Raw genomic sequence first — 57,671 nt, 5'->3', positions numbered from 1 at the left:
GTACCCACCGGCTGCCAACGCCGCCGCGACGACAACGGCACCTGCTATTACCTTGCCACTGCCACCTGAACCGCTTTTGATAACAGTATCTACTGCTGCGACGGCTTCGTCTTTGGGTGCAAATTTTGCGAGATCGTCTTCGGATTTTTCCTCATTGCCAAGCGCCAGATCAGAGTTCCCTGCAAGCAAGGCAGTCACAACAGCTTCGGCATTCTCGCTTTCCGCTTTGATCCGTTCTTTTTCGGCCTGCTCGTCTTTACGATCCATGCCTACAATGACCGAGACCGGGCGGTAGGCGAAACTGTCGAACATCACCCCGGGACCACGGAACATGCGCAACCAGTCCAACGCGGTTTGTAAGCGGTCAGGGGTGTGAACCTCCATCGCCTTATCAATCGCCTCAAGGAATCCATCGGGATAGCCTTTGAAACGTCCGGCTAGCGGGATGTATGGGTCGTCTTGTCCGTTGTTGAATGCGTTCAGACGTGTCTGACCATCAATCGGCCGCTCGCCACCAATCGCGTGATACAGGGTTGCAGCAAGCACATAAAGATCACTGCTAGGCCCTTGTTCCGCCCCACGCACGTAAAATTCGTGTGGTGAATACCCATCCTTGATCACGCGCAACGTTAACAGGGCCGCCGATTTGTTCGCTGCCTGTTCGCGTGCTGCGCCAAAGTCGATCAGGACAGGCTCGCCATTTTCGTCAATCAGGATATTGTCCGGCGATATGTCGCGATGCAACATGCCGCTTTGGTGAATGAACGACACCGCAGAAAGCATCTTTTCGGTGACCTGAACGATGAAATCAGGCCCGCTTTTGTTGTCAGGATTTTCGACATAGTCCAACAGATCGCAGCCACGGATCAGGTCCATTGCGATATAGGCGGTGTTGTTGTCTTCAAACACCTGATGCACGTCGACAATGTTTGGGTGGACTAGCCGCGCGTGGTTGCGCGCTTCCTGAATAAACAGATCGATAATAGCGCGAAGGTCATCTTTGTGGTCGGGGTTGGCGGCTTCGACCAGATCACCATTCCGCTGACAAAGCGCGCCAGGATAGCATTCCTTGATGACAACATCGCGATCCAGACTATCGCGTGCGAGATAGGTTATACCAAATCCACCGTTGCTTAGAAAACGGAGAATTTCATACTGACCGCGCAGCAGCTTCGCGCCTGGCTGCAATCCTTCGATCTGAGGTTCGTCGTGCGTTGTGCCGACAGCCTGGTTGTGGCTCATTTCTTCCCGCCCATTCTACTCGTTTTTTGCGGCTTAGATAACCAGGGCTTTAGCCCGCGAACTCACAACCAAACACAACCGCAGGACACTTTAGAAGGTTAGACGTTTCAAATTTGACTTTATTTGGGCCACCTGATGGCTTCACTAAGGATCAAAAATTCAGAAATCGCACATATAGTAACTCCTAGCACTTTGCATACAATATAGTGTATTCCTAAGGTGAGCTAATCGGATTCTATAACTTCAAAAACCGCGCTTGGTCCACAAAATCGAAACAATAGCGCGGTGATTCCGATCCTTTCGAATCGCTGCGTTGCGGCTCAATTATTGCGGGAAAAACTTACGTTCCGGTTTTCGGAGGGGCAGACGCGACCGAGCTGCCGGCCCATGCAAGGTTATCGCTAAGCTGTGCAAGGATGCTGATCGCGTCTTTGAGAGGTGCATCGCCACTCTCGAATTGTAGTAGCAACAGCAGGTCGGTTGCCTTTTCGAACTCAGCCGGAATCCAATCAGCCTCGGGGTCGATTTCGGATCCGGATGCCAACCTCTCGGCAAAATCCTCAACAATTTCCTGACAACTTTGCAGAAAGGCCGCAGGCTCAATATCCGAGCTTTCACGCAGGTCGTTGTAGATACTGGCTATGGCTGCAAGCCAATCTTCAAGAATTGGATTATCCAGAGGGGGCAGGGCGGTTTCTAAGCTTGATTGGACCGCAAAGCCATCAGCCTTAGCGTCACGTTCTTCTTCAACCCCCGTGAGTTCTTCCATATAAGGCAGAAATTCTTCGACCAAGTCCTTCTGAGCCGCTTCAAGATCATGGCGTCGATGGTCAGACGCAACACTTAGTACCTGTTCGGCCAAATTTTGGCCGCCACAGGTCTCCCAAAGATCAAAGTCAGGCTCGGGTTCCTGCTCCATTGCACGCACGGCAACCGGCGTGCCAATGGGTACAACCGCACGGAACAGATCACCTTTTTCTTTATTCAGTCGGGCAACAACCCGATCCAGTGAATCCCGAACCGGAGGCAAGTCGGCGTGGGTTACGGCCAACAAGCTGTTATCGCGCAGCTTCTGTGGCACCTGCGCCCACAAGTGCCGTTCAGTTTCGCGCCAGGCGTTGGTTCCGTTGGTACACCAAATGGCGCAGTCCACATACTCCAGCAATCCCAGTGTCTGCTTGTATGTATCATCCAAAGCACCGGCACCGGGCAGGTCGAATAGCGAGATCTCTTGTAGGGCAGGGGTATTCAACCCGACCGAGATGAAATCAGGTTCGTCAGCTGCGGCTTTTTCCAGCGCAATCCCTGAGTAGACCTTGGGTTCTTTGTCCCACCAACCAACGGTGGTTTCAGGTGTATCAGCGTAAGCGACGATAACCAGCGGCAGTTTCAGATGCTGCGGCCCGGTGGGCAGAATGTCAGCACCCGCAAGCATGTTCGCAAGGCTGGACTTCCCGGCGCCAAATTCCCCGGCAAAACCGATGGACACCGCGTTCGAAAGCCGCTCGGCATGAGCCAAGGCGCGGGAACGCATATCGTCCAGCTCAACCGACGAAGGGGCGCTTTCAGTTGCGGTCAGGAAACGCTCTAACTGGCGCACTTCCTTCTCGGTTCCGGGGAATTCAATCATTCTGCGGCCTTTGCCTGTCGAGTGTCCACGGGTGCGGTTCCATGTACCGCACCCAGTTCATCGCTGATGCGGCGGGCCTGGTCAACCGCACGTTGAGCGTCGGCACGAGCATTTGTATCGTCGGTTCCGGCGCGATGTTCCAGATGTCCGGCAAGTAGTGCCAAATAGTGATCCAGCACCGTTTGCATGCGTTCGATCAGATCGATTCTGGCGGTATCCACCAGATCGTCACCAATCATCTCGAATTCCTGTACGATCATTCTTTCCGCTCGGTTCAGAACGCTGCGGCGCGAAATCAGTCGCGATAGCCATGTCACACGCAGTTCGACCGTAATTCCCCGCGTCAATGCACTGGTGTCTGGTCTGAACCAACGCACTGCGCTGGTATTCATGCGATTGTCCACCGGCTCCTGCCAACCAGGCAGGGCACGCAGGGCAGCATTGCTTTGCATGTCGATCGCATAGAGCTCACTAAGCATGCGTTGACGCACCACCTGAGTCGCGCCTTGAACAAGCTCTCGCATCCGCTCACGCAGCGGCGTGAAATTCAACTCGGTATCACCGTCTTTGGTCAACAGAGGGGATTGGCCATCGGGACCACGTACGACAATCGAAACGGCCTCGGCAACCGTGTCGTCCATTACGCCACGCAGATTGGCAAGCACGTCATCCATATCGTTGGTGATCGCCTGGGATTTCTCTGCAATCAACGCGCGCAGATCTGTAAGTGTCTTGTTATTTTCTTCAACATCTGCAGTATCAGGCCAGTCCTGCTCTTCAATCGCACGGAGCCTCGCGTTGCTGCGCTCAAGCTCGCCCTGAGCAAAGCTGTTGAGGTGCTGCCAAGCCATATTGAGTTGTTCCTGACGTGGGCCTTCCGTCAGAGCTTTGGTCACATGGCGGCGCAAATCGGGCAGGCCCGACGCGATCATTGCGGCAAAACGCAATACGCCTTCGCGGCTGATAGGGCCGGGGCCTTGCTTAATCTCTTCAACGCCATCCAGGTATTGCTTCATCTGCTCAGGATGAGCCCGAAGCCAAGCGAGTATCTGATCGTGGTCAATGCCGGTTTCATCACCGGTCAGGGCGTAATGCGCCCATTGGGCGCTGCCCATCAGGACATCGATATCCGAATTACCTAATGCATTCTCAAGCCCGTCCAACACATCAGCGCGCACCTTCGTGGCATCCTCGGCACCGCCGCCCAATTCATCGACACGGTTGATGAAAACCACAATCTGACCAAGCTCTAGCGCTTGCATCAAACGGAACAATTTCAGATCCGCGAGAGACAACGCCTGATGCGCCGAAAGCACCACCACAAAGAAATCTGATTCCTTGAGGTATTGGCGCGAAATTTCCTCGCGGATCAGCAGCGGGTCATTGACACCCGGTGTATCGGTAACGGTTACCGGATACGGGAAATGGCCGATGTCAAAATAGACTTCGGCCTTGCGGGTGATATCGCTATAAAGACCTCGGTCCGAACCGGGATCATGTTCCCCTTCATCCGTTGGGTCATCTCCGGCACAAACATATCGTGCCAGATCGTCTGATGTTAGTTCATCGAGATCGTGATGCTGGCCCAACAAGTGTTTGTAGCTATCACCAAGACGCAGCTTGGCGCGGGTTTTCATCGCCTCAACCTGCTCTTCGATCATCTCGCGTTTATAGCTGTCTTCCTCGTCCGGGAACATATTGCGCAGCTCTTCACCTTCAGCGATCAGAGCTTGCCATTGGCGATTGTCGAAGAAGTGAAATTCGGCACCCGATTTCCTGCCGGATGGATGGCCGAAATGCATATCGGTGATCACAGTTGTCCAAGGGTTCACGTCTGAGGGTAGATATTCCGCCTGCCCGGTGAAACCATTGATCAAGCGAGATTTGCCAGCCTTGATCTGGCCTACGAAGGCGATCGAAGGCTTGAGGTTCGACAGATCGTCAACAATGCGTGAGATGAAATGACGTGTTTCGTCATTGCTCATCCCATTCATGTCTTCTGCGATGCGAATAAGCTCGCGGCGGTTTAACTCACTCATAAGATTTACCCTGGTAACTCGTATTTATCATCTAGCTTTGCAAAATGGACACTATTTGGCAGGAACGCGGTCATTCGACGGCGTTTTTCAAAGATTTCCACAGGTTGACAGCAGCGCCCAGCTTACGGGTGTCATGAAACGCGGCTGCAACGTCCTCTTCATCGCGCAGGATCGCAAGGCCAACACCTTGACCCCCGGATGGTCGCATTACGATCAATTGCGGCTCTGACAGTATGTTAGATACATCTGCTTGCCAGCCGAGGAGATCTTTGGTGAAACGCGCCAAAAGGTTTTCGTCTGGATGCGCAGGCTGCTCTTCGGAACAAAGCCCATCAAATTTGACCTCACCGCTAATCAAAAAGCGTCCCAAAGCAAAGCGTTCAGAACCTTCATAGAATGCATCAGTGATCCCTGATGGGCTCTGTTGATCCGTTTCTGGTTCAGGTTCAGGGGTGGCATCCGGAACAATCGTCATACGCCGCTCGTCCGGTAGATCAATATTTCCGCAAGCCGCCTCCACCTCAGAAAAGGTTATGCCCACATCATCCGCTTCAAGCGCCGAATCCGGTCTGAGCGAAATCAACTCTAAAGGGCCGGGGGCGATCGCGATGTCAGAAACCAGTTGGGCCAGTCGGCCCGTCAAGTTTTCACGGGCATCGGTTTCAAAATCGGGTAAAGGCCCCGAAACACAGCGAAAGACATCGGTGATCCGAGAGCTGTTCACTTCAACCGCCAGCATTCCTCCGTCGGCCGCCTTGAACTCTAGCCTCCTTGGCAGGATCGTGCCGCGAATAGCGTTCAGTACCTCACCTCGTCTTGCCTTCGCAGTTTCGCCCGACAGATATACTGCGGGAGATAAGCGCGCGACCGAAGATTGCCCGATTTCTTCGAGCAATTCGAGTATTTCGCCATCCATCATACCGCGAACCCCCTCTGGTTCCGTCTATACCGCAGCAGCCACCGAGCTGAGGCTGAGATGTGATTTTGTAAGCGCAAGCCCGGTATTCGCACTGTCGCGACAGATATAGCAGACAACGTGATCCGGGTATTTCGGCGTTCTCAGAAAGATATGTATACGATCATTGGCGAACACCGCGATTTCCCCAAATCCGGGGTGTTCCGTTTCATCTATCTGTGCCGTGCGCAACAATTCCTCAAAGCCTTTTGTACCCCGGCTTTGAAACAGGTTAGCAACTGAAAGCGCCAGATTTTCTAAAGCATCTGAACTCTCTCGGTCTGCAGCATCAATGCCCAACAGCATCCCTGTTTCCATATCAACATACCCGGCTGCAACGCAGTCGGGTATGGTCTCGATGGCCGAGGCTAAGGCGGATTCTATCGACATTCAGATATCCACCTCAAAGAATGTTTCAGATCGCATGCCATTCTGCTCCACCGTTTTTGCGCGCTTCCGCCACCGGTCGCATGCTGGCTTCGCTATTGCGAGAGGTGTGCTCCAGCGCAATCTGATCATACTCGGACAAAAACGCAGCAAAAGCGCTTTTCAAGCCTTGGGCATCATCAGGCAGACTTTCCCGCGCTACGATCTCTCTCCACATCGCAGATGCGCTGAGTGGCGATTCCGAGGGCAGACCGCTTGGATCGGCTGCTTGTTCTTCAGACGCTTCTTCATTCGATTTCGCTTCGCCACTCAATTCAACCACTTTGGCTGGCGTGAGAGAGTTTGATTCCGGTTCCGGCTCGTATTCTTCTGTAGATTCCTCAGATTGCTCAGAAAGCAATGACGTAATCGACGAGATAGACACTTCGATGTCCGAACCCGAGCTCTCCTCATCGACCAAAGTCTCCTCGGATGTCGAGGCTTCTACCGTTGCATCTTGTTCATCTTCGGGACCGAGAATAATTAACTCCGCATCCTCTTGGTCCTCTTCTTCATCCATGAAAGCAAACTCATCGACGTCATGGGTCGGGTTCGCCAAAAGATTCAGATCCAGCGGGTCATCGGATTGTTCTGAGAATACGGAGCGCAGATCTTCATCAGCTGGTTCTGCTTCAGAGGTCATTTCGGCGCGCATCCGTTCTGCCTCGTCCACGTCAATTCGCGGGCGCTCAGCCTCTTCTGAGCGGCGTTCGACGCGGGCAGGGCGGATGGGAAAGCTTGTGACAACATCACTGTTCGCTTCAGCCGGAGTGTCAGCCAGCGGATCCTGATGCACCAACGGCACATCTTCCATTCGGCTTTCCAGATGCAAATGGCTCACTTTTGGTGCTTCGGACAGGGATTTATCAATTTGATAGCGGGCTAGCATATCCGCTCGCTTGTCCATAATCTGCTCGGTGATCTCCAGGAAACTGTCGACCATCTTACCACCACCGCTGCGTGACCAAAGTTCGGCATCACCGGTTTTGTCACGGGCCATGATGGCATCACGGGCCGAGAAAAGGATCGTGCGATTGAACAAATGACCCGCTTCGCGATTTACGCGGCGCAAGACCTTTTGCCTGTCTTTCTGATTCAAAGCATCCGCACGTGTCACCAGCAGCAGCGATTTATGCTGCAGCCTTTCCGGCAGCGAAACCCAGGTGGCACGTTCAGTCTCGCGCCAGGCTTGGGTCGAGTGGGTGCACCACAACACACCATTGGCTTGGCCAACTGCACGCTGCCAGACATCCGTCGAAATCTTCGGGTCCGAAATGCCGGGTGTGTCGATCAAGTCGACCGCCTCAAGAATATCGGCCTCAAGGAAGATGCGAATGAACTGAGCGTCATTGACACCAACCTGTTCAAGCTGATCCAACTCGATATTCTGCGTACTGCCATCATGGCGTTTGATATAAGCGGGTCGATTGCCCCAGCTGAACCAAATCGGCGGCAGCTGCGTGGCTGTGACCTGCGTTGGCAGTGCCTGTTTGCGTAGCAGGAAATTCATCAACGTCGATTTGCCTGCACTGAATTCTCCCATGAGCGCAAACACAGGTTTGCGGCGGGACCACTGCTCTATGCGGTTCCATGTCTTGGGAGAGACGAAGCGGGTTTGTAAATTTTTTACCATAACTCTTCTTATGCTGCTTCGTTACTAAGGTCTTTCAGGATATCGCCAAGAATGTCGTCACGCGATTTCTGTGGCTTCTGCTCGGCGATCTGTGCCGCAGCCCTGTCAGGTGAATGCGAGATGCTGAGCAACGTATCTTTCTGCTCGACCATAAAGTCGGTCAGCGTAGCACGCACATTCTCCAGCACGGCGGCAATCTGGTTCTCCTCGATATCTTTGGTGATCGAGTTCGCCTCAGACGCGATCAAGCGCGTGTAGTCTGCGGCATAGGCCTCGAAGCCCTTTCGGCGTTGCCACCATCGGCGCCACCAAGTGCTTTGCAGGTCCAGCGCGATAGTGCGCCCAATCCCGAGTGGCGGAGGCACGCGTGGCACGATCGGAGCTTCGATATTGAATTCACCCAAATGGTTGCCCAATAGTTTCTGGTACAGAGCCTCAACATCCGCCGCAGCAGCCGAATACAGCGCACCGGCTTCCTTGCGCATCGAACGGGCAAAGCTGAAATATGCGGCTTTCTGCAAAGTTCTTAGCCCGGCCGGGTCATATTGCCATGTACCCTGCTCTCCATTTTGCTCAAGATGTGAGATCAGAGAATCGGTCGCGCGCTTGACAAAATTCGCTTCTGCCGAGGCAAGTCGCTCCAGTACCTTGTCGCGCAGTTTGGTTGTCAGCTCGGAAGCTTTCTTTTCGTATTCGGCTGTAACCCTCGCAATCGCGTCTTCTGGCGACGCACCATCTAAATCCCGAACAATTCCATCCGAGTTTGATAAGGTCTTAGCAACAGCTGTCGCCCGAATCTGACTGGCGATATTGCGCGCCCGATGCCGGACGCGATCCAGAAGCCGCGTTCCGGCGCCTTCGGCAATACGCTCATTCATCGCGAGCAACAAATCGGGCAGGCCGGAAAGCGCCCAGATCTTGTCGAGTGACGCCGCCTGATCGCCGAATCCGGCAGCCAGGTAGAAAGTGTTCAATGCCTCGCGCGATTCTTCTGTCAGAATGTCCGGGTTTCCAGTGAGAGCGGCCTCAGCCCACAGGGCGCTGCCAAAGACAACGCTTGTGTTGGCGTCAATGTTGTTCTGCTTCAGGGTGTCCTGGATGCGATCGCGAATCTCGGGGACCTGATTGACCGGGTCAGACAATTCATCAATCCGGTTCACAAACAGAATGATCTGCCGGTTTTCGAACTGAGCGATAATACGCATCAGCGCCATATCCATCGTGGTCAGTGCCTGGCTTGCAGCCAATACAACTATGCAAACCTCCGACCCTCGCAGGCTGCGCAAAGTGATCTGTTCGCGCACCATGAATGTATCGTTCACGCCCGGCGTATCGCAAAGCTTAAGCGAAATCGGATATTGCGGGATATCCATAAACAGTTCTGCCGATTTCGTCACATCCGCAAAACGACCCGTCTTTGGGTCGATATCTGGGTCATCCTCATCCCCAAGACAGACATACCGTTGGACAAGTTCATCATCGAAATAGTCATACTGGTGACTTTGACCAAGGATCAGGTCGAAGTGTTTGCCCAACCTTTGCTCGGACTTAGACTTCATCTCCCCGATCTGACGGCGGATGTCATCCATCTCATCATCAGCACCAGCACGGTTCGCGAGTTCGCCCAGGCGACCGCCGCCAACCATCAGGTTGTCCCATTCTTCCTGCTCGAAAAAAGTAAACTTGGACTTGGTGCCCCCTTCAGTCCGGGTATTGATATTCAGCGTGGTCACCACAGACGTCCATGGGTTCACATCCGAGGGTAGCAGATTTGGTCGCCCCGCCAGAATGTTGACGATGGACGATTTCCCGGCCTTTACCTGCCCCACCATTGTGACGCTGGCCGAGAAATTCTCCATTTTAGTCTTGAGCGCAGCGAGCCGCGCGGAAGAACGCGCATCCGCCACCTCTGTCAGTTGGTCGATCTGCGTCGTCAACGAAGTCATTGTCTCTGTCATTTCGGACAGAGCCTCGTTTCCTACAGACAGAAGGTGGTCGTTACGCGCCATGGTTAGCCTCCGGTACCTGTTGCGGCAAATTGGTCCCCTGCCCCGTCCGGCAGGCTCGCAAGCGTGTCGATGCGCGCGATAAGGTCCAATGCGTTACCGAGGATCACAGCCTCGGTTTGCGGTGAAATTGATTCATATGCGAAGGAATCAGCAAGCACTTCGATAGAACTGAAGCCTTCCCCATTTTCCAGGCAGGCGACACGGCGCCCCGTTGGAAAATCTTCTGATTTGTTTGCCGGCAAAGGCATTCGGGCATTCGCCAGCAAATAGCGATTGCCCGAATGGGTTTTGAGCGCAACGCCGAAACCCGTGCCAGGATGCTGGCGGTTCAGTGTTTTTAGCTCGCCGATAAAACTTTCTCGGGCAAGACTTACAACGTCCTGCTCGGAAGCAGCGGATTTGATCAGGTTGGTCACGACAGAGACCCTTGTTCTGGAGTTGAGCAGAAACTCGCACGGTGCCAGAAGGCAAAAAGACTCATTAACTCCTGCGTTCAATCAATTACGATTTCCGCGGTGTTATTTTGACGCGAATAGGATATTTTGGCGTTTGAAATGTGGCACAAATAAGGTGGCGGACCTCATAAATACCTCAACCTATAAGAGAATGCCTGAAAAGCACGCACCAACTGGACCCGTAACCGATTCCAATACTGACAACTCTAATCTGGTGCGCTGGATCAGAATAGAGCTTCAAAATATCTTATAATCATTTGTTTTTTTTAAAAATTAATCGATCCCCCTCAATAGGTGTAACTTTGCTTAAATTTCCTTCAGGCTACTCACACAACACCCAATATTTCACTCTGGCGACCCTTCGCCCACAAACCTCGTGGTGAACTCAACTTATAGGTGCAACACACTTACGATCAAAAAAAGGTCCACAAGTTCACCTTTTGGAAACAATAATAATGTCAAGATTGAGCCTATTCTGACATCTCGACGAACAGAAAATCTCTGCACTTTGATCTAAATAAACCCGCCCTTCAAAGAGATTTCCTTTTCGACGGATTGCCACTTCGGACTTGCACTCGATTCTCAGGAGTTTGGATGAAGTGCAATTCGACGTCTTATTGTTTCTCGTATGGCGATAATAATCTTGTGTATTGTCGCACTTTACCTCTCGCGCTCCCTCAAAAGCTTTGCTATTGAGCGCCTCGTCGCGATGCTTTGGCATCGGGTTGCGGGTGTGGCGAAATTGGTAGACGCACCAGATTTAGGTTCTGGCGCCGCAAGGCGTGGGGGTTCAAGTCCCTCCACCCGCACCACAAAACTTCACAGAATCGATTCGTTGCTCTGACGTTGGGTCGGTCAAACTCAAACGCCGTATCGTGCCATAAACATATCGACCGCCTGCATAGCAACCTCGTCAATCTCGCTTTGGCTGAAACTGTTTTGGATACCAAAAGCGGCCCGTCCCCATAGCCTTACCTTACACAGCTCCGAAAACTGCTCGGCCGCAATATTGACGTCTTCGACAGCCAACTCTCCTTTTGCGACCGCTTTGGTCAGATACTCTGCCATCTGCCGCCGACCATTCTGAGGGCCCGCTTCAAAAAAGGCCTTACCGAGTTCCGGGAACCTGTCTCGCTCGGCGACGCAAATGCGAAAGACTTGCTGCGCAAAGTCTGAGACCAGAAATGCAGTAAGCTGAGTTGCTGCAATTGTTAGCACCTCGCGCGCAGGTTTGGTCTCGTCAATCATTGACAGGATACGCTCGGACATTAACCGGCATTCAGTCTGGGCGACTTCGGTGAACAACAGACGCTTGTCGGGGAAGTAGCTATAGAGCGTCGCCTTCGACACGCCCGCTGATCGCGCAATGTCATCAACGCTCGCGCCTTCGAACCCATCCGCCATGAACACCTCGCGCGCCCCGCGCAAAACCTGATCAAATTTTCGGCCTGTACGCAGGATGGCGGCGGCTTGAGTCATGATGTCTCCTGAATGCGATATTCTACAACACTATAAACCGTTCGGTTCAGTTTCAACGCATTTCAACCGGATCGCAGTATTGTCACAACGTTTAACCGGCAAGAGTAGCTTATGCCGAGCGTCGCCCTTGCGACCCCGGCCTTTCATGCTAACACACAGCCATGGTTGAGATCTTTCTGCGCACACTGCCCTTCTTCGCAATCATCGGTCTGGGATTTTGGGCCGGTCGCAGCCGTTTTTTCCCGCCCGAGGCAACTGCCTATCTGACCAAATTCGTATTTTTCTTCGCCTTGTCTGCAATGCTGTTTCGATTTGCAGCCACCCTGCCCTTTGCCGAGATCTTCAATGGTCGCCTTGTAATCGGATATTTGATTGGAACAGCGGGCGTCTACGCACTGGCAACTGTTGTCGCCTATCTGCGCGGATTGGATATTCCGACGGCTGCCGTTGAAGCTCAATGCGCCGCGATCGGCAATGTGGGGTTCCTGGGCTTGCCAATGCTGGCGCTCTTGTTTTCTGAAGCGGCCATAGGACCCGTGATGCTGGTTCTAACCGTTGATCTTGTTGTGTTTTCCTCTCTGATCGTGATTTTGATCAACGGTGGTCGAGATGGCCGGCCCGGTCTTGCGACGGTGCGCTTGATTGGGGTTGGCTTGCTGAGAAACCCAATGATCTTGTCAATCTCTGCCGGGTTGATCTGGTCGGCATTCAATGTGCCCGTCCCAGCCCCTTTGAACGACTTTCTAACAATTCTGGGGGGTGCAGCGACACCGGGTGCGTTGTTTGCCATTGGCGCGTCACTTGCCGACAAATCGGCGGAACGCATACAGATTGCGGGTTGGCTGAGTTCTAGCAAACTGGTTCTACATCCCCTTTTTGTCGCGATTATGGTGATCTGGCTGATTCCGATTGCATCCTTTCCAGCCATGGTCGCCATCGCGGCGGCGTCTTTACCCGTCGCGGGCAATGTCTACATGCTGGCCGCGCATTACAGAGTGGCCCCACAGCGCGCATCCGCAGCAATCTTACTGTCGACTTTGGCCAGCATCCTGACTGTCCCGCTGGTAATTGGTTGGGTCAGCACCCTCTGATCTTCAAACTTTTCTAATAATCCACCCGCCGGTAGCACTCGCACTTTACGCGGACGCGACAGAGCGATAGCCATGACGCCGAGACAACGTAAGGATCAGAGCGATGGAAACCCTTTCGGAAAATGCCTGTTTTGGCGGTGTGCAAGGCGTCTATCGCCATGCCTCCTCGGCTTGCAAATGTGATATGACATTTGGTCTTTTCCTTCCGACTGAGGCAAAGGACGGCCCGGTTCCGATTTTGTGGTATCTATCAGGCCTGACCTGCACACATGAAAACGCAATGACCAAAGCCGGAGCGCAAGGCTGGGCGGCAGAACAAGGTATTGCTCTAGTGTTCCCGGATACGTCACCTCGCGGAGATGGGGTCGCGGATCATGAAGACTATGACCTTGGTCAGGGCGCGGGATTCTACGTCAACGCCACTCAAAAACCTTGGTCCCCTCACTTCAACATGTGGGACTATGTCGCCGAGGAACTACCTGCGCTTTTGGTAGAGAGCTTTGCAATTGATGCCGACCGCCAGGCAATCACCGGGCATTCGATGGGCGGACATGGTGCATTGACGCTGGCGATGAATCTGCCTGGGCGGTATCGGTCGGTTTCAGCCTTCTCGCCGATTTCAAACCCGATAGGGGCGGATTGGGGTCGCAAGCAACTCAGCGCCTATCTAGGCGATGATGAAGCGGCATGGGCTAAGCATGACGCGTCAGCGATGATGAAAAGCACCGGCTTCAACGGTCCCATCCTGATCGATACTGGTGCAAATGACCAATTCATGGACCTGTTGCGCCCAGAAGCATTGGCGCAGGCAATCGCCGAACGTCGCCAACAAGCCACCTATCGTCTGCAGCCGGGATATGATCATTCCTACTATTTCGTGTCCACCTTCATGGAGGACCACATCACCTTCCACGCCGAAGCATTGTATGGGGAATAAGGCATGAGCAAATATGATTATGACCTGATCATCATTGGCTCAGGTCCTTCGGGGCGCGCGGCGGCTATTCAGGCCGGAAAACTGCAGCGCAGGGTGCTGGTGATTGACCGTAAAGACCGTTTGGGAGGCGTTTCAGTGCATACTGGGACAATCCCGTCCAAAACTTTACGGGAAACGGTGCTGAACCTGTCAGGCTGGCGTGAACGCAGTTTTTATGGGCGCTCCTACAGGGTTAAGGATCAGATCAGTGCGGAAGATCTGAAGGCACGGCTACACATGACGCTCGACCATGAGGTCGACGTGCTGGAACACCAATTCAACCGAAACCATGTGGAAACGCTGAGCGGGCTAGCCAAGTTCATCGGACCGCATGAGGTTGAGGTCGCAACCGACGCAGGCGAAACAACGCGTTTGACAGCTGCAAAATTCCTGATCGCGACCGGCACCAAAACATATCGCCCCGATTACGTTCCCTTCAACGGCAAAACCGTCGTCGACGGAGATGACTTCCTAGAGATGGAAGAAATACCGCGTTCGCTTTGTGTGATCGGTGCCGGTGTGATCGGTGTTGAATACGCGACCATGTTCTCAGCGCTGGATGTTCGCGTTACGCTGATTGAACCACGCGAGACATTTCTAGATTTCATCGACAAGACGCTCATCCACGACTTCACACACCAAGTTCGTGAAAATGGTGTTGATCTGCGGTTGGGATCGGCCGTCGAAAAGATCGAAGATGCGGGCAGTCATGTCGAGATTTCACTGGACAACGGGCGCCATGTCCGGGCTGAGATGTTGTTGTTTGCCGCGGGGCGCATGGGTGCAACCTCGGCCCTGAACCTAGACGCTGTTGGGATTGAAACCGATCATCGCAATCGGATCAGCGTGGACCGAAAGAGTTATCAAACCTCGGTGCCTCATATCTATGCCACCGGAGATGTCATCGGGCATCCCTCGCTGGCCTCAACGTCTTTGCAGCAAGGGCGAGTCGCCGCCTGTCATGCGCTTGAGACACCGACCTTGCCGGAAAGCCCCTGGTATCCATATGGGATCTACTCGGTTCCCGAAATCTCTACTTGCGGCATGTCTGAAGAAGAACTGCAGGAACGTGGCATCCCCTACGAGGTCGGCGTGGCTCGGTTCCGCGAAACCTCGCGCGGGCATATCATGGGGTTGGAACATGGGATGCTGAAGATGCTGTTCTCGCTCAAGACCCGCCGCGTATTGGGAGTGCAGATTGTAGGTGAAGGGGCGACAGAGCTAATCCATATTGCTCAGGCGGTGCTGAACCTGAAAGGCACGGTGGATTACTTCGTGCAAAATACGTTCAACTATCCGACTTTGGCCGAAGCTTACAAAATTGCGGGATTGGACGCTTTTAACCGGATGCCTATTCCCGAAGAGTTCAAGGTACGCAAATCCACCTCGAAGGCGAAAGTGTCGACAAAGGCCAAAGACGCGTGACGACGCTTTACATCGATGGCGACGCTTGCCCTGTGAAGGCCGAGGCCGAACGCGTCGCAACCCGACACAAAGTGCCAATGGTCCTGGTCTCCAATGGTGGGCTGCGCCCCTCGGCCAACCCGCTGGTACAGGTGGTGATTGTCGCGGCCGGTGCGGATGAGGCGGATAAATGGATCGCAGAGCGCTGCGGTGCAGGCGATATCGTGGTGACGTCAGACATCCCGCTTGCCGCGAAGTGCATCGAAGCCGATGCTCGTGCGTTGCGCCCGAACGGTGAGGCCTTTACGGCAGCCAATATCGGCCAGCAACTGGCGATGCGCGATCTGATGGCGGATCTTCGTGCTGCAAATCCTCTGGGAACTGGCGGCGGCGGCAAATCGTTCGGCAAAGCAGATCGATCTCGTTTTCTTGACGTGCTTGAGCGAGAGATTCGCGCCGCATTGCGCGGGTAGCGCTCCCGCCGGTCCGTGGCGCATCAAAGATGCGCCACGGACCGTTGGGCCGGGCAGCGCTTACCGCGCTGTGGATGGTGCTTGCATCTTCGTCCGGTGCTTGGTTCAGTCGGCGGCAATTGATTAGGTATGGGATTACCGTATGACCATCGAAGCCGTCATATTTGACATCGGAAACGTACTGATCGAATGGCAACCCGAGCGCTACTATGATCGCGTGATCGGCGAGGAACGTCGGCGTGCCATGTTTGCCGAGGTCGATCTGCATGGAATGAATGATCTGGTGGATCAGGGCCATCACTTCACCGATACGATTTACAGCTGGGCGGACAAGTACCCGGATTGGCGAGACGAAATTCGGATGTGGCACGACAACTGGATCGAACTGGCCGCGCCTGAAATCCCGCATTCAGCACGACTGTTGCGAGCGCTGCGAACCAAGAAAATACCTGTTTTTGCGCTGACCAATTTTGGGGTTCAGAACTTCGACTATGCCACCACCGTTTATCCGTTTCTGAACGAATTTGATCGCCAGTATGTCTCGGGCCGGATGAAAGCGGTTAAGCCTCATACCCCTATTTATGAGATGGTAGAGGCCGATTGCGGCATCGACCCTGCCGCTCTTTTGTTTGCTGATGACAGGATCGAAAACCTCGAAACGGCCAAGGCGCGAGGGTGGCAGACCCATCACTTCATCGGCCCTGAAGGTTGGGCGGATCGGTTGGTGTCGGAGGGACTGTTGACCAAGGAGGAGGCCGATTAGGTCAGACTGCCACGCTAGCTGGTTCGCGGTTTTCCCGGATGGGCAGGTGAATGATGGCGCTGAAGGCCCCGATGGCGACTCCGATCCACCAAACCATGGTGTAATCACCAAATTGATCGTACATGCGTCCGCCCAGCCAGATGCCCAGGAAGCTACCGATTTGATGACTCAGGAATACGATGCCGTAGAGCGTTCCCATGTATCGCAGGCCATAAAGATGCGCGACAAGTCCAGACGTCAGCGGCACTGTTGCCAACCAAAGCGATCCCATCACCAGTGAGAACGCGATCACCGACAAGGGCGTGATTGGGAACACGATGAAAGCCCCTGCCGCAATCGTACGGCCAGTATACACAGCAGCTAGCAGATATTTCTTCGGAAAATGGTTTCCCGCCCAGCCTGCCAGAAGCGTTCCACCGATATTGGCCAACCCAATCAACGAAATGGCTATTGCACCCAGGGCCGATGTCGTGGTGATGCCCATTGAATACAACAGGCCCCCGGGCTGGATCGGGCCACACATCTCGGTAACAAAGGCGGGAAAATGCGCAGTAACAAATCCCAGTTGATAGCCACAGCTGAAAAAACCAATTGCAATCAGTGAATAAGAAGGGTCGCGGAAGGCTTTGGCAAGGATTTGCCCCATGCTTTCTTCGAGCTCAGTTTTGCTGATCGGTAGAGGCGCCCGCATAAAAGGCAAGGTTAGGATCAAAGCGAGAATTGCTGCGGCAAAGACAAGGAATACCTGCTGCCAGGGTAGAAAAGTCAGCAACCATTCGGCCGTCGGAGCACCGATAACCTGCCCGAAGCTGCCCGCCGCTGTGACAATCGCCAATGACATTGACCGGTTCGCGTCGGATGAGGCACGACCAACAACCGCTAGCACAACGCCAAACCCTGTTCCGGCGATCCCGAAACCCACCAGCCACGCATAGACTTGATGTTCAAATGGTGTCACTGACCAAGCCGTCAGCACCATACCCGCCGCATAAGTCAATGCACCCAGAACAATGGCGCGCCGATCACCGATCTTTTCCGCGATAGCACCAAAGATCGGCTGACCGATTCCCCAGGCCAGATTCTGAATCGCTATGGCCATAGAAAAGTCGCTGCGCAGCCAGCCGAACTCATCTGCAATTGGGATTTGAAACACGCCAAAAGAAGCGCGCACCGCAAAGCCGACGGTAATGACGATGCAACCGACGATCAGGATCGGATTCATCAGGCGGGTAGATTGCGGCATTGGGCCTCCAGGGAGTGGTTCGTAAAGACGTTAGCGGCGCGACCACACACGTCGATTCAGGAGTTTTGCGACACCAGTTCAGCAAAATTGATGTGTCGGGAAAAAGGTTTCTTTTCAATACGTGAACCGGGCGGTATGGCTCAAGACATGATGGATTTAACTTCGCTCTACGAGGATCGCATCGCCGATGGTTCTCTGACACGGGATGACGCCCAGGAAGCGGTGCTACCCCGGTTTGATCGCATTCGGGCGGCACTAGCTGAACCGGTTAAGCGTAGTTTTTTTCGCAAGGCCCCTCCACCGCCCAAAGGCTTGTATATTTGGGGTGGCGTCGGGCGCGGCAAGTCAATGCTTATGGACATGTTTGTTGATACACTGGGCGATATCCCGGTTCGTCGGGTCCATTTCCACGCATTCATGCAGGAAATTCACGCAGGCTTGCACAAGGCACGTGAAGACGGTGTCGAGGATGCGCTGGCGCCGGTCGCCGATGCCGTAGTCAAATCTGTGCGTGTTCTGGCTTTTGATGAGATGCAGATCACCGATATCACAGATGCAATGATCGTCGGGCGGCTGTTTGATCTGCTTCATAGTGGTGGGGTTGTTGTTGTCACGACATCAAACCGCCATCCGGATGATCTGTACAAGGACGGGCTGAACCGGCAACTGTTTCTGCCTTTCATCCAGCACATCAAAGAACAACTTGAAGTATGGGAGCTGGTTTCACCCACCGACTACAGGCAGAACCGGCTTGAAGGTTCTCCGGTCTATTTCACACCTATCGGACCTGAGGCGCGAGAGAAGATTCGTGCTGTGTGGAATGATTTGTCAGGTGGGCCGGCGGAGCCTTTGGCTTTGCAGGTCAAGGGACGCGAAGTTGTTCTGCCCGCGTTCCGAAACGGAGTGGCGCGAGCATCGTTTTATGATCTTTGCGGACGGATGCTGGGCCCCGGCGACTATTTGGCAATAGCGGAAGCGTTGAAGGTGCTGGTGTTGGAAGACATCCCGCGATTGTCACGCAACAATTTTAACGAGGCCAAGCGCTTCGTGACCCTGATTGACGCTCTGTATGAGGGGAAGGTCCGGCTAATCTGTTCTGCCGCTGCTGAGCCCGAGATGCTGTATGTCGAAGGGGAAGGTACATTCGAGTTCGAACGTACAGCGTCACGGCTGCGTGAGATGCAGGATAAGGATTGGGGGAAATAGGGTACCTCGCCCCCGCCCAAGCTAAATGCGCGGGTTCCCTGGAGTATTTTTGACCGAGCACCGGATCAGGCGTTTTCTCGGAGAATGTTCCCTGCGAGATAAAGGGACCCGCAAATCAAAACCCGCGCGTGAGGGGTTTGGGCAGTGATTGCCGCAAGCGCGTCTGCAACGCTGTCAGCGGTTGTTGCGGTCAGATTCACTTTGGCGGCTGCAGCGGCTGTGTCTTCAGCGCTCAGCGTATTCTGTTCGCCAGGAATGGAGACAGCGATCAGGCTGGCCGCTTTTGTGGCCAAAGGTGCGAGATAGCCAGTGACATCCTTGGTGTTTAGCATACCGCAAATCATATGCGTCGGTCGTTCTGGCAATGACAATAAAACATCAGCCAACGCCGCCCCTGCAGCTGCATTGTGACCGCCATCAAGCCACAGCTCGGCTTGAGGGGCTTGCTCGACCAGAGGACCGGTTTTCAGCCGCTGCATTCGGGCAGGCCATTCGGCTTTGGTGACCGCAGCCTCGTAGGCATCATCACCCATTTGTAGGTGGCGCAATGCAGCCAAAGCGGCACCTGCGTTATGAATTTGATGGCCTCCCAACAGGTTGGGCATGGGCAAATCGCGCAACCCGGTTTCATCCTGATAGATCAGGCGGCCATTTTCCGTGTGCACATGCCAGTGCTGTCCGTGTATGAACAGCGGAGCGCCGAGACGAGCCGCAGTGTATTCGATGACTTCCAGCGCCTCATCCTGTTGCGGGCCGACAATACAGGGAACCCCTGGTTTGATGATTCCCGCCTTTTCAGCGGCGATCTTGCCAAGTGTATCGCCAAGAAACTGCTCATGGTCGATTGAGACGGGTGTGATTACCGTCAACGCAGGTTGATCAATCACATTCGTGGCGTCCAGTCGCCCGCCCAATCCAACCTCAAGCAATGTATAATCGGCTTTTGAACGAGAAAACGCGAGCAGTGCAGCGCTGGTTGTGATTTCAAAATAGGTGATGTTTTCACCACCATTGGCGGCATAACACTCATCCAGAACGGCGGTGAGGTCGGCTTCGGAAATCAACTCACCACCCAACCGGATTCGTTCGTGAAACCGGGCCAGATGTGGAGACGTATAGGCATGGACCGCGCGCCCTGCCCCCTCAAGACCTGCCCGGATCATGGCTTGGGTCGAGCCTTTGCCGTTGGTTCCAGCGATATGGATGACAGGCGGCAGTTTTGTTTGCGGATTGTCGAGCGCAGCCAGTAAACGCCAAACCCGGTCCAAGGTCAGATCAATGATCTTGGGGTGCAGCGCCATCATCCGGTCGAGGATGACATCCGAGGATTGGGCGGTCATTTTTTGACCGCTTCCTCGGCAGGCGCCTCTGAAGTGGCCGCTTCGGGTTCAGGCGCGGGTAAGTCGCCTTTGATCGCTGGGGGCTGATTCATAAGCATGCGGGTGATCGTGATCAATTCTTCCCGCATCTCGGTACGTTTCGTCACGCGATCAAGCATGCCGTGATCCAACAGATATTCGGCGCGCTGGAATCCTTCGGGCAGTTTTTCGCGGATCGTCTGTTCGATAACGCGTGGTCCGGCGAAACAGATCAATGCATTCGGCTCCGAAATGTGAACGTCACCCAGCATGGCATAAGATGCGGTGACGCCGCCTGTGGTCGGGTGGGTCAGGACAACGATATAGGGCAGGTTTGCCTCTTTGAGCATTTCAACTGCCACCGTTGTGCGGGGCATTTGCATAAGGCTCAGAATACCTTCCTGCATCCGCGCACCGCCCGCAGCCGAGAACAGGATCAACGGGCGTTTCAGCTTCACAGCTTCTTGTGCGGCGGCGATGATGGCGTTGCCGACATACATGCCCATTGATCCGCCCATGAACGAGAAATCCTGCGCGGCAGCTACAATCGGTGTACGGCCGATCTCGCCAAGGGCAACCAGCATCGCCTCTTTCTCGCCGGTCTTTTTCTGGGCAGCCTTCATCCGGTCGGGATATTTTTTCTGATCGCGGAACTGCAGCGGATCATCTTTTGGGGCCGGAACCTCAACTTCCGAGAAAATACCGCCGTCAAACAGATGCGTGAATCGGTCCCGTGGTGTGATCGCCATATGATGGCCGCACTGGGTGCAGACATTCTGGTTCTCCGCCAGCTCGCGATGAAACAGCATGGTTCCACATTCGCCGCACTTGTGCCAAAGGTTTTCAGGCACTTCGCGGCGCGAAAAGATCGAGTTGATCCGAGGGCGTACGTAGTTTGTGATCCAGTTCATGTGGGAACCTTGATATTGCGGCGTTGACGTCAAATAAGACGCAATGCCCGGAAATGCAATCAGCGCCTGAGGACCAATCGCGCGGTAAGCCACCCAACGACCATCAGCGCGAAGTCTACAAACAACCAGGGTCTGAGCGCATCCGCATCGGACGCCTTGTAAGGCAGGTGAAACAAGGCCAAGCCCCCAAGGTTATCGGGCAGAGAAATGACCAAAAGTGCGGCAAAGTTGTTAAAAAAATGCAGTGCAATGGCAGGTCCAAGTGTCCCTGCCCGCGCAGTCAGATCAGCGGTCAGCAATCCGAAGGTAAGAGCCCAGATGGAAATCAGGATCGCATTATCACCAACGGTGGCAGGACTATAATGACCTGCAGCGAACAAGATCGACGGCAGCCCCATCCAGATAACTGGAGACCGGAACCGCGCAGCGAGACTTTGTTGAAGGTAGCCGCGAAACAGAATTTCTTCGGCGCTCGTCTGAATGAAAACCGCACCCAAGGACAAAGGTAACAATAGAAGCCATTTGGACCAGCCAAGGTTAACTAACAATGGTTCACCCAGATCGTAGGGCGGTAACGCCAATATTACGAAACTAAGTATGAGCAGCGCGCGAAGGACGCGCCAGAACTGCCGCAGGGCGATCCACTGATTTCCGACGATGGAAGACAGCGAACGGTGCTGAAACAATCTTGCACCCAGCGCGACCCCCAGCGTGGCAAAAATAAAACTGGCTAGCACGATAAGCAGTGCGAATGGGGAAGACCCCGTGAGAAAGGCAGCCGCTGATCCGGGCGGGCCCAGGCTGACGACAGTAGCAAATAAAATTGCGTTGAGCGTCACCACAACCACTGCTACCAGCGCTAAGCCTGCAAAAAGACGCCAGATCTCTGGATGCCTGCCGGCGTCCTCAATCAGGAGTTGATGGCTCTTATAAGCGCCGGGCTGTTCTCTAGTGTTCATCGTTTCGCTCAACATCTGTCACAGGCGGTTCTTCACCAATCAGCGTGCTACCGTTACGCAGCCGTTCAGAAACGGTGGTCAGATAGCCAGCCACCGTTTCAAGGAGCCTAACCGCCACACCTGCATCACTTTCGATTACTGCCCGTAATTCTTCGGCACCAATTCGTAGGAAGGAACAATCCGTGAGAGCCACCAGATCCAATTGGCGGGGCTCATTGGTAATGATCGCCAAATCACCGATCAGACGCCCTGGCTCTACCGTCGAGATTGAGCGTTTTTCACCGTGCTCATTGATCCAGTTCACGCTGGCCTTACCAGAGATACACAAATAGGCTGCATCCGGTGCCTGACCACGCGCAAATATGGTTTGACCTGCCGCCGCCTCGTACCATTGGGCCGAAAAGGCAAGAAGGCGTTGGTTGCGCCCGTCCAAGCGTGCAAACAACTCGGTAGAAGAAATGATCTTCAGCTTTCGGCTCAGATCATCCGACGTGTCCTCCTCACCTGTTGTGGCAACACGCGACACACCGTCAATTCGACCATCTTTGATTTCCACAAACAAATCATACGCTTCAGGATGTGCGAAGTGATCCTCCATGAAAATCATAACTGAATCGGGCAACAATTCGCGTAACTTCAGGCGGGTTCTCAAACGGCTCTCTGAATCATGGCTGGCCAGCGCTTTGTCTAGGATCAATATATCCGGTCGCTTTATTCCCGCTCGTGAAAACGCAGCGCGTTCCTGAAACACAGTTGGCAGGTTGTTCCCACCCAGTCCGGACGGCAGGTCATATATGATTGCGGCAGCCCTGCGGCGTAGCCCAGCCTCGTTCAGCACTTCGGCCACAAGATCTTCGATCTCTTCGGCCTGAGCCCCGGCCATGATCGAGACGCGACCATACAGAGCATTCTCCATGGCTGTCAGGCGCGGAACATAGGTGTCCGGCGAGACCGGGATAAACATTGACCCCATGGCAGCCCGCAACCGTTCGGCCTGAGTGCGACGGATGGAAAGGATCTTTTCCTTGTATTCCTCTGGGAAGCTGGGGCCGATTTGCTCGGCTGTCAGCATGAACGGCACGGTCAGCAGAAGTGCGCGTTCCTGATCACCGATAGAGTCATCTCCTTTGGTCTTGCGGCGCTCTTCGATATCCAGCAGACGGTGATACATGTCCTTCGTCATGCCGAGCCTTAGAAACAGCGGGTGATCAGCGCCGTCACGCCCGAAAGTCTGGTTCAAGGTTTCCAGTACAGCCTCGGCAATCCCGAGCGCATCACCATCAAGATCATTGGCCCTGAGCAGCGATAGGAATCGGTCATCACCTGCAAGGATGTCAGGCGCTATGTCCTGCGTTGGAGAGGCAAAAAGCAGGTTACCACCCAAAGGAACAGCTGGATTGAACTGGTCCGGATCGAACCGGTAAACATATTTGTCCAACCCTCGCTCCTGCAGTCGGGTCGCAACAGTATCACGCAGATTGACGATTTCCTCTGCCAGCGCCGGATGCACTTTCGGATCGAATTGAGAACGCAACGTTCGGCGAAACATAAATTCATCGATGCCCATAGCTTCGACAAGCTGGAACCACCAGTCGCGAATGTCTTCGATGTCGTCGAGACCCGCTAGACCTGGATCGATCCATTCATCAGACAAGGAATCCGGAGGGTTCCCTGCCCGAACCGCCTCGATTTGACGGCGCGAGGGCACTCTGAGCGCATCTTGTTCGTGCTGAGGATGCGTGCGCAATGGCATCAAGAGGTTGTCCCCCAGCGTTCCGTCAAACAAATACGGTCGCGAGTAAGCATAGCCGATCCTTGCGGCAATTACCGCTTGATGAAGATCGCTCAGGTTATGACCGGCCATCAAGACCTCTCCCTGAACCGGAAGCAACTCGCGCGTCAGTAGCTGCGCAAGCGCACTACGCTCAGAGGCGTGTTTGGACTGAATGGCGATCCGGGCCCCTTTCGGAATTGTCAGATCGATATCTTCGAGGATCGTCTTGCCGTCATCGTCACGAACCGTCACGTTTCGCAACTCGATATCCCCTGTGAGATGCGGGATGGTATCTGGAACGCCATCAAACAACCGCTCAGGTATCATGTTTGAAGGCGCAAAACGCTCGATCACGATCTCCCAGCGCAGCGACATATCCTGCACCTGATTGTAGTAGGTCAACAGGTCTTTCCACGGGCCGCTGAGGTCCTTGTAGGCACCAAGCGCGGCAACCAGCGCGCCCACTGTCACCTCACCGGTGATCGCCAGATACCCGCCCACCGAGTAAAACAAAAAGGGCGTAATCTGAGTGATCAGGTTATTGAGGAATTTCATGAAGAACTTTTTGTTGTAGATCTTGAATCGGATCTCGAACAAGGTTCCCAGACGATGGCTGAACTGCGCCAGTCTATAGCGCCAGCCACCGTTGGTGCGCAGGTCGCTTATCCCGGCAGCGCTTTCCCCGATTTCAGAGCTTAACCGCCTAACCTCCTGAATGCGGTCTTTGTTCAGCAGGTTGATCTGGCGTTGCAGCTTGGGGATCAGCCAGGCCTGCAGCGGGATCAGTGCTATACTGGCAAGTCCGAACCAGACGCTTTGCATGAACAAAAAGGTGACGATGGTCATCATTTGACCAAACTGAAAAACAGGCTGCGCAATTGCATCGCCCATCAACCCGCCCATTGGCTCGGCCTCGGAAGTAATCATCGACACCAGCTCACCCTGACTGGTTGTCGCAAAATAGGATTTGGGAAACCGCATAGAGCGGCTGATCAGACTAAAGCGAAGACGCCGCAACATCCGTTCGGCCAAAATGCCTTTCATAGTGTTGATGCGCATTTTCATGACACCGCTGGCGATCACCGTCGCCAGGAAGGCAAAACACAGAATCATCAGGTACTGCACCTGGCTCACAGTGATACCAAGCACAGTCACGGTGTCCGTTGGTGCACCAATAGCATCGTTGATAATCTGCTTTGGAAGCTCCAATGAGGCATAGAGAAACGGAAATGACAAAACCGTCAAACACAGCAACACCAGTTGTTGTTTCTTCGAATACTTCCAGATGAATGAAAATAGGGTGGGTTCCATGCCCCTGCCTCGTCGTGACTTTTATTGATCTGGGGCCATTTCGCCAGAACGCCGACGGTAAGCTGCAGCCCAGTCCATTGCAAGAATTGTGAAGTACCGCCGCCGTAAATTCCAGTTGATCTGCGTGTCGTGTTCAGATCTCAGAAATAATCACTCGTTATTAATCAGGACAGGTTTGTCCATTGCACGGCTTTTGACTAAAGAGAGACAGGTTTGGATGAGAGGACGATGAGGGAATTTCTGGATCGCTATATTCTGCGCAAGACAATCCGGCGGTTTCAGCGGACAGAGCAGTTGGCCGACCAGTTGGCTTTGCCCAAGCTTAGGCGTCAACGCGATGAGGCGCGGCAATTGCGGGGACAGCTGGAACGGGTCATCCAAATTGCTGATAATCGATTGATCCAGCCGCGGCTTGGCTTTGATCAAATTCCGAAACCACTGGGAACCGACTGGTCATGGCGCCCAGATTTTTGGCGTTTACCTGCATCGCGTAAGGGACTGGCATCCGCACCGCGCAAGGCGAAGATAGATGGGCATGTAACCTTGTTTCACGACTGCTCTTTGAGCGAGATTGGATTGCAGCAAACCCGCAACCGGCGGGAAAAGGACTTGGCCCCGTTCAGCCTGGCGATAGAGATCTTTGATTTTCAAGGGTCATTTCTGTCGTTGTCCATCGAGCTACCACCAGATGCCGCCGTTGGGTTGACTCGTCAGCACATGATGCGGGTGGACACTGTGATTGAATCCGAACGCCCGACAACCGTCTTTTCCCGCCTCAACATCCAACATGGCCCCAACTCCGAGCAGGTTCTGCGCGAGCTCGATCTTTCGACGCCAGAATGCTCGGTCGATTTCGACCTGGCACATCTAGAATTGCACGAACGTCGGATTGAAAAACTCTGGCTGGACCTGATTATTGATCACCCTGCAATGAATCGTGTGGTTTTACGCGATTTGACATTTTGCCGCCATCACCGGGCAGATATTTAGAGGCACTTGATGACGCAAACAAGCTTAACCCCAATTCGTTTTGAGAACGCTATATGGGAAGGTCACCTGAACAGTGAAAGTACTCCTCAGGTTGAAGTGCAGTATCTGGGTGAGCAATTGCCAGATGTCGAACTGACACCCGATGATGAGGGGTGGGTTTTGCGCATTCCAGTACCGTCTGCCGCCGTTTCCGAAGGTGTGCAGTGTTTCTTAATCCGTGACACGATAACCGGTGAGAAGTTAGGTGAATTTACCGTCATTGCCGGATCTCCCGCTGCTGATGATCTGCGGGCCGAGGTTGCGTTACTTCGCGCTGAACTTGACATGTTAAAGAGCGCGTTTCGCAGATCTCAGGCATCTTAGACCCGGTTTTGTCGCGATCACTAACAGCCATGCGCGGTAAACTTCTTTCTTTTCAGCGTTGTCCGTGCATCATTGAGGCTTACCGTCATCAAGTGATGAGGCCATGGATCGAAGGAGCATCATAAAAATCATCGCCCTGATGGTGACGGCATTCGGTATCGGGATCGATTTCACCGGGGCTCTGATGCTGGTGCCCGCAATTGAAAGCAGCTTTGATGCAGACATAACCAGTACCCAATGGGTTCTGAATATCTACGCCCTGTTTTTTGCTATGACGATGGTAGCTGGCGGTCGCCTGGGTGACATGTATGGCCATCGTAGGATGATGATCATTGGCCTGTCGATTTTCTTGTTTGCGTCGATTTTGTGCTTTGTCTCGCCCGGATTGGACTATTTGATCGGAGCGCGCGCGTTGCAGGGGATAGGGGCAGGATGCGTCTGGCCATGCACTCTAGCATTTGGTGCGACCAAAGTTGCGAAAGAGGAACACCGCGCGCTTGTTATGGGGTTAATTCTAGCCGGTGTTACCACAGGCAATGTCTTCGGCCCAATGATCAGCGGCGCAGTGGTCAACCTGGGTGACTGGCGGCTATTTTTCCTGGCAAACGTAGTGTTCTCCTGCGTTTCAATGGCAACAGCCATCCTACTGATGGAGCGTGAAACCGAGCATAAGAAAGGGGAGCATATCGATTTTGCAGGTATGGGCATCCTGTCATTGGCGGTATTGTTACTGCTTTACGGCTTGGACGTAGGGGCCGACTGGGGCTGGACGTCGCTACCTCTCATACTGCTGTTTTTTGTCAGCGCTGTATTGTTTTTCTTGTTCCCGAGGGTCGAAAAGAGGGTCAAGGAGCCATTGCTGCTGCCCCTGTTAATGCAGAATCGAGAGTTTCTGATCACCCTGGGTCTGAACATGTTCAATGTCTCCGCCGCTTTCGTGGGGTTGTTGTATTTTCCACAATATATGCAGAAAGTTCTTGGGTGGTCTGTCTTTCAATCCGCGTTGGGTCTGGCCCCGCTGACGGTCCTGTTGGCCGTTGGCTCGATTGTTTCGGGCACGCTTTACAATGACTTCGGGCCCAAACGATTGCTCTTTTGGGGGTATGTCTGCTCGACACTCGGAGCAGTAAGCGTGGTCGTAATGCCCGCCAGCGCCGGATATATTCAGATATTACCGGGAATGGCTTTGATTGGATTGGGTGCAACGCTGACAGTTGGTCCGTCAGGCACAGCAGCTGTATGCGCAGTCAAGCCCGAACGCGCCGGTCTGGTCGGCGGGCTAAGTTTCATGACCCATCTAGTCTACGGCGCAATATCTGTCGCCTGCGCGACTGCGGTCATGTATGTATCCAGTCTGCAAAGCCTTAAAACTGGGCTTTCGGCTGCAGGCATTGATATGTCTGACGCCGATCAAAAGGCAATTAATGGTGGGACGCTGACCACAGAATCTGCGAAGGCTGTAATGCAGAAATTAAGTTCGGGTGAAATCGAAAAAGTTAAGTCTGCCATTACCGCAGCCTTTGACACCGGAATGAACATGGCCTTTGTCTTCGCCACTTTCTCGGTCACGGTAGGAATTGTCCTTGCCCTGATTCTGGACGAGAAAAAACTGCACAAGATCGAAGAATAAAGCTGAATAAATTGGAGGTGGGGCCGCCTATTGCGGCCCCACGACTATTATTGCGAAGGTCCGGTTGGGTTGAATGCCGAAAGACCTTTGAGGATGTCGATTGCATAGGCCAACTGATAATCCTCTTCCCGAAGTTCTGCGGTGGCCTCGGCTTTGGCGCGATCCTCTTCAATCTGGCGAATCTCGTCTTCGCTCAGGCTGTCATTGTTCAGGCTACCACGAAGATCGGCCTCAGACCGGGTGCGGGCGTTTGCATCGTCCTCATCTTCTTCATCGGGTCGGTTACGGGGTTGCTCTACGATGATGTCCGGGCTGACGCCAAGCGCTTGAATCGAACGACCCGAGGGCGTGTAGTAGCGAGATGTAGTTAGACGCATCGCGCCATCGCCTCGAATTGGCATTACCGTTTGGACTGATCCTTTGCCAAAGCTCTTAGTGCCAACCACAATCGCACGATGGTGATCCTGCAGTGCGCCAGCCACGATTTCCGACGCCGACGCTGAGCCGCCGTTTATCAGGACAACAATAGGCTTACCACCGGTCAGGTCACCGGGTGTGGCGTTAAACCGTTCACCGTCTTCCGGATTGCGACCACGGGTCGAAACGATCTCACCTTCATTCAAAAACGCATCTGAAACCTTGATAGCCTGCGTCAGCAAACCACCCGGATTATTCCTCAGATCCAAAACGACACCGTTTACATTTTCGATACCACCCGCCTCTTCAATTTGTTCTTCCAACCCTTCCTTGAGGTTTGGGTAAGTCTGATCATTGAAGGTGGTGACGCGCAGCACCACACTGGTGCCTTCAGTGCGCGCGCGGACGGCTGTCAGTTTGATTGTGTCGCGCACGATCGTAACATCAAAGGGTTCCTGCTCACCTTCGCGCACGACTGTGATAACGATCTCCGACCCTACCGGGCCACGCATCAAATCAACCGCTTTATCCAGAGTCAGGCCAAGAATACTTTCGCCATCGACATGGGTAATGAAATCACCTGCTTCGATCCCGGCCGCGTCTGCCGGGGTATCATCCATGGGCGAGACAACTTTGACAAAGCCTTCTTCCTGCGTGACTTCGATCCCAAGACCACCGAATTCGCCTCGCGTTTGCACTCGCATTTGTTCGGCGTCATCAGGCGACAGATAGCTGGAATGCGGATCAAGCGAGGTTAGCATCCCGTCAATCGCCGCTTCGATCAATTCATCGGTTTCGACTTCTTCGACATACTGGGCGCGGATACGTTCGAAAATATCGCCAAACAGATCAAGCTGCTCATATACTCCGGCCTTGTTTTCGGCCTCTTGCGCTAACAAGGGCCCTGCAATCTGTGTGGTTGCGATTAATCCCGCCACGGTGCCGGCCAGACCGGCGATCACAAATTTCTTCATACTCGTTTATCCATCCTTGTCCGTCCGGAACCATAATTCCGGGTCCACTGGGCTGTTATCTTCTCTTACCTCTATATAGAGCGTTTCTGACCGATCAGTTCCAGTGCCATCACCGCTTGTTGACATAATAGCGCCGATTCCCGGGGTTTCACCCGGCATTAAACCCACTGGAGTGCCTTCCGGGATCACCTCTCCCGTATTGCCATACACCTCTTGTAAACCCGAGAACACAAAGAGCAGCCCAGATTGAGGCTCAAGGATCACTAGGTTCCCCAGATCCAGCAATGGTCCTCGGTAGCGGATCGTTGCGGCTGTGGGTGACGTTACCAATGCGCGAGGCCGCGTTCCCAACACAAGACCGGCGCGCGTAACGCCAGCCGCATCTGTTTCCCCCGATCGGTGAAGAATGACCCCTTTGGTGGGTAGGGCGATATGGCCTTTCTGATCCGCGATTTCGGAGTTTGTATCTGCGATTTCGCCATCGGAAATCTCAGACAATCCACTGGCAAACCCGTCCAGCGTTTCGGTCGAAGATATCAAAATAGCGGTGCGCACGGGATCTTCGACAAAACGGCGCGGTAGGTCAGTACGGTCCGCAATAGCCTCGCTCAGTTTCGTACGAGCATCTTGCACCCCCGTCAGACCTTTTGTCAGGGTATTGGCGGCATTCTGCTGGAGCTGGCGCAGCGTTTGGACTTCTTGCAAATCGGCTGCAAGATCCTGGGCTTGAGTGTTCAGGCCAGGCGTAACCTCTGACAGCATCATACCCGTTCTAGCCGCTCCCAATGGGCCGGAGGGGTGCAGCATCAGTACCGGTGGCGCGGTGGTCTCGATAGTCTGCAGAACACCAAGCAGCTGCGCCACCTCCTGTTCCCTCACCTGAAGTTCTGCCGTCAATTGCGCTTCTCGTAGGGCCGCACGACGCAGGCCGTCACGCATCGCGGTCAGACCAGCCTCGTACGCCTGAAGCGTTTCGGTCAGCGCTTTGACCCGATCACGTGCACTGTCAGCCTCGGTCAGAGCTATCGAGGCTTGCTCAAGCATCTCCGCCGCCTCTAGCGCCGCCATAGACGGGTTAGTTTGCGCATTGACAGGCGTCGACCAAATCAACACTGATATGAGGACCGGTCGAATCCTCATGTCAGCAGACTTTCTCCAGTCATTTCTGTAGGTTTTGGTAGTTCCATAAGTTCCAGCAGCGTTGGAGCCAGATCGGCCAGACGCCCATCGCGCAGGGTTGCATTTTCGGGGCCGCCAACCAATACAACTGGAACAGGGTTCAAAGTATGTGCGGTGTGCGGACCGCCGGTTTCCGGATCAACCATCATTTCACAATTGCCATGATCAGCGGTCACGATCATCGCGCCACCCACCTGCTTTAAGGCAGCTACGACTTGGGCCAATCCCTGGTCGACCGCCTCGCAGGCATCAATCGCAGCCTGCAGATCACCGGTATGACCGACCATGTCGGGGTTGGCATAATTTGTGACGATCAGATCATATCCGTCATGTATTGCCTCGACGAATTTACTGGTCACCTCGGCCGAGGACATTTCGGGTTGCAGGTCATATGTCGCCACTTTGGGCGATTTGGGCATGAAACGATCTTCGCCCTCTTCGGGTTGTTCTATGCCACCGTTTAGAAAAAAGGTCACATGGGGGTATTTTTCAGTTTCGGCCAGCCGAAACTGGCGCAAACCCTGTTTCGCAACCCATTCGCCCAGAGTATTCACGATGTCCCGCTTAGGAAATACGGTCGTCATATAGGCATTGTGGCCGTCGGAGTATTCGACCATGCCAAGCAAAGCCGATAACTGCGGGCGCGGGCCAGTGTCAAAATCTGCAAAACCTGGTTCGCCAATTGCGCGCAGTATCTCGCGGGCGCGGTCGGCACGGAAGTTCAGACAGAAAAATCCGTCACCGTCCTGGATGTCCGAGTACCCGTTGACCACCGTGGGCGCGATGAACTCGTCTGTCTCGGATTGGTTATAGGCGTGATCAACAGCCTCATGTGCCGAGACCACGGTACGCCCCTGCCCTTTGACAATCGCGTCATAAGCCTCAGAAACGCGTTCCCAGCGATTATCACGGTCCATGGCATAGTATCGCCCGCAGACCGTGACGATCTTTGCCCTTTCGGGCAAACGGTCTTCAAGCTCCGCAATGTAGATAAAGGCTGATTTCGGCGCCACATCGCGCCCGTCTGTGATGGCATGCAACGCAACTGGAACGCCGGCATCGGTAATGGCTTTCGCAGCGGCTACGATGTGATCAAGGTGTCCATGTACACCACCATCCGAGACCAATCCCATCAGATGGGCTGTACCTCCTGTTGCTTTCACCTTGGCGATAAAATCTTGCAGTGCTTCATTGTTGGAAAAAGAACCGTCTTCGATCGCCAGATCGATCTGGCCCAGATCCATCGCAACCACGCGCCCTGCCCCAATATTGGTGTGACCGACTTCGGAGTTTCCCATCTGGCCGCTTGGCAGGCCCACATCCGGCCCGTGCGTAATCAGTTGCGCATGTGGCCCTTCCGCCACGAGGGCATCAAAGGTTGGCGTGTTTGCCAGATATGGCGCATTGGCTTTGGTGTCATCGGACAGCCCCCAACCATCAAGGATACACAGAACAACGGGTTTGGGGGCGGTCATGAGTGCTCTCCGATTTCGGCGTCGCCATCTTCTACCCCCTGCCCGTGCAAGGTTGAACCGTCTTTTGAAGCTACAAGAGCAGAATTAATCTGATGTGTAGTCCCCAAAGGGCCGTGCCTTACGGTTGCGATACTTCACAGTCAGCTCGAGCGGCATATCATTTTCGTCATAAATGCCGATCACGATGCCAGTCCCGCCGCTCGATCCGCGCATGTTTAGCAGTTGCTCTTCGGACCGGGTGGTACGCTGCGACGGACGGCGGGTCCAAGCAAACAAGTGGTCATACAATTCTGCAATGATGTCTGCGTGCTCTGCACTATTACCCAGATCGGTCAGCTCATTTGGATCATTCTCAAGGTCGAACAAGAGCGGGCGATAACCACCCTCGCAATGGATCAACTTCCACTTCTCGTTCGCGACCATAAACATGACCGCATCCCGAACCGAGACATTCAGCTTCTGAGCTATTGGTGATGCAGAGTAGTCATATTCGCAGATTGCCACATCGCGTGGCGTGCTATCGGCCTGACCGTGCAAAATAGGCAGCAGCGAATGCCCTTCGAGTATGTGGCCTGCGGGCTCCCCGCCAGCAATCTCAAGAAATGTAGGGGCCAGATCGATGGACTCGACCAGTGCGTCACAAGTGGTGCCGCGCGTGGAATCAGCCTCGGACGATGGATCGTAAATGATCAGGGGCATTTTGGTTGAAGCGTCGTGGAAAAATGTCTTCTCGCCCATCCAGTGATCGCCCAGAAAATCCCCGTGGTCCGAGGTTAGCACGATCATGGTATCCTGCATCCGCCCGGTTTTCTCCATCCAGTCGAACAGCCGCCCCATCTGGTCATCGGCTTGCTTGATTAGGCCCATGTAAGCAGGGATAACGGCCTCGCGTACGTCCTGACGCGAGAAAGTTTGGCCAATTTTCGTGTCCATGAATGCCTTCAGCACCGGATGCGCATTCTGGTGTTCTGACTCAGACCGAACCACCGGCAGAACGTGCTCGGGACCATACATCGATGCATAGGGTTCCGGCACAATATAAGGCCAATGAGGCTTGATATAGCTGAGATGACAACACCAAGGGCCGTCATGAGAACCCATGAACTCCATCCCACGGGTGGTCAGATATGGGGTTTCACTGTCTTCCTCGGCAATATTGGCCGCCTCGGACGAGTTTTTCAGAAACCACCCGGACAGTACATTACCATCCGCATCCAATCCCGAATTGGCAAAGTCGTGCCAGGGGTTGTCGCTCTCATACCCTTTGTCCTTCAGGTATTCGTTATACTTCTTGGCCCCATCCGGATCGTAAAAACCATCTGGTCCCTCGGCCCGCAATCCATCGTCACGCTCGAACACGTCAAACCCGCATTCAGCCACGCGCGCACCAATCACACTGTCGGGCTCCAATCCCAGCCGGGCCATGCCTTCGGCATCCGCAGCCATATGGGTCTTGCCGACCAGCCAGCAACCCATCCCTGCTTTTCGCAAGTGATCACCCAAGGTGATCTCTCCGACTTTCAGCGGGATATTATTCCAGGACGCGCCGTGCGAATGCACATAGCGACCGGTATAGGTCGACATGCGCGAACTGCCACAAATGGGGGACTGAATGTAAGCGCGGGTAAACCGCACGCCCCTCGAAGCGAGCCTATCAATGTTTGGCGTATGGAGATGTGGGTGTCCGTAGCAGCTGAGGTAATCCCAGCGCAATTGGTCGAACATGATGAAGAGGACGTTCTTGGCTTTGCTCATGCCAAGAGGACTATCCTAGCCTTCCATCTGTTGCAGCATCTTTTTTGCACGCTTGCACTGCAACTGATCACGCAGGGGGCTATCGGGGTCGATATCCTTTTGACAAACCACACATTTGTCAGCACCGGAAATTGCATTCAAGCCACCGCAACTGCCTTTGATGGTCTTACCCATTAGTATCACGCCCAACGACATCCCGACCATGATGATCAGTAACAATACGAATGCCAGAATAAAGGTGCTCATAGCGGTGCCTACCGATCAGTTGGTTCCCAGCGCATCCTTGAAAGCGCTGCTTTGTACGGTGATATAGGCTTCTTCCCCGCTTGTCACATCGCGCGAGATAAAAAACACGGCAAGTTTATTCTTTTCCGCGATTTCCATTCCTTTTTCCTGACCAAGTGCCAGCATCGCTGTCGCCCAGGCATCTGCCATCATCGCATCATCCGCCAGAACCGTGACGGAAGTGGTGCGATGAGTGATTGGCCGTCCCGTGACCGGGTCGATAATGTGCGAGTAACGCACACCGCCTTGTTCAAAGAAGTTCTTATAATCACCCGAAGTTGCCATCCCCAGATTATCCAGCGGAACGATTAGCTGGATGGCCTGTGTGCCAGCTTCGGGCTTTTCGATACCGATCCGCCAGCTTTCGCCCTTGTCGTTCTCACCCATGGCCACCAGATCACCACCAATCTCGACCATATAGTTCTCGATACCAGCGTCGCGCAGTTGTGCAGCAACCGCATCGATACCATAGCCTTTGGCAATTGCAGACAAATTGATCCCCACGCCTGCGTCTGATTTCGCAAGGGTGCCGGCCGCACTATCCAATGTCAGTAGGCGGGCCTGACCCACCTGAGCTAACGCTGTTGCAATTTCAGCATCGGCAGGAACCGGGTCTTCGGGTTTGCGCGGACCGAATCCCCACAACTCGATCAGCGGACCAAGGGTGACATCGAACGTACCGCCAGACTTCTCATGCACCTCGTTTGCGGCTTCGATCACGAACGCAAACTCATCTGAAACCTGCATTGGTTCTGTGCTGTCTGAGGACGAGAAGGTCGAAACCTCGGAATTCGGGTCCCAGTTTGACATCTTTGCGTTAACTTGTGCCAGTGTCTCCTGAACCGCCTGACCCAGTGCAGCTTCGTCCAGATCATCGCCGATAGCGGTAATGTTGAACGTGGTACCCATAGTCTCGCCGGACAGACGCACCACATCAGGTTCCTTGTCAAACAGGCAAGCCGAAACAAACAACAACAAAGCCAAGGCAATCAGCGGGCGCATGGGGCGATCTCCTGCGAGTAGTCTTGCCCGGCATATGCCAGCGGCCCTGTTCAGAGTCAAACCGGCGTCAGATCTTGAGCGGCAAAAACGCAAGGGCAAGAAGCCCAATCGTGGCTGGCACACCAAAGATCCATGCGCGTTTTTGCCAGCCTGAGGGTTGTTGTTTCCACACCATGCGGAAATTGTGACCACAGACAACGACAACAAAGAAGATCAACGCAGCAACCGGCGGGGTCAGGTAAAGCTCGCTCAAGAACTTGGAACTCCTTGTAAAGTAGTCCGGTTACATCGGTTTTCGAATTTGCACCTATACAGCGCCTATCCCTGCGGTAAGGTAGAGAATAAGGACACTACCTGTGAAAGAGGAGACCGCCCATGGCCCCAAGCTCTTACCAGCCCCCGACCCGTGGCGACAAGGCCGCGAAGGCGACTCGCAGTCAGTCAGTGGAAACAAACCTGTCGCACACACAGACAACGGTTTCAAAACTGCTGGAAGGCAAAGGGGATGCTGTTTTTTCTGTACGACCCAACGATACGATCCATTCAGTTGTAGATATCTTACGGGAAAAGCGCATTGGTGCAGTTGTGGTCACGGATCAGAATGGTTCGTTGCAAGGGATCCTATCTGAACGTGATATTGTTCGCCGAATGGCGGAAACACCCGGTCAGACATTGCCTCAATCTGTGGCCGACCTGATGACGACTGAGGTCAAAACCTGTAGCCCAGACGACTATCTGAACGATGTGCTGAAAACTATGACCGAGGGTCGCTTCCGGCACATGCCTGTTTTAAGTGAGGGCAATTTGCGCGGCGTTATTACTATTGGGGACGTAGTCCATTTCCGATTGAAGGAACTGGAATATGAAGCGCTTAGAATGAAACAGATGATTGTCGGATAACTCTTAAGCCGATTCCCACTCGATTCCGGCGTGACTGGCCGAGATAAATCGGACAGAACCGGGTGAGATTTCCGCGGCGGTCAGTCGGTCGGTGACGAATGCACCGGTGTCGATAGATATGACGTCATTCTCAATCATGGGCTCGTCGACGATCGTATGCCCGTGAACTACCCATTGCCCGTCTTTTCGACGTTTCTTACGAAATTGCGGGTGTCCCCAGAGGCAGGTGCTGTCTTGCTGTCCGTCGACCAGCTGCGACGGGTCAAGCGCAGCGTGAACAACGGTCACATTGCCACTTGTCCAGGTCAGCGGACGATCAAACAGCCAATCCACAAGGGATTGCCCCATCGCGCCCCGAAGCGCTTCAGCGACGGCATCTGGATCGGAGAGTTCAATATCTGTCAGGTCAAATGAGGCCAAGGTCTGGGCACCACCATTGTGCAGCCAAACACGCTCCCATTTTCTTGGAGCATCTAGAAACCCAAGCAACATGTCCTCATGATTGCCCTTAAGGCAGATCGCTTTCTTTTCCGAACGTGTGTCCAGGTGGTGTAACTGACGCAAAACCTGTGCGCTGTGCTCACCTCGATCAACATAGTCGCCAACAAACACTGTAGGACAAGCACCGTCCAATGCAGGCAAAAGCATCTGCAGGAGGTCCAGCCTGCCATGAAGGTCGCCGATGGCATAGAACTTCTCTGTAGGTGCCAGTGAGGATGTGCCTATTACCTGATCAAGTAGCGCTTGAGACGCAAAAAACCTTTTGATCCATCCGGTTAGCATATCGCCTGTTACCTTCTGAGACAAAAACGGCGCAGCATCAGTCGAAAAATAGGGCACCGGGGTGCCTTTTGACTGATGAGCTCTGAGAAAAAAAATCGGCTCCAAAGGGTGGAACCGATCAATACTGTTTATCCGCCGAAATCGTCGAGCATGATGTCTTCGCGATCCACGCCCAGATCCAGCAACATGTTGATGACAGACTGGTTCATGATTGGCGGGCCACACATGTAGTATTCGCAATCCTCAGGCGCCGGGTGGTTCTTGAGGTATTCTTCGAACAGAACGTTATGGATAAAGCCGGTGTAGCCTTTCCAATCATCCTCGGGTTGGGCATCCGACAGAGCGACGTGCCATTCGAAATTGTCGAACTCTTTGGCCAGAGTGTCGAAATCCTCGACAAAGAACATTTCTTTCTTCGAGCGTGCGCCATACCAGAAACTGATCTTGCGGTTGCGGTTCTCAAGACGTTTGAGCTGGTCAAAAATATGACTGCGCATCGGGGCCATACCAGCACCACCACCGATGAATACCATCTCTTTCTCGGTCTCGCGGGCAAAGAACTCACCAAACGGACCCGAGATTGTGACTTTGTCGCCCGGTTTCAGGTTGAAGATATACGACGACATCTGACCCGGCGGGATACCTTCGGACCCCGGAGGGGGCGACGCCACGCGGACGTTCAGCATGATCATGCCTTTTTCATCCGGGTAGTTGGCCATGGAATAGGCGCGTTCGATAGGTTCCGCGACGACGGATTTGTACTGCCACAGATTGAAGCGATCCCAATCCTCGCGGTACTCCTCTTCGACGTCGAAATCCGTATAAGCCAACTGGTGGGCAGGCGCTTCGATCTGGATGTAGCCACCGGCGCGGAAGTTCACATCCTCGCCTTCAGGCAGGTCCAGTGTCAGGGCCTTGATGAAGGTTGCTACGTTCTCGTTCGAACGAACGGTGCATTCCCATTTTTTGACGCCAAAGACCTCTTCAGGAACTTCGATATCCATGTCCTGCTTGACGGCAACCTGACAAGATAGGCGATCACCGCAAGCCGCCTCACGCTTGGTGATATGGCTTTCCTCGGTGGGCAGGATAGATCCTCCGCCCGAATGCACTTTGACACGACATTGCGCGCACGTCCCACCACCGCCGCAGGCCGATGGGACAAACAGCTTCTCCGCCGCAAGCGTTTGCAGCAGTTTGCCTCCTGCGGGAACCGAGATTGTTTTCTCGCCATTAATGGTGATGTTGACATCACCGGTCGACACCAGCTTGGACCGGGCCGCCATAATGATGGCCACAAGCGCCAGAACGATCAGGGTAAAAAGGATTACGCCAAGGCTAAAAGTTTCCATTGCGCCCTCCTTACAGTTTCACGCCCGAGAAGGACATGAAGGCCATTGCCATCAGACCTGCGGTGATGAAGGTGATACCCAGCCCCTGCAGGCCATCTGGAATGTCCGAATATTTCAGCTTTTCCCGAACACCTGCCATTGCGGTAATTGCCAGCGCCCAGCCAAAGCCCGAAGACAGGCCATAAGTCGCGGCCTCAGCAAAGTTATAGTCGCGTTCAACCATGAACAGCGAACCGCCTAGGATAGCACAGTTCACCGTAATCAGGGGCAAGAAGATACCCAGCGCGTTGTAGAGTGGCGGGAAGTACTTATCGAGAACCATCTCAAGGATTTGCACCATCGCGGCAATCACACCGATATACGAGATCAGACCAAGGAAAGTCAGGTCCACATCCGGGAAACCCGCCCAGGCCAGCGCACCCGGTTTCAGCAGATAACTGAGCAACAGGTTATTGGTCGGCACAGTGATCGCTTGCACGACCATGACCGAGATACCCAAACCCAGTGCAGTCGAAATCTTCTTGGATACGGCGATGAAGGTACACATCCCCAAAAAGAAGCTGAGCGCGAGGTTTTCGACAAAGATGGCCTTTACGGCCAGAGAAATAAGCCCTTCCATCAGTGCGCCTCTACCTGCTGGATTTTATATTCACGTTCTTCGACCTGGTTCGGCTTCCAGGTGCGGAAAGCCCAGATCAGCAGGCCGATCACGAAGAAGGCAGAAGGCGGCAGCAACAACAGACCATTTGGTACATACCAGCCGCCATTATTCACAGTTTGCAGGATCGTCACGCCGAACAAGCTGCCCGAGCCAAACAGTTCGCGGATGAAACCAACCAACATCAGGATCAGACCATAGCCGAGGCCGTTACCTACACCGTCGATGAACGAAGCCATCGGAGGGTTCTTCATGGCAAACGCTTCGGCCCGCCCCATAACGATACAGTTTGTGATGATCAGGCCAACAAAAACTGACAGGGTTTTCGATATCTGGAAGGCATAGGCCTTAAGGATCTGATCCACCAGGATCACCAGCGAAGCGATGATCACCATTTGCACGATGATCCGGATCGACCCCGGAATTTGGTTGCGCAACATGGAGATGAACATTGACGCGAACCCGGTCACGAAGGTCACTGCCAGCGCCATAACGAAAGCAACCTGTAGCGATGAGGTCACCGCAAGTGCGGAGCAGATGCCCAACACCTGCAGTGTGATCGGGTTGTTGTCGACGAGCGGATCGACCAACAGCTCTTTCTTGGTCTGGGACATCATAGATCTCCTGCTTGCAGTTTGGCCAGGAACGGGCCGTAGCCCGCATCGCCCATCCAGAATTTTACCAGGTTATCAACACCGACAGAGGTCAGCGTGGCACCAGCCAACGCATCGACATAAAAATCGGCACCAGCTGCGGGCTGAGATTTGGCGACTGTGATCTGCAGATCACCCGCATCGTCCCGCAGTTTTTTACCGTTCCACAGCGCTTTCCAGCGTGGGTTATCCACCTCGGCACCTAGACCCGGGGTTTCACCATGCTGATAGAACTGAAGGCCGTAGATATCGTTGCCGTTATTCTCCAAAGCAATAAAGCCATAGAGCGTCGACCAGAGGCCATAGCCATGCAGCGGAAGGATCACCTTATCCAGATCACCGGCATCATCGCGCAGCAGGTAGATGACGCGATACTTGGGCTTGCGACCGATCCCGGCCGGGTCATCGTCCAAAGCAACGCTTAGTTCCGGATCACTGGCAGCAGCGATATCATCAAACGTGGCAGGATCGAACTGGTCGTCCACGAAGTCACCTGCGGCAAGATCCAGTACATGCGGTTCAAACGCGGCGAAGGCTTCGGTTACATTTATACCGGGTTCATAAACACCCGCGACTTGCAAAACATTGACCTGCTTGTCCTTCAGCTTGTTCGCTTCCTGCACAGGGCGCAAGCTGACCGCAGCGGCTGATACGACCATCGACGCAACTAGGCATACAGCCACAGCGACGAAAATCGTCTTGCCAACAGAATCCGGCGAGGCCGCAAGAAACTTGGCAATCGCGCCTTTTGGTTCTTGGGATTGCGGATCAGACATGGCGACGCGCCCTCCGTTTGATATTTGCCTGGACGACGAAATAGTCGATCAGCGGTGCAAAGACGTTTCCGAACAGGATTGCCAGCATCATGCCTTCGGGGAAAGCCGGGTTCACGACACGGATCAACACAACCATGACACCGATCAGCGCCCCGTAGATGTAACGCCCAACATTGGTGTGGCTGGCAGAGACGGGCTCGGTGACCATAAAGGCCAGCCCGAAGGCATACCCACCCAGAACGATGTGCCAGTACCAAGGCATGGCGAACATTGGATTGGTGTCCGACCCAATCACGTTCAGCAGCAGGGTAAAGCCGATGGTTCCGGCCAGACATCCTAAGATCAATCGGTAGTTTGCGATCTTGGTCAGCAGAAGGAACGCCAAGCCGATCATGCAGGCCAGTGTCGATGTCTCACCAAAACTTCCCTGAATGGTGCCGTAGAAGGCGCTGGACCAAGTGATACCCTCGGCAGCCAGAGCCTGAACCCCTTCCGCTGCAGAAACAGCCAAAGCCGTCGCACCCGAGAACCCGTCAACCGGTGTCCAAACCGAGTCGCCAGACATCTGAGCCGGGTACGCGAAGTATAGGAACGCACGGCCCACAAGCGCGGGGTTGAGGAAGTTCTTGCCGGTCCCGCCAAAAACCTCTTTGCCGATCACAACACCGAATATGATGCCCAGAGCCACCTGCCACAGCGGTGTCGTTGCCGGCATGATGAGCGTGTAAAGCATAGAAGTAACAAGAAAACCCTCGTTAACCTCATGGCCCCGCACTGTCGCGAAGATCACCTCGAAGATACCGCCAGCAACCAACGTCACAATATAGATTGGCAGGAAGTAAAGCATCCCGTGCGCTACATTGGCAAAGATACTGGACGGGTCCAGCGAGATGCCGAACATCTGCAAAAGGGCGATCCGCCAGCCTGTGGCCGCATCAGGTCCAAGCGCGGCAATTGCCGAGTTCGCCTGATAACCGGTATTCCACATCCCCCATAGAATGCAGGGGATCGTGGCGATCACGACATAGGTCATGATCCGTTTCATATCCACATAAGACCGCGCGTGAGGGGCAACGGAAGTTACGGTTTTCGGAGTGTAGATGAAGCTTTCTACCATCTCGTAGATAGGAAAATACTTCTCGTACTTGCCGCCTTTGGTAAAGTTCGGCTCGATCCGATCAAAGAAGCTGCGCAAACCCATTCGGCTCAGCCCTCCTTTTCAATCTTGCTAAGGCAGTCGCGCAGCGCCAACCCGTATTCATATTTCGCCGGGCAGGCAAAGCCCACAAGGCCCAGATCTTCTTCGTCCAGTTCCAACGCGCCCAGAGCTTGAGCAGTGTCGGTATCCATTACCAACAGAGCGCGCAATAGCTGTGTCGGCAGGTAATCCTGTGGCATCAGCTCTTCAAACGTGCCGGTCGGAACCATGGCGCGTCGTCCGCCATTCAAATTGCTGGTCAAGGCATAGAGTTTATTGGCAAAAGCAGACCCCAGGACCGGCTGAACGGCAAATTTCGACGGCATGGGGAGAATCCAACCCATAGTGATCTGGTCGGGATCTTCGCGGATGATGGTGATCTGACGTGCAAAACGACCAAGATACGCCGTCGGGCCTTCAGCATGGCGTCCAGACAGGATCGAACCCGATATGATCCGAGCGGCTCCATCGACATTGACCTCATCACGAATCAGATCGTCAGTTGAGGCGCCCATGACCGTACGGATCAAACGTGGTTGCCGCGCACCCGGTCCGGCCAGTGCGATCACAACATTCGGATCAAGGTGACCGGATTGCATTAGGCGTCCGATGGCAATCACGTCTTGATAGCCAATTGTCCATACCTGCTTGTCAGCGGCCAAAGGCTCTAGAAAGTGAATATGTGTCCCGGCGAGCCCGGACGGATGCGGGCCCGAGAAAGCCGCTGCCTCAACCTCGGGAAGATCAGCACCTGGGATGGCTTCTCCATCTTTGTAGCAAAGATAGGTTTTTCCTTCAGTCAGATGTGAGATTGCGGTCAAACCTGCCGTAAATGCCTCTGATGCATCGGCAATTACCACGGCAGCATCTGCAGCCAGTGGATCGCTGTCCATCGCGGTGACAAAAATCGCTGCTGGTGTCGTCCCCGGTTCGGGCATCTTCGAATAGGGTCGCGTGCGGAAAGAAGTCCACAGCCCGGCCGCACACAGCTTGGCGGTGACACCAGCGCCTGAGACCACATCACCAACGCCCGAGAAATCAACCCCGGTATCATTGACGTCGGATACTTCGATCACGACGCTTTGAAGAACGCGCCGCGCACCACGGTTAACGGCAACAACTTTCCCGCTCAGCGGTGCGACCATCATCGCCTCTGGCGCGTCCTTGTGACAAAACAGCGGTGTACCGCGCTGAACGTCATCACCTTCCTTAACCAACATGCGGGGTTTTAGACCTAGATAATCCCCCCCCAGAACGCCAACACTGGAAAACTCAGGCCCCGGTTGGATGTTTTGCTCGGGCGCGCCTTCAATCGGCAAATCCAACCCTTTTTTTAGTTTGAAAGTTTGCATGTCGCTACGTTCTTCCAAGCCTCTGTCCTGCGCCTGCTGCCTGCCACCTTACAATGATGGCAACAAATATCACGATTTTTCCGATCAGTCCGGTCGCAAAAGCACCACAAACCGACCAGAATCCGCAAGCGTAATTCCGATCAAAGCTCCTTTACGCGGGGATGCACGCAAACGCAAACCTGTTACCGCTCAATTTCGAACCTGAAATTCACATTCTTATGACTCAGTTTAACATTGAGTGGATTTTTGCTCTCAATTTGTATGTCGCACCTAATGTTCATCCGGTGTAAGCAACCTGAATGAAAGACGAAGATGATCTCGAGATTTTTTTGATCGCCACGCCCGGCCTCGAAGCGCCTCTTTATGCGGAAGCGATCGAGCGAGGATTTGGCGGTCCGCAAAAGCTCGCAGGTGGTGTTGTTTGCCGTGGGGGCTGGCGTGAAGTCTGGCGTGCGAATCTTGAGCTAAGGGGTGCCAACAAAGTTCTGGTGCGACTGGGCAGTTTTCCCGCAGTCCATTTGGCGCAGTTGGACAAGCGGGCACGCAAGTTCCCTTGGGCCGAGTTCCTGAGATCCGATATTCCGGTAAGAGTCGAGGCAACCTGCCGTAAATCACGCATCTATCATGACAGGGCGGCCCGCCAACGTATTGAACGCGCCATTTCTGAGACACTTGGCGCGCCGGTCTCATCTGATGCCACCGTTCGCGTGCTTCTTCGGATCGAAAAAGATATTTGCACTCTGTCGCTGGACAGCTCCGGTGAGCCATTACACAAACGCGGCCATAAACCCGCCATTGCTAAGGCTCCGATGCGGGAGACCATGGCAGCTATGTTCCTGCGCGAATGTGGCTATGACGGATCTGAGCCGGTCTTGGACCCGATGTGCGGCTCGGGCACGTTTGTAATTGAGGCAGCTGAGATAGCGCTTGGTCTGATGCCGGGAAGATCACGTAGATTCGCTTTCGAGAACTTTGCCAGCTTTGACCACGATGCTTGGCACGAATTGCGCAAGCGGACTCAAACGCACGAAACCGAGTTGAAATTCTTTGGGTCCGATCGGAATGAAGGCGCAATTGAAGCGTCGCGTTCGAATGCGATGCAGGCCAATGTGGATCAGATAACCCAGTTTCAGCACCGTTCGGTCAGTGACATCAAACCTCCCGCCGGGCCGACGGGGCTGATCATCGTGAACCCCCCTTACGGGGCCCGCATCGGTGACGAAAAGCGCTTGCGATCACTATATGGCAGCCTTGGCAAGGTACTCGCCAACCGTTTTCACGGCTGGCGTGTGGGCATCGTCACCACGACACCTGGACTTGCTCGCGCAACGCGCCTGCCTTTGCTCCCGCCCGGTCCGGTCGTCGATCATGGCGGAACCAAAATTCGGCTGTTTCGCACTGAGCCATTGAAGTGAGATGCGGTCCAGATCCCCACCTGGACTTGTTGCGACGGTCGCCATTCTGCCCCCGTGGTTTACCCTATACCAATCTCAGAAATCCTCTTGCACATCCAAATCGCGAGGTATAGATCACCCGCCACGGTCGGAGTGTAGCTCAGCCTGGTAGAGCACTGTCTTCGGGAGGCAGGGGTCGGAGGTTCGAATCCTCTCACTCCGACCAGCAAAACAAGGCACCCAAAGGCGCCTTTATTGTTTTCAGAGGAATGGCCGCAACGATATCCGCAACGTTTCGTTCGATAGATGTGCGCAGTTCGTTCACTATCGGCATCCGCCAACTACCGAATTAGCCCTTCATATCTTCCAGTCCATAATTCCCGCTGCGTTCTTAAGCGCATCTGAGCTGTAGGACCGATAGACGTTTTCCAGGGTTTCGCGCGAGGTTGCAAAATAGGCCGTGGCGTCCTCCAGAGTCATGCCGCGCATGAACGCCCAAGTAACCGCTGTGTGCTTTAGGGTGTGCGGCGTCACGTCCTTAAGACCGGCCCGCTGGACGGCCGCACGAAAGGCCTTGTCGATCCGATCTATCGGCGCTCCCTTAAACGACACCACGTGGCTCCCCTCCTGGGCCCAGGTCTTCATCTCCGCGTGGAGCGTGCCAGGTATCTTGACCATTCCCTTGCGCTTCTTGGTCTCGGCCTCGGCCTTTCCAAGGAAATGGATCACCCCGCTGTCAAGATCGACCCAGCCGCTATCAAGGGAGGGCATCCACTTCAGCCGCGTGATCGCGGTCTTCCGACGTCCGGTGTATAGCGCGATCTTGATGAACCGCTGGACGTGAGAAGCAGAGGCCTCCAGCAGGCGCTGGATCTCCTCCTCGGTCAGCCAGCGGTCATTGGCGACTCCCTTCTCAGGCAGGGTCACGATCGGTGCATGGCTGATCCTGCGCGACGCCAGGGCGTATTTGACAGCGGCGTTCAGTGTGTTCATCTCGCGCCGGACAGTCCATGCGGCGCACCGTCTCCAGGCCGTGTAACCCCGGCACCTGTCGATGTCGATCTGGGACACCTTGAGGTCGCTCCAGTAAGGCGACAGTGCCTGAATCGTGTAGAGCAGGCGGTCTTTGTCGCGAACCACTTTTACCTTGGCTTCGCCGTAATACACCAAAACCTCGCCGACGGTAATCTCGCTCGGGTCGCGGACGCGATCATCTTGCAGCTTCTTGCTGGCGATGTAATTGCTCAGGACTTCTTCCGCTGCCTCATGAAATCCATCACCAAAGCCTGTCCGGATCTGCTGCCCTCCGTCGAGGATGACCCAGGCGCCATCGTCCTTGCGCTGGAAGAGCCGGGCCGGTTTGCGTTTACGGGGCATGTCGTGAACCTCTTCAATTCGTCGTGGGTCATGTAGTAGCGCTTGCCGAGGCGAACGGCGTTGACCTCGCCTTGGTGGATCAGGGTCCGGACCGTTCTGGGGGTGATCGTGCGATGCAAGGCGGCCGCGAATTCCTCGACCGTGAGAAGTGCTTCGTCGCTACTCATGACGTGACCGCCCGGAGGTTTGTATCCGTCACCCAGATGCCATGTTGGTGTTCAGCGGTCGGCGTCTCGGGATTGGGTGTCGAATTCCTGATCTGCGTGCGCATTGCCGGGAGGCTCCTTTTTGGTGCAATCAATAAGTCTATAGCAAGCACGATCACGGATAAGCGTTGGAGATCGGAAAAAAATCGTAATCCATTGAAATATATTAAAAGAAAAAATGAATGGAGCCACCATCTGCCATTTTCGATGGCGATTTCGATAACTCAGCGGACCAGCAAAGAATCCAAGCAGCCGCTTCGCGTGTTCACGCGAGCGCCTGGCCGAGATCGACATCACCGAAGACATGCTGGACCTCAAGGCGTTCAGCGTCGATCAGACCGGCGCCGGATCCGCTTCGTTGACCGGCGAGGATATCAGCAAGCTACAACCGATCACTGAGTTCGGTGCAAACAGCTACACCGAGGAGGAGCAGCGCTCGTTATCGGAGATCATCGACTCCTTTAACGAGCGACACGGCACCCAGTTCACCCAGGAAGACTTCCTTCGCTTCGAGCAGGTGAACCGGGAGATCCTCGACGGCGACATGATGCAGATGATCCAGAACAACCCGGCCGAGGTGGTCTACCCTGCTTGATCATCGTGATCATGTTCTGGTTCACATAGCCGGCCAGGGCGGCAATCTCAGCCTGGCTCTTGGTCGGTTTCAATTCGAGCACCCTGCGCTCGACGTATTTTGCCAACCTTGTTTTTTCGTGTGGTTTCTTGGTCATCGCTATCCTCTCAGAAGTGATGCAGCAAGCGCTGCATGTCTTTGTTATAGCGACGGTGAGAATGGGAAATTGCGGAGGGAAAAAGTGAATCAACTAAAATGTTTAGCCGATTGGCAACAACTCATTCTAACTGGGTCGATCTATCCGGGCGGAAAAATTGCGGTCTTTTTTACCGTTCCATAGACAAAGCTGGTATCGATCGAGGCGATCCCACCGATAGGATGAATTCGGTGACGAATAAATTCCTCGTAGGCTTCCAGATCCGATACCAAAACCCGCAATTGGTAGTCCATTGCCCCGGTTAGCACGTGGCATTCAAGAACTTCATCGATCATCCGAACGCGTTTTTCGAAGTTCTGAACGTCCGTTTCGTTGTGTCGCTCCAACCTAATACGCACGAAGACGGTAATGGCCATCCCATACGCGGCAGCGTCAACGTCGGCGCTGTATCCCTTTATCACTCCGTTGGCTTCTAGGTTTTTGACCCGACGCAAACACGGTGAGGGAGACAAGTTCACCTCGTCGGCAAGATCCTGATTCGTCATGCGCCCGTCCCGCTGCAGCGCTCGAATGATCTGCCTGTCCTTCGCGTCCATTTCGCCCTCATTCTTAGCAGAATCTGCCAACTTTTATCTTCTTATTGGCATACTTTGCAATCATTAGCTCAAAGTTAAGGCGCAAACTAGCTTCAACATGATTCAGGAGCTTGTAATGACTCGTTCAACCGGATTTGCCACCCGCGCCATTCACCACGCTTATAACCCTCTGGAAAACGACGGCGCTCTGACACCACCGCTACATTTGACGTCCACGTTTACCTTTGAAACCGCAGAAGCTGGTGGAGAGATGTTCGCCGGTGAGCGTGAAGGTCATATCTACAGCCGTATTTCAAACCCTACATGCGACCTTCTGGAACAACGCATTGCCGTGCTTGAAGGCGCCGAGGCTGGACTGGCTCTCTCAAGCGGCATGGGGGCGATCACGGCAGTGCTTTGGACCCTGCTGTCGCCAGGTGACGAAGTCATCGTGGACAAAACGCTCTATGGCTGCACCTTCGCCTTTATGCGCCACGGTTTGGCGAAATGGGGGGTCACGATCACACATGTCGACATGACAGACCCTGAGAACCTGAAAGCGGCCGTTTCTGACAAAACCCGCGTTGTCTATTTCGAAACTCCGGCCAATCCGAACATGCGCTTGGTGGACATCGCTGCCAGTGCCGAAATTGCGCATTCGATTGGTGCAACGGTCGTCGTCGATAATACCTACGCTAGCCCGTATTTGACCCGCCCGATCGAGCACGGGGCAGATATCGTTCTGCACTCTGCCACCAAATACCTCGGTGGGCATGGCGATGTGGTTGCCGGCCTGGTTGTCGGGTCTGCCGAACAGATAGCTGAGATCCGCCTTGTTGGGATGAAGGACATGACCGGCGCGGTAATGGCCCCTTTCAACGCGATGCTGATCCTGCGTGGTCTGAAGACACTGAACCTGCGTTTGGATCGTCACTGTGCGTCCGCCAAGGTCGTCGCAGATTTCCTCGAAGCACATCCCGCTGTCGGCGAAGTTTATTTTCCCGGTCTTGAGAGTTTCGCCCAGCATGATGTCGCGCAGCGCCAGATGTCCCAACCCGGCGCTATGATAGCGTTTGAAATCAAATCCGGCCTGTCCGGCGGGATTGAATTCATGAACCGCCTGAACATGATCCAGCGAGCGGTGTCCTTGGGCGACGCGGAAACCCTGATCCAGCACCCAGCCTCCATGACGCATTCGACGTATACCCCGGAAGAGCGGGCCGAGCATGGGATTAGCGATGGCCTGATCCGTCTGTCCGTCGGGCTGGAGGATGTCGAAGATATCCTTGCAGACCTAGAACAAGCTTTGCCCTACCCTGCTCGCAGCGCCGCCTAAACCCGGAGACCAACATGCACATCGATCCCACCCAACTGAAGATCGTCGAACAGCGCCTGTTGTGGTTGTCTCATTGGATGATCCACCATGCCAACCATGTCCGACCAAAGGTGGATGGGATCAAAGTCGGTGGCCATCAGGCTTCGTCTGCTTCGATGGTATCGATCATGACCGCGCTCTACTTCTCGGCCCTACGCCCTGAGGACCGGGTCGCAGTCAAACCCCATGCGTCGCCGGTATTTCACGCGATGCAGTATCTCATGGGTAATCAGACCCGCGAGAAGATGGAGAATTTCCGCGGATTTGGGGGTGTGCAAAGTTATCCCAGCCGGACAAAGGACATAGATGATGTTGATTTCTCGACCGGGTCTGTGGGTTTAGGTGTCGCGATCACCTCGTTTGCCTCGATCATTCAAGACTACATCAAGGCCAAAAGCTGGGGTTCAGACGCGCCAATGGGTCGTATGGTAGCCCTAGTAGGCGATGCCGAACTGGATGAAGGCAACGTCTATGAGGCATTACAAGAAGGCTGGAAAAACGATCTACGAAACACGTGGTGGATCATCGATTACAACCGACAGTCGCTGGACGGTATCGTCCGGGAAGGACTGTTTGAACGGATCGAGAAAATCTTCGATGCATTCAGTTGGGATGTCGTGCGTGTTAAATATGGGGTTCTTCAACGCGCGGCCTTTGAAGAGCCCGGCGGCAACCGCCTGCGTGATTGGATCGACGCTTGCCCCAACCAGGACTACTCGGCGCTGACTTTCATGGGTGGTGCGAATTGGCGGCAGCGTCTCATGGACGATCTGGGGGATGTGACTGCCTTGATTGAAAGGCGGACGGATGCAGAGCTTGCAGCCCTTATGGAGAACCTCGGCGGCAACTGCGTCGAGACCATGGCCCAGACATTTGCCGCCATCGATCATGATCGCCCGACATGCTTCCTGGCCTACACCGTCAAAGGATGGGGCACCCCTATTGCAGGCCACAAGGACAATCACGGCGGGCTGATGAACAACAGCCAGTTCGTTGCATGGCAGTCGCATATGGGTGTGCCGAAGGGCGAAGAATGGGAGCCGCTCGCGACGGTGCAAGATCCAGACGCATTCAAAGATTTTCTGGCCAGCACCCCGTTCTTTGCCAAAGGTCTGCGCCGCTATTTTGATGACAAATTAGATGTGCCGCCAATCGAAATCGACACCAGTCGCGCAATCTCGACCCAGATGGCGTTTGGCAAGATCCTAGACGATCTATCAAAAGGCGACAGCCCATTGGCTGAACGCATAGTGACAACCTCTCCGGACGTGACAGGCACGACAAGCCTTGGTCCTTGGGTGAATAGGCGCAAATTGTTCGCCCGATCCGAGCAAGCCGACGCCTTCATAGAACACCGGATCCCTTCGACGGCGAAATGGGAATTCACTCCGGAAGGACAGCATATCGAGCTTGGTATCGCCGAAATGAACCTCATGTTGCTTCTGGGAGCGGCGGGTTTGTCGCATTCCTTGTTCGGTAAGCGTCTGATCCCAATTGGCACCGTCTATGATCCGTTTGTCAGCCGCGGCCTCGATGCGCTGAATTACGCCTGCTATCAGGACGCGCGCTTCATGCTGGTTGGCACACCTTCCGGCGTCACACTCGCACCCGAAGGTGGAGCACACCAGTCCGTTGGAACACCGCTCATCGGGATGAGCCAGGACGGGTTGGCCGCATTTGAACCCGCCTTTGCTGACGAGCTGGCAGTTATTATGGAATGGGCCTTTGACTACATGCAGCGCGATGGCGAAGGGCAGCCGGACGAGCGCACCTGGCTTCGCGATGAAACCGGGGGGTCCGTCTATCTGCGCCTGACCACCAACCCGATTGAACAGCCTGGAAAGCGTGTTGACGACGAGTTCCGCCAAGGTGCCATCGATGGCGCTTATTGGCTACGAAAACCGGGGCCCAATTGCGAAGTTGTAGTCGCCTATCAAGGAACAGTCGCGCCGGAGGCAATCAAGGCCGCCGGTATGATTGGTCAAGGCCGTCGCGACATCGGTGTATTGGCCGTGACATCAGCAGATCGCCTGAATGCCGGATGGACCGCCGCTCAACGAGCGCGTTCTCGCGGCAACCAAGCGGCACGCTCCCACATCGAAACCCTGATGTCCGACCTTCCGCCACACTGCAAGCTCGTCACCGTTGTCGATGGTCATCCTGCAACTCTATCCTGGCTCGGGGCAGTGCTTGGACATCAGACTATCCCAATGGGTGTCGAGCATTTTGGTCAGACCGGAACAATCGGCGATCTATATCGCCACCACTGCATTGACGCAGACGCTATCCTAGAGAAAGTGAATGGCCTGACCCATGGCAAAACTCTTCACCGTGTATAAGTGGATTGGACTTGGGCAATAATGCAGAGACCAAACTAGCCCTGAACATAAGGTGCTGGATGACCTACTGAGAAACAAGAGCTTACCAAGATACGACAGGGGCTGGGTTTGATCGCAATGAAACCGCAACGTTATCGCAGCGCTATCTGCCGCTGAAGTGCAATGGTTGGCATTCAAAGCCCTTATTTTGTTTACGTTCACCCCGGGAACTCGCCTTCGGGAGGCAGGGGTCGGAGGTTCGAATCCTCTCACTCCGACCAAGTTCTTTGCAAGTGTGAAATTCAAGGGTTCTTGCCCCGCGGACCATCACTTTTCCGCTATCTCCGCCCGCGGCGTCCAAAACGCTAAGACGGAAAAACGCTTTACGAGCATCGCCGATTATGCGGACCGCAAGTACTTGCTCCAACGTTTAACTAGATCTTTCCACGCTTCCTTGGACTAGATCGAGTTGACCACTGATTACCGCCGTGTTGCAAAAACGCGCGTTGGCAGGTGTAAAGCCAGTTGCTATTGCCGAGGCATCAATTCAACCATCTTTTTCGTATGGCATAAATATTAGCGGCGGGTGGCAACCTGCCCCGGTAGGTATCCAAAAGTCTTCCATCTGCAATCACAAAAACCGCAACCGTCAATTTCTGACTCAGATATGAAAGAGTCATGATGCTAGACCAATAAGGCGCTTATAGAATTATTAGTCAAAACAGATTGTATTCGGAACTACCAAAACAAGAAAGTCATGCTAACCAAAGGTACAGTGTGCACTAACCAAGGCTCTGAACAGAATGATTGCAAATCTGATGATGTATCAGCGCCCGCAGCTGGCAGCGGCCCATGATCGTTATTGGCAGCTGATACTTCGGAACCTAAATGAATTAGGTATAGATGGCCCCGAACATCTCTCTCAAAACGCAGAAGAGTTTTTTGTCTGGAAAAACCCGAATTTGGTATTAAGCCAGACTTGCGGCATGCCGTATCGCATCTGGCTGCATGACTTGGTCGAGCTGGTCGGCACACCGGACTACGGGCTCGATGGCTGCCCCCCAGGATATTATCGTAGTGCACTTGTCGTGCGTTCCGATGATGCCCGACAGGACATCGTAGAATTCAGCGAGTCAATCTTTGCGTTTAATCAGACATTCTCGCAGTCAGGTTACGCTGCTCCGTACTGGCATCTACGCAAGCACGGTTTTTGGTTTCAAAATCGTCTACACACGGAACAGCATGTCAAATCAGCTCAAGCGGTCGCCTCAGGACGTGCGGACATCGCATCGCTAGACGCTATGTCCTGGAAACTGATGGAGAAGCATGATGCGTTCGCGCAGGAATTGCGGGTTTTGGATTGGACCGCGCCGACACCTGGATTGCCGCTTATTACCGCGAATGGAAATGACGCAGATTCCATATTTAGTGCAGTGAAATCTGCGATCGAACTCCTTGATCCGCTCGATCGGGGCCTTCTCGGATTGTGTGGTATCGTCCGAATTCCAAAAGACAAATACACCGAGATACCCAACCCACCTTGATTTGAGCGTTTATCGAAGCTTCGGATCAAAGATTGGAAGGCAATCTGATTCAACCCGCGAGCTTGTAGCGATGAATCAACTCAAACCGCCCATCTTTGCGTTCACCACACAACGCGATCTGATCAACAACAAACGGAACCGGCAGTTCAGGTAGAGACTTCAATATCATTTCTGTCCAGACCGGTATATCTAGCTTGGGCAACCGTGCGGTAAGGGTCATGTGGAAACGGAATTCGTCCATCACATACGGGTAACCCCATTGGATCAGTAGGGCATTCTGACGGGCGCTCATCCCCGGTCGCCGCCGCCGTTCAAGTTCTGCCACAGGCAAAGGCGCTCGGAATTCATCCAAGTCTTGGACGCAAGCTGCAGCGACCTGTTGCAACGCCTTAGATTCACCGCGTGGTATCAGCGCCAAAAAGCGGCCAAGTCTGGTCAGTTCCAAACCATCGCATATCGCTGGAGCAAGTCCCGACGCCAACTCAGCCACGCGCATGTGCAATTCCTCGGCTGTGCTGTCACCGGCCAACCGAAATGGCGGTTTCAACGTTCCGTGAAAGCCATATTTGCGCGGCGTCATCGTGATTCCATCCAAACCGGGAAAATCGAACAAAGGCGCTTCACACGCGCTGATAATGTCCCAACCCAGCCAGGATGCCCCGAAACGGGCCAACGGGCCGTGGGGGGGAACATAGTAGATCGCAAAACGAGTATACGACATGAACTCCTCTTATCCTGCATCCTCTGTGATAGCGATGTGTCAGGCATTTCGTGGCTTGCCAAGGTGCGGTTGGCTTTGCCTGATCAGGTTTTAACCGGGGCTGTGACCACCGAACAGGGCGTGGTTGCGGATACTCAAGAATGGGAACACCACCTTCGCGCTGACCTCAACACTGTATTCTATGCACTGCACATTGGGTCTATGAACCGCGCCCTCACCCCCTTTGCTCGACATCTGGAGCGATCGCAAAAGCGCTGTTTAACGGCAGGTAACCTTGACTAATCGCAGGTAGAAAAGGGTTGTCTCTAGGGCTTTAAGAATTTCGCCCACCTTCTCATTTACCATTCCCTGCAATCTTGAAAATTAGAGGGAATGCACCGGGATTCGAGATGGCCTAAAGGATTTTCATGTAATATGCGGCAATCCGGCGCTTGAACTCCGTCAATCTAATGTATACGAAAGTATACTATACTGATCCAGCGACAATTATGCCGCCGCGAATATCGCCCCATAGCATGCCAGAGATGCGGAAAAATAACATGAGCCTCTACAACGACTACTTGACCGAGATCGAAGACCGCAAGCAACAGGGTCTCAGCCCCAAGCCCATCGATGACGGTGCACTGACCCGCGAAGTTATCGACCATATCAGAGACACCGGCAGTGCGCACCGCGATGACTGCCTGCACCACTTTGTCTATAACACCCTGCCCGGCACCACGAGCGCCGCGGGTGAAAAAGCGCGCTTTTTGAAAGAAATCATTCTGGGCACTGTCGAGGTTGAGGAAATCAAGGCAGCTTTCGCCTATGAGCTATTGAGCCACATGAAAGGCGGCCCGTCGGTCGAAGTGTTGCTTGATCTTGCACTGGGCACCGACGAAGCGACAGCACGCGATGCGGCTGAGGTGCTCAAGACCCAGGTCTTTCTTTACGAGGCCGATACAGATCGCATCAAGTCGGCCTATGAGGCAGGCAATGCCATAGCTTCAGATCTTCTGGACAGCTACGCCAAGGCAGAGTTCTTTACCAAGCTTCCTGAGGTCGACGAAGAAATCAAAGTCGTTACCTACGTGGCTGCTGAGGGCGATATCTCAACCGACCTCCTAAGCCCGGGAAATCAGGCACATTCCCGCGCTGATCGCGAGCTGCACGGCAAATGCTTGATATCGGTAGACGCTCAAAAAGAAATTGAGGCACTGAAACTTAAGCATCCGGATGCACGTGTCATGCTGGTCGCTGAAAAAGGCACGATGGGCGTCGGATCATCGCGCATGTCTGGGGTTAACAACGTGGCCCTTTGGACCGGCAAGCAGGCAAGCCCGTTTGTTCCATTTGTCAACGTCGCACCAGTCGTGGCGGGAACGAATGGCATCTCTCCCATTTTCCTGACCACGGTAGGCGTGACCGGTGGGATCGGTGTGGACCTTAAGAACTGGGTCAGAAAGACGGACGAAGACGGCAAGACGATCCTGAACAATGACGGCAACCCGGTGCTGGAACAGAAATACTCGGTTGCGACCGGAACCGTTCTGACAATCAACACAAAGCAAAAGAAACTATTTAGCGAAGATGGCAGCGATGAACTGGTCGATATGGCCGGATCATTCACACCGCAAAAGATGGAGTTCATGAAGGCTGGTGGGTCTTATGCCATCGTGTTCGGCAAAAAACTGCAGACTTTCGCCGCTGAAACTCTGGGGATCGAAGCACCGCGTGTCTTTGCGCCTTCGAAGGAAATCAGCGCCGTGGATCAAGGTCTGACCGCAGTCGAAAAAATCTTTAACGCAAACGCACTGGGTGTAGCGTCCGACAAGGTGCTGCACGCAGGGTCTGACGTGCGGGTGCGCGTCAACATCGTTGGCAGTCAGGACACAACCGGACCAATGACGGCACAAGAACTTGAGGCCATGGCCGCCACGGTCCTATCCCCGTCGGTCGACGGGGCCTATCAGTCGGGCTGCCACACTGCATCGGTCTGGGACGCCAAAGCGCAGGCCAATACGCCCAAATTGATGGCCTTCATGCACAAATTCGGCTTGATAACCGGTCGTGATCCAAAGGGCGTCTATCATGCGATGACGGACGTTATCCACAAGGTTCTCAACGACATTACTGTTGACGATTGGGCAATCATCATTGGTGGTGACAGTCATACCCGGATGTCGAAAGGTGTCGCGTTTGGCGCGGACTCTGGCACCGTGGCACTAGCTCTGGCGACAGGTGAAGCAACCATGCCAATCCCTGAATCAGTAAAAGTGACCTTTAAGGGCAAGATGGCTGATCACATGGACTTTCGCGACGTGGTTCATGCAACACAGGCGCAGATGCTGGCACAGCACGGTGACAATGTGTTCCAGGGTCGGATTATCGAAGTGCATATTGGAACGCTGTTGGCGGACCAGGCCTTTACCTTCACCGACTGGACTGCGGAAATGAAAGCCAAAGCTTCAATCTGCATATCCAACGACGAGACCCTGATCGAGTCACTGGAGATTGCCAAATCGCGCATCAAGATCATGATCGAAAAGGGCATGGAGAACGATGCCCGGATGCTCAACAGCTTGATCGAGATCGCGGACAAGCGCATCGAGCAGATCAGGTCGGGCGAGAAACCCGCGTTGACACCCGATGAAAATGCCAATTACGCTGCCGAAGTCATTGTCGATCTGGATGAAATCGTTGAACCAATGATCGCGGACCCCGACGTCAACAATGCGGATGTCTCAAAGCGTTATACCCACGACACCATCCGCCCGATTTCATTCTATCGCGCAGAAAAGAAAGTGGACCTTGGGTTTGTTGGGTCATGCATGGTGCACAAGGGTGATATCAAGATCGTCGCTCAGATGTTGCGCAATCTCGAGGCTGATCAGGGCGATGTCACATTTAAGGCTCCGCTGGTAGTGGCCGCTCCGACCTACAATATTGTTGATGAATTGAAGGAAGAGGGCGACTGGGAAATTCTGCAGAAGTACTGCGGATTCGAGTTCGACGATGCTGCGCCTAAGGTTCAGGCCCGTACCGAATACGAAAACATCCTTTATCTTGAACGTCCGGGCTGCAACCTTTGCATGGGCAATCAGGAAAAAGCAGCCAAAGGGGATACGGTTCTAGCCACATCGACACGCCTGTTCCAAGGCCGGGTGGTTGCGGATTCCGAAACCAAAAAGGGTGAATCCTTGTTGGGCTCAACTCCTGTTGTTGTCCTATCGGCAATTCTGGGACGTACACCAACGCTGGATGAATACAAAACAGCGGTTGAAGGCATCGATCTGACCAAGTTCGCACCTCCAATCCAGAAGCCCTTGGCTGGTCTGTCCGTACATTTCTAGATCGGCAATCAACATCGGAAAGACGGTGGAAGATACAGGGGCGTTGACCTTTGTTGATGCGGTGCAATTTGCGCCGCATCACTTGGTCGACGTTAAAGAACTGGGCTGTGATTTTCTGGCCTTCTCCTCGTACAAGTTTTTCAGACCGCATTTGGGTATCGTCTGGGGACGTCTGGCATTATTGACTTCGCTTTTCCCCTACAAGGGGCGGTGCGTGTCGGATGCAAACCCGAACCGATATGCGATGGGCACCCCTCAATACGACATGCTGGTGGGCCTGTCGGCGACTGTACGCTATTTTGAGGAAATCGGTTGAGCCACTGGAGGCAGCGGCGGAGATATGGATCGCAGGGGTTGACCATGGTTGGTCGTCGGATCAGAACAGTGGCGATCTGGGTTCACTGCCCTGCGGCAAGGCTCGGTTACTTGACTACACCAGGTCAGCATATTTCCGTTCAGTCGACTTGGACCTTGAGGGCATCGCCATGGTTTGTGGCATCTGGAAACTTCCTCAGGCGCAAGGACTGAGCAACAGGGAGAGATGAGATGAAAATCAAGCCTTTTGGCGTTGAGATCTGGATGAATGAATTCGAAAACCATTGCGAGTTCAATCTGGCCGAAACCTGTGTTGCATCTCTGACAATCGAGCAGCTTTTGGAATTGTCTGGCAAGAACTCCGACGTTCTAGATGACCTCAGACCAATGAAGCTGACCTATGGCGCGATCGAAGGGTCTGACCGATTGCGTGATGCGATTGCGACGCTTTACGAGCGGCAAGAGCGCCAAAATATTGTCGTCACACACGGGGCGATTGGGGCCAATGCACTGGTCCATGAAACGCTGGTTGAACCGGGCGACCATGTGATCTCGGTCCGACCGACCTATCAGCAGCATTATTCAATCCCCGAGAGTTATGGCGCCACCGTTGATATCCTTCAGCTGAGGCCGGAAAACGGCTTTTTGCCCGATCTCGATGAATTCGCCAATTTGATCCGACCAGACACGAAGTTGATCGCAAT

At 54.1% G+C, this 57,671-nt stretch carries 49 protein-coding genes, 2 tRNA genes and 1 pseudogene (2 of these 52 cut by a window edge); 20 read left to right on the top strand and 32 right to left on the bottom strand.

The genetic code is table 11. The annotated features are described in order from the left end of the window. The 8 genes from ACR0IU_RS06955 to ACR0IU_RS06920 all read right to left on the bottom strand — a co-directional run. Positions 1-1,242: the 5' portion of a serine/threonine protein kinase gene (locus tag ACR0IU_RS06955; RefSeq protein ID WP_480715731.1), read on the bottom strand. Its footprint begins 954 nt before the window's first position; only the first 1,242 of its 2,196 coding nucleotides appear in the window; the start codon lies at positions 1,240-1,242; the stop codon falls past the left edge of the window. Between the two features lie 340 nt (positions 1,243-1,582). Further along, complete coding sequence (locus tag ACR0IU_RS06950; RefSeq protein ID WP_480715730.1) at positions 1,583-2,872, bottom strand: dynamin family protein; 1,290 nt, start codon at positions 2,870-2,872, stop codon at positions 1,583-1,585. After that, positions 2,869-4,911, bottom strand: coding sequence for a dynamin family protein (locus ACR0IU_RS06945; RefSeq protein WP_480715729.1), 2,043 nt, complete (start codon positions 4,909-4,911; stop codon positions 2,869-2,871). Before ACR0IU_RS06945 ends, ACR0IU_RS06950 begins: the two co-directional genes overlap by 4 nt. 70 nt (positions 4,912-4,981) lie before the next feature. Next, on the bottom strand, positions 4,982-5,830 hold the full coding sequence (locus ACR0IU_RS06940) for a hypothetical protein (protein ID WP_480715728.1): 849 nt from the start codon (positions 5,828-5,830) through the stop codon (positions 4,982-4,984). A gap of 24 nt (positions 5,831-5,854) precedes the next feature. After that, positions 5,855-6,256: a hypothetical protein gene (locus ACR0IU_RS06935; protein WP_010441394.1), complete on the bottom strand. Its 402-nt coding sequence runs from the start codon at positions 6,254-6,256 to the stop codon at positions 5,855-5,857. 25 nt (positions 6,257-6,281) lie between these two features. After that, on the bottom strand, positions 6,282-7,925 hold the full coding sequence (locus ACR0IU_RS06930; protein ID WP_480715727.1) for a dynamin family protein: 1,644 nt from the start codon (positions 7,923-7,925) through the stop codon (positions 6,282-6,284). Positions 7,926-7,933: 8 nt separating this feature from the next. After that, a complete protein-coding gene (locus tag ACR0IU_RS06925; protein ID WP_010441391.1) occupies positions 7,934-9,934 on the bottom strand; it encodes a dynamin family protein in 2,001 nt (666 codons plus the stop codon). A 2-nt stretch (positions 9,935-9,936) separates the two neighbouring features. After that, on the bottom strand, positions 9,937-10,350 hold the full coding sequence (locus ACR0IU_RS06920) for a hypothetical protein (RefSeq protein ID WP_170474967.1): 414 nt from the start codon (positions 10,348-10,350) through the stop codon (positions 9,937-9,939). Positions 10,351-11,116: 766 nt separating this feature from the next. Between ACR0IU_RS06920 and ACR0IU_RS06915 the strand changes: the two genes are divergently transcribed. Further along, a tRNA-Leu gene (locus ACR0IU_RS06915) sits at positions 11,117-11,201 on the top strand. A gap of 49 nt (positions 11,202-11,250) precedes the next feature. On the opposite strand, the gene ACR0IU_RS06910 is transcribed toward ACR0IU_RS06915, so the two are convergent. After that, entirely contained in the window at positions 11,251-11,868 is a 618-nt protein-coding gene (locus tag ACR0IU_RS06910; RefSeq protein ID WP_170474907.1) for a TetR/AcrR family transcriptional regulator, read from the bottom strand. A 161-nt stretch (positions 11,869-12,029) separates the two neighbouring features. Between ACR0IU_RS06910 and ACR0IU_RS06905 the strand changes: the two genes are divergently transcribed. The 5 genes from ACR0IU_RS06905 to ACR0IU_RS06885 all read left to right on the top strand — a co-directional run bounded on the left by ACR0IU_RS06905 (position 12,030) and on the right by ACR0IU_RS06885 (position 16,575). Further along, positions 12,030-12,959: an AEC family transporter gene (locus ACR0IU_RS06905; RefSeq protein ID WP_480715726.1), complete on the top strand. Its 930-nt coding sequence runs from the start codon at positions 12,030-12,032 to the stop codon at positions 12,957-12,959. A 103-nt stretch (positions 12,960-13,062) separates the two neighbouring features. Then, positions 13,063-13,896 (top strand): S-formylglutathione hydrolase, encoded by an 834-nt coding sequence (fghA, locus tag ACR0IU_RS06900; RefSeq protein ID WP_480715725.1) that lies wholly within the window; start codon positions 13,063-13,065, stop codon positions 13,894-13,896. Between the two features lie 3 nt (positions 13,897-13,899). Beyond that, positions 13,900-15,360, top strand: a complete 1,461-nt coding sequence (gene sthA / locus ACR0IU_RS06895; RefSeq protein ID WP_480715724.1) for a Si-specific NAD(P)(+) transhydrogenase — start codon at positions 13,900-13,902, stop codon at positions 15,358-15,360. Continuing rightward, positions 15,357-15,812 carry a YaiI/YqxD family protein gene (locus ACR0IU_RS06890; protein ID WP_480715723.1) on the top strand — a complete coding sequence of 152 codons (456 nt, stop codon included), beginning with the start codon at positions 15,357-15,359 and terminating at the stop codon, positions 15,810-15,812. The genes sthA and ACR0IU_RS06890 overlap by 4 nt, the downstream gene beginning before the upstream one ends. A 142-nt stretch (positions 15,813-15,954) precedes the next feature. Further along, positions 15,955-16,575 (top strand): HAD family hydrolase, encoded by a 621-nt coding sequence (locus ACR0IU_RS06885; RefSeq protein ID WP_170780395.1) that lies wholly within the window; start codon positions 15,955-15,957, stop codon positions 16,573-16,575. Between the two features lies 1 nt (position 16,576). Here ACR0IU_RS06885 and ACR0IU_RS06880 read toward each other — a convergent pair whose 3' ends face one another. Beyond that, on the bottom strand, positions 16,577-17,818 hold the full coding sequence (locus ACR0IU_RS06880) for an MFS transporter (protein ID WP_480715722.1): 1,242 nt from the start codon (positions 17,816-17,818) through the stop codon (positions 16,577-16,579). Between the two features lie 147 nt (positions 17,819-17,965). On the opposite strand from ACR0IU_RS06880, the gene zapE reads away from it, so the two are divergent. Beyond that, a complete protein-coding gene (zapE, locus tag ACR0IU_RS06875; RefSeq protein WP_480715721.1) occupies positions 17,966-19,024 on the top strand; it encodes a cell division protein ZapE in 1,059 nt (352 codons plus the stop codon). 65 nt (positions 19,025-19,089) lie between these two features. Here the strand turns inward: zapE and ACR0IU_RS06870 are convergent, their stop codons facing one another. From ACR0IU_RS06870 to ACR0IU_RS06855, 4 genes are read right to left on the bottom strand one after another with little or no spacing between them, the layout of a single operon-like run. Beyond that, complete coding sequence (locus tag ACR0IU_RS06870) at positions 19,090-20,364, bottom strand: bifunctional folylpolyglutamate synthase/dihydrofolate synthase (RefSeq protein WP_480715720.1); 1,275 nt, start codon at positions 20,362-20,364, stop codon at positions 19,090-19,092. Beyond that, positions 20,361-21,293, bottom strand: coding sequence for an acetyl-CoA carboxylase, carboxyltransferase subunit beta (gene accD / locus ACR0IU_RS06865; protein WP_480715719.1), 933 nt, complete (start codon positions 21,291-21,293; stop codon positions 20,361-20,363). The genes ACR0IU_RS06870 and accD overlap by 4 nt, the downstream gene beginning before the upstream one ends. 59 nt (positions 21,294-21,352) lie before the next feature. Beyond that, the gene (locus tag ACR0IU_RS06860) at positions 21,353-22,252 is read right to left on the bottom strand and encodes a CPBP family intramembrane glutamic endopeptidase (protein ID WP_480715718.1); all 900 of its coding nucleotides are present in this window, start codon (positions 22,250-22,252) and stop codon (positions 21,353-21,355) included. Beyond that, positions 22,242-25,337 carry an ABC transporter transmembrane domain-containing protein gene (locus tag ACR0IU_RS06855; RefSeq protein ID WP_480715717.1) on the bottom strand — a complete coding sequence of 1,032 codons (3,096 nt, stop codon included), beginning with the start codon at positions 25,335-25,337 and terminating at the stop codon, positions 22,242-22,244. The genes ACR0IU_RS06860 and ACR0IU_RS06855 overlap by 11 nt, the downstream gene beginning before the upstream one ends. A 228-nt stretch (positions 25,338-25,565) precedes the next feature. Between ACR0IU_RS06855 and ACR0IU_RS06850 the strand changes: the two genes are divergently transcribed. From ACR0IU_RS06850 to ACR0IU_RS06840, 3 genes are all read left to right on the top strand, one after another. Beyond that, positions 25,566-26,327 (top strand): DUF6478 family protein, encoded by a 762-nt coding sequence (locus ACR0IU_RS06850; RefSeq protein ID WP_480715716.1) that lies wholly within the window; start codon positions 25,566-25,568, stop codon positions 26,325-26,327. Between the two features lie 9 nt (positions 26,328-26,336). Beyond that, entirely contained in the window at positions 26,337-26,690 is a 354-nt protein-coding gene (locus ACR0IU_RS06845) for a hypothetical protein (protein WP_480715715.1), read from the top strand. Between the two features lie 103 nt (positions 26,691-26,793). Then, positions 26,794-28,320, top strand: a complete 1,527-nt coding sequence (locus ACR0IU_RS06840; RefSeq protein WP_480715714.1) for an MFS transporter — start codon at positions 26,794-26,796, stop codon at positions 28,318-28,320. 47 nt (positions 28,321-28,367) lie between these two features. Here the strand turns inward: ACR0IU_RS06840 and ACR0IU_RS06835 are convergent, their stop codons facing one another. The 7 genes from ACR0IU_RS06835 to ACR0IU_RS06805 form a co-directional block, all read right to left on the bottom strand. Continuing rightward, the gene (locus tag ACR0IU_RS06835; RefSeq protein WP_480607814.1) at positions 28,368-29,711 is read right to left on the bottom strand and encodes a S41 family peptidase; all 1,344 of its coding nucleotides are present in this window, start codon (positions 29,709-29,711) and stop codon (positions 28,368-28,370) included. 6 nt (positions 29,712-29,717) lie between these two features. Continuing rightward, complete coding sequence (locus ACR0IU_RS06830; RefSeq protein ID WP_480715713.1) at positions 29,718-30,851, bottom strand: murein hydrolase activator EnvC family protein; 1,134 nt, start codon at positions 30,849-30,851, stop codon at positions 29,718-29,720. After that, the gene (gene gpmI, locus ACR0IU_RS06825) at positions 30,848-32,365 is read right to left on the bottom strand and encodes a 2,3-bisphosphoglycerate-independent phosphoglycerate mutase (RefSeq protein WP_010441356.1); all 1,518 of its coding nucleotides are present in this window, start codon (positions 32,363-32,365) and stop codon (positions 30,848-30,850) included. The genes ACR0IU_RS06830 and gpmI overlap by 4 nt, the downstream gene beginning before the upstream one ends. 84 nt (positions 32,366-32,449) lie before the next feature. Next, on the bottom strand, positions 32,450-34,120 hold the full coding sequence (locus ACR0IU_RS06820; RefSeq protein WP_480715712.1) for a sulfatase-like hydrolase/transferase: 1,671 nt from the start codon (positions 34,118-34,120) through the stop codon (positions 32,450-32,452). A 15-nt stretch (positions 34,121-34,135) separates the two neighbouring features. Further along, positions 34,136-34,366: a (Na+)-NQR maturation NqrM gene (gene nqrM, locus ACR0IU_RS06815; protein WP_480715711.1), complete on the bottom strand. Its 231-nt coding sequence runs from the start codon at positions 34,364-34,366 to the stop codon at positions 34,136-34,138. A gap of 15 nt (positions 34,367-34,381) precedes the next feature. Beyond that, the gene (locus ACR0IU_RS06810; RefSeq protein ID WP_480715710.1) at positions 34,382-35,407 is read right to left on the bottom strand and encodes an FAD:protein FMN transferase; all 1,026 of its coding nucleotides are present in this window, start codon (positions 35,405-35,407) and stop codon (positions 34,382-34,384) included. Between the two features lie 67 nt (positions 35,408-35,474). Further along, entirely contained in the window at positions 35,475-35,660 is a 186-nt protein-coding gene (locus tag ACR0IU_RS06805) for a hypothetical protein (RefSeq protein ID WP_170545946.1), read from the bottom strand. 122 nt (positions 35,661-35,782) lie between these two features. Here ACR0IU_RS06805 and ACR0IU_RS06800 point away from each other — a divergent pair, with 122 nt between their 5' ends. Beyond that, the gene (locus ACR0IU_RS06800) at positions 35,783-36,307 is read left to right on the top strand and encodes a CBS domain-containing protein (protein ID WP_480715709.1); all 525 of its coding nucleotides are present in this window, start codon (positions 35,783-35,785) and stop codon (positions 36,305-36,307) included. Between the two features lie 3 nt (positions 36,308-36,310). Here ACR0IU_RS06800 and ACR0IU_RS06795 read toward each other — a convergent pair whose 3' ends face one another. From ACR0IU_RS06795 to ACR0IU_RS06765, 7 genes are all read right to left on the bottom strand, one after another. Continuing rightward, positions 36,311-37,147 carry a metallophosphoesterase gene (locus ACR0IU_RS06795; RefSeq protein ID WP_480715708.1) on the bottom strand — a complete coding sequence of 279 codons (837 nt, stop codon included), beginning with the start codon at positions 37,145-37,147 and terminating at the stop codon, positions 36,311-36,313. 71 nt (positions 37,148-37,218) lie between these two features. Then, on the bottom strand, positions 37,219-38,442 hold the full coding sequence (gene nqrF, locus ACR0IU_RS06790; protein ID WP_010441342.1) for an NADH:ubiquinone reductase (Na(+)-transporting) subunit F: 1,224 nt from the start codon (positions 38,440-38,442) through the stop codon (positions 37,219-37,221). Between the two features lie 10 nt (positions 38,443-38,452). After that, positions 38,453-39,061, bottom strand: coding sequence for an NADH:ubiquinone reductase (Na(+)-transporting) subunit E (gene nqrE, locus ACR0IU_RS06785; protein WP_010441340.1), 609 nt, complete (start codon positions 39,059-39,061; stop codon positions 38,453-38,455). Further along, a complete protein-coding gene (locus ACR0IU_RS06780; protein WP_170763171.1) occupies positions 39,061-39,714 on the bottom strand; it encodes an NADH:ubiquinone reductase (Na(+)-transporting) subunit D in 654 nt (217 codons plus the stop codon). The genes nqrE and ACR0IU_RS06780 overlap by 1 nt, the downstream gene beginning before the upstream one ends. Further along, the gene (locus tag ACR0IU_RS06775; RefSeq protein ID WP_480715707.1) at positions 39,714-40,529 is read right to left on the bottom strand and encodes a Na(+)-translocating NADH-quinone reductase subunit C; all 816 of its coding nucleotides are present in this window, start codon (positions 40,527-40,529) and stop codon (positions 39,714-39,716) included. Before ACR0IU_RS06775 ends, ACR0IU_RS06780 begins: the two co-directional genes overlap by 1 nt. Then, positions 40,522-41,730 (bottom strand): NADH:ubiquinone reductase (Na(+)-transporting) subunit B, encoded by a 1,209-nt coding sequence (locus ACR0IU_RS06770; RefSeq protein ID WP_480715706.1) that lies wholly within the window; start codon positions 41,728-41,730, stop codon positions 40,522-40,524. The genes ACR0IU_RS06775 and ACR0IU_RS06770 overlap by 8 nt, the downstream gene beginning before the upstream one ends. 5 nt (positions 41,731-41,735) lie before the next feature. Continuing rightward, positions 41,736-43,079, bottom strand: a complete 1,344-nt coding sequence (locus tag ACR0IU_RS06765) for a Na(+)-translocating NADH-quinone reductase subunit A (protein WP_480715863.1) — start codon at positions 43,077-43,079, stop codon at positions 41,736-41,738. 299 nt (positions 43,080-43,378) lie between these two features. Here ACR0IU_RS06765 and ACR0IU_RS06760 point away from each other — a divergent pair, with 299 nt between their 5' ends. Together ACR0IU_RS06760 and ACR0IU_RS06755 are read left to right on the top strand one after the other, a co-directional pair. Next, positions 43,379-44,494, top strand: coding sequence for a THUMP domain-containing class I SAM-dependent RNA methyltransferase (locus ACR0IU_RS06760; protein ID WP_480715705.1), 1,116 nt, complete (start codon positions 43,379-43,381; stop codon positions 44,492-44,494). Positions 44,495-44,622: 128 nt separating this feature from the next. Further along, positions 44,623-44,699: transfer RNA gene (locus ACR0IU_RS06755), tRNA-Pro, on the top strand. Between the two features lie 131 nt (positions 44,700-44,830). Here ACR0IU_RS06755 and ACR0IU_RS06750 read toward each other — a convergent pair. Then, a complete protein-coding gene (locus tag ACR0IU_RS06750; protein WP_480715704.1) occupies positions 44,831-45,850 on the bottom strand; it encodes a tyrosine-type recombinase/integrase in 1,020 nt (339 codons plus the stop codon). 17 nt (positions 45,851-45,867) lie between these two features. Further along, positions 45,868-46,017: pseudogene (locus tag ACR0IU_RS06745) on the bottom strand (helix-turn-helix domain-containing protein); the annotation flags it as partial. 343 nt (positions 46,018-46,360) lie between these two features. Between ACR0IU_RS06745 and ACR0IU_RS06740 the strand changes: the two are divergent. After that, entirely contained in the window at positions 46,361-46,651 is a 291-nt protein-coding gene (locus tag ACR0IU_RS06740) for a hypothetical protein (RefSeq protein WP_480715703.1), read from the top strand. Positions 46,652-46,927: 276 nt separating this feature from the next. On the opposite strand, the gene ACR0IU_RS06735 is transcribed toward ACR0IU_RS06740, so the two are convergent. After that, a complete protein-coding gene (locus tag ACR0IU_RS06735; protein WP_170423874.1) occupies positions 46,928-47,383 on the bottom strand; it encodes an Lrp/AsnC family transcriptional regulator in 456 nt (151 codons plus the stop codon). A 115-nt stretch (positions 47,384-47,498) separates the two neighbouring features. Between ACR0IU_RS06735 and ACR0IU_RS06730 the strand changes: the two genes are divergently transcribed. The 3 genes from ACR0IU_RS06730 to ACR0IU_RS06720 all read left to right on the top strand — a co-directional run bounded on the left by ACR0IU_RS06730 (position 47,499) and on the right by ACR0IU_RS06720 (position 52,599). Next, positions 47,499-48,698, top strand: coding sequence for a methionine gamma-lyase (locus ACR0IU_RS06730; RefSeq protein WP_480715702.1), 1,200 nt, complete (start codon positions 47,499-47,501; stop codon positions 48,696-48,698). A gap of 14 nt (positions 48,699-48,712) precedes the next feature. After that, on the top strand, positions 48,713-51,076 hold the full coding sequence (locus tag ACR0IU_RS06725; RefSeq protein WP_480715701.1) for a 1-deoxy-D-xylulose-5-phosphate synthase N-terminal domain-containing protein: 2,364 nt from the start codon (positions 48,713-48,715) through the stop codon (positions 51,074-51,076). Between the two features lie 782 nt (positions 51,077-51,858). Continuing rightward, a complete protein-coding gene (locus ACR0IU_RS06720; protein ID WP_480715700.1) occupies positions 51,859-52,599 on the top strand; it encodes a phosphate/phosphite/phosphonate ABC transporter substrate-binding protein in 741 nt (246 codons plus the stop codon). A 49-nt stretch (positions 52,600-52,648) separates the two neighbouring features. On the opposite strand, the gene ACR0IU_RS06715 is transcribed toward ACR0IU_RS06720, so the two are convergent. Then, entirely contained in the window at positions 52,649-53,320 is a 672-nt protein-coding gene (locus ACR0IU_RS06715; protein ID WP_480457187.1) for a DUF1045 domain-containing protein, read from the bottom strand. A gap of 539 nt (positions 53,321-53,859) precedes the next feature. Between ACR0IU_RS06715 and ACR0IU_RS06710 the strand changes: the two genes are divergently transcribed. The 3 genes from ACR0IU_RS06710 to ACR0IU_RS06700 all read left to right on the top strand — a co-directional run. Further along, on the top strand, positions 53,860-56,652 hold the full coding sequence (locus tag ACR0IU_RS06710) for a bifunctional aconitate hydratase 2/2-methylisocitrate dehydratase (RefSeq protein ID WP_480715699.1): 2,793 nt from the start codon (positions 53,860-53,862) through the stop codon (positions 56,650-56,652). Further along, complete coding sequence (locus ACR0IU_RS06705) at positions 56,630-56,968, top strand: aminotransferase class V-fold PLP-dependent enzyme (RefSeq protein WP_480715862.1); 339 nt, start codon at positions 56,630-56,632, stop codon at positions 56,966-56,968. The genes ACR0IU_RS06710 and ACR0IU_RS06705 overlap by 23 nt, the downstream gene beginning before the upstream one ends. A 230-nt stretch (positions 56,969-57,198) precedes the next feature. After that, on the top strand, positions 57,199-57,671 hold the start of the coding sequence (locus tag ACR0IU_RS06700; RefSeq protein WP_480715698.1) for an aminotransferase. Its footprint extends 685 nt past the window's final position; only the first 473 of its 1,158 coding nucleotides appear in the window; it begins with the start codon at positions 57,199-57,201; the stop codon falls past the right edge of the window.

It is taken from the genome of Ruegeria sp. CL5 (assembly GCF_056536485.1).
Note: the sequence above shows the minus strand (reverse complement) of the source record. Positions and strands in the feature narration are given on the sequence as shown.

Bases quoted from the DNA above. Each gene is read 5' to 3' on its own strand.
- ACR0IU_RS06810 (WP_480715710.1), bottom strand. From the start codon at position 35,407: ATGCGCCCGCTGATTGCCTTGGCTTTGTTGTTGTTTGTTTCGGCTTGC.
- ACR0IU_RS06950 (WP_480715730.1), bottom strand. From the start codon at position 2,872: ATGATTGAATTCCCCGGAACCGAGAAGGAAGTGCGCCAGTTAGAGCGT.
- accD (WP_480715719.1), bottom strand. From the start codon at position 21,293: ATGAACTGGATCACAAACTACGTACGCCCTCGGATCAACTCGATCTTT.
- ACR0IU_RS06720 (WP_480715700.1), top strand. From the start codon at position 51,859: ATGATTGCAAATCTGATGATGTATCAGCGCCCGCAGCTGGCAGCGGCC.
- ACR0IU_RS06930 (WP_480715727.1), bottom strand. From the start codon at position 7,925: ATGGTAAAAAATTTACAAACCCGCTTCGTCTCTCCCAAGACATGGAAC.
- ACR0IU_RS06925 (WP_010441391.1), bottom strand. From the start codon at position 9,934: ATGGCGCGTAACGACCACCTTCTGTCTGTAGGAAACGAGGCTCTGTCC.
- nqrM (WP_480715711.1), bottom strand. From the start codon at position 34,366: ATGAGCACCTTTATTCTGGCATTCGTATTGTTACTGATCATCATGGTC.
- ACR0IU_RS06885 (WP_170780395.1), top strand. From the start codon at position 15,955: ATGACCATCGAAGCCGTCATATTTGACATCGGAAACGTACTGATCGAA.
- ACR0IU_RS06730 (WP_480715702.1), top strand. From the start codon at position 47,499: ATGACTCGTTCAACCGGATTTGCCACCCGCGCCATTCACCACGCTTAT.
- ACR0IU_RS06820 (WP_480715712.1), bottom strand. From the start codon at position 34,120: ATGAGCAAAGCCAAGAACGTCCTCTTCATCATGTTCGACCAATTGCGC.
- ACR0IU_RS06765 (WP_480715863.1), bottom strand. From the start codon at position 43,079: ATGCAAACTTTCAAACTAAAAAAAGGGTTGGATTTGCCGATTGAAGGC.
- ACR0IU_RS06780 (WP_170763171.1), bottom strand. From the start codon at position 39,714: ATGTCCCAGACCAAGAAAGAGCTGTTGGTCGATCCGCTCGTCGACAAC.
- ACR0IU_RS06910 (WP_170474907.1), bottom strand. From the start codon at position 11,868: ATGACTCAAGCCGCCGCCATCCTGCGTACAGGCCGAAAATTTGATCAG.
- ACR0IU_RS06770 (WP_480715706.1), bottom strand. From the start codon at position 41,730: ATGGGTTTGCGCAGCTTCTTTGATCGGATCGAGCCGAACTTTACCAAA.
- ACR0IU_RS06725 (WP_480715701.1), top strand. From the start codon at position 48,713: ATGCACATCGATCCCACCCAACTGAAGATCGTCGAACAGCGCCTGTTG.
- ACR0IU_RS06860 (WP_480715718.1), bottom strand. From the start codon at position 22,252: ATGAACACTAGAGAACAGCCCGGCGCTTATAAGAGCCATCAACTCCTG.
- fghA (WP_480715725.1), top strand. From the start codon at position 13,063: ATGGAAACCCTTTCGGAAAATGCCTGTTTTGGCGGTGTGCAAGGCGTC.
- ACR0IU_RS06740 (WP_480715703.1), top strand. From the start codon at position 46,361: ATGCTGGACCTCAAGGCGTTCAGCGTCGATCAGACCGGCGCCGGATCC.
- ACR0IU_RS06870 (WP_480715720.1), bottom strand. From the start codon at position 20,364: ATGACCGCCCAATCCTCGGATGTCATCCTCGACCGGATGATGGCGCTG.
- nqrF (WP_010441342.1), bottom strand. From the start codon at position 38,442: ATGGAAACTTTTAGCCTTGGCGTAATCCTTTTTACCCTGATCGTTCTG.
- ACR0IU_RS06830 (WP_480715713.1), bottom strand. From the start codon at position 30,851: ATGAGGATTCGACCGGTCCTCATATCAGTGTTGATTTGGTCGACGCCT.
- ACR0IU_RS06735 (WP_170423874.1), bottom strand. From the start codon at position 47,383: ATGGACGCGAAGGACAGGCAGATCATTCGAGCGCTGCAGCGGGACGGG.
- ACR0IU_RS06840 (WP_480715714.1), top strand. From the start codon at position 26,794: ATGGATCGAAGGAGCATCATAAAAATCATCGCCCTGATGGTGACGGCA.
- sthA (WP_480715724.1), top strand. From the start codon at position 13,900: ATGAGCAAATATGATTATGACCTGATCATCATTGGCTCAGGTCCTTCG.
- ACR0IU_RS06905 (WP_480715726.1), top strand. From the start codon at position 12,030: ATGGTTGAGATCTTTCTGCGCACACTGCCCTTCTTCGCAATCATCGGT.
- ACR0IU_RS06760 (WP_480715705.1), top strand. From the start codon at position 43,379: ATGAAAGACGAAGATGATCTCGAGATTTTTTTGATCGCCACGCCCGGC.
- ACR0IU_RS06945 (WP_480715729.1), bottom strand. From the start codon at position 4,911: ATGAGTGAGTTAAACCGCCGCGAGCTTATTCGCATCGCAGAAGACATG.
- ACR0IU_RS06775 (WP_480715707.1), bottom strand. From the start codon at position 40,529: ATGTCTGATCCGCAATCCCAAGAACCAAAAGGCGCGATTGCCAAGTTT.
- ACR0IU_RS06855 (WP_480715717.1), bottom strand. From the start codon at position 25,337: ATGGAACCCACCCTATTTTCATTCATCTGGAAGTATTCGAAGAAACAA.
- gpmI (WP_010441356.1), bottom strand. From the start codon at position 32,365: ATGACCGCCCCCAAACCCGTTGTTCTGTGTATCCTTGATGGTTGGGGG.
- ACR0IU_RS06710 (WP_480715699.1), top strand. From the start codon at position 53,860: ATGAGCCTCTACAACGACTACTTGACCGAGATCGAAGACCGCAAGCAA.
- nqrE (WP_010441340.1), bottom strand. From the start codon at position 39,061: ATGGAAGGGCTTATTTCTCTGGCCGTAAAGGCCATCTTTGTCGAAAAC.
- ACR0IU_RS06800 (WP_480715709.1), top strand. From the start codon at position 35,783: ATGGCCCCAAGCTCTTACCAGCCCCCGACCCGTGGCGACAAGGCCGCG.
- ACR0IU_RS06940 (WP_480715728.1), bottom strand. From the start codon at position 5,830: ATGATGGATGGCGAAATACTCGAATTGCTCGAAGAAATCGGGCAATCT.
- ACR0IU_RS06935 (WP_010441394.1), bottom strand. From the start codon at position 6,256: ATGTCGATAGAATCCGCCTTAGCCTCGGCCATCGAGACCATACCCGAC.
- ACR0IU_RS06715 (WP_480457187.1), bottom strand. From the start codon at position 53,320: ATGTCGTATACTCGTTTTGCGATCTACTATGTTCCCCCCCACGGCCCG.
- ACR0IU_RS06750 (WP_480715704.1), bottom strand. From the start codon at position 45,850: ATGCCCCGTAAACGCAAACCGGCCCGGCTCTTCCAGCGCAAGGACGAT.
- ACR0IU_RS06850 (WP_480715716.1), top strand. From the start codon at position 25,566: ATGAGGGAATTTCTGGATCGCTATATTCTGCGCAAGACAATCCGGCGG.
- ACR0IU_RS06880 (WP_480715722.1), bottom strand. From the start codon at position 17,818: ATGCCGCAATCTACCCGCCTGATGAATCCGATCCTGATCGTCGGTTGC.
- zapE (WP_480715721.1), top strand. From the start codon at position 17,966: ATGATGGATTTAACTTCGCTCTACGAGGATCGCATCGCCGATGGTTCT.
- ACR0IU_RS06835 (WP_480607814.1), bottom strand. From the start codon at position 29,711: ATGAAGAAATTTGTGATCGCCGGTCTGGCCGGCACCGTGGCGGGATTA.
- ACR0IU_RS06845 (WP_480715715.1), top strand. From the start codon at position 26,337: ATGACGCAAACAAGCTTAACCCCAATTCGTTTTGAGAACGCTATATGG.